Source organism: Bhargavaea ullalensis, from assembly GCF_042432615.1.
GTDB lineage: Bacteria > Bacillota > Bacilli > Bacillales_A > Planococcaceae > Bhargavaea > Bhargavaea ullalensis.
The window spans coordinates 1-50,803 of record NZ_JBHLWY010000041.1; the positions used below are offsets into that span (position 1 = coordinate 1).

At 57.0% G+C, this 50,803-nt stretch carries 50 protein-coding genes, 1 pseudogene and 1 riboswitch; of the genes and pseudogenes, 34 read left to right on the top strand and 17 right to left on the bottom strand.

The window, feature by feature from the left end:
- On the top strand, window positions 1–315 hold a 315-nt coding region (locus ACFFIY_RS09835), incomplete at its 5' end, for a transposase (RefSeq protein WP_376837250.1).
- Window positions 316–659: 344 nt separating this feature from the next.
- Window positions 660–1,526, top strand: coding sequence for a KPN_02809 family neutral zinc metallopeptidase (gene ypfJ / locus ACFFIY_RS09840; protein WP_354198149.1), 867 nt, complete (start codon window positions 660–662; stop codon window positions 1,524–1,526).
- Between the two features lie 51 nt (window positions 1,527–1,577).
- Here the strand turns inward: ypfJ and ACFFIY_RS09845 are convergent, their stop codons facing one another.
- The gene (locus tag ACFFIY_RS09845) at window positions 1,578–3,068 is read right to left on the bottom strand and encodes a peptide MFS transporter (RefSeq protein WP_354198151.1); all 1,491 of its coding nucleotides are present in this window, start codon (window positions 3,066–3,068) and stop codon (window positions 1,578–1,580) included.
- Between the two features lie 445 nt (window positions 3,069–3,513).
- On the opposite strand from ACFFIY_RS09845, the gene ACFFIY_RS09850 reads away from it, so the two are divergent.
- The 8 genes from ACFFIY_RS09850 to ACFFIY_RS09885 all read left to right on the top strand — a co-directional run bounded on the left by ACFFIY_RS09850 (window position 3,514) and on the right by ACFFIY_RS09885 (window position 12,406).
- Window positions 3,514–4,734, top strand: coding sequence for a carboxylate--amine ligase (locus ACFFIY_RS09850; protein WP_354198153.1), 1,221 nt, complete (start codon window positions 3,514–3,516; stop codon window positions 4,732–4,734).
- Between the two features lie 58 nt (window positions 4,735–4,792).
- A complete protein-coding gene (locus ACFFIY_RS09855) occupies window positions 4,793–5,833 on the top strand; it encodes a lipid II:glycine glycyltransferase FemX (RefSeq protein WP_354198155.1) in 1,041 nt (346 codons plus the stop codon).
- A gap of 513 nt (window positions 5,834–6,346) precedes the next feature.
- The gene (cax, locus tag ACFFIY_RS09860; protein ID WP_354198157.1) at window positions 6,347–7,417 is read left to right on the top strand and encodes a calcium/proton exchanger; all 1,071 of its coding nucleotides are present in this window, start codon (window positions 6,347–6,349) and stop codon (window positions 7,415–7,417) included.
- Window positions 7,418–7,535: 118 nt separating this feature from the next.
- Window positions 7,536–7,691, top strand: coding sequence for a Fur-regulated basic protein FbpA (locus tag ACFFIY_RS09865; protein WP_354198159.1), 156 nt, complete (start codon window positions 7,536–7,538; stop codon window positions 7,689–7,691).
- Window positions 7,692–7,773: 82 nt separating this feature from the next.
- The gene (locus ACFFIY_RS09870) at window positions 7,774–9,231 is read left to right on the top strand and encodes an amidase family protein (RefSeq protein ID WP_354198161.1); all 1,458 of its coding nucleotides are present in this window, start codon (window positions 7,774–7,776) and stop codon (window positions 9,229–9,231) included.
- Between the two features lie 65 nt (window positions 9,232–9,296).
- On the top strand, window positions 9,297–10,001 hold the full coding sequence (gene cuyB, locus ACFFIY_RS09875; RefSeq protein ID WP_354198163.1) for a cysteate racemase: 705 nt from the start codon (window positions 9,297–9,299) through the stop codon (window positions 9,999–10,001).
- Between the two features lie 144 nt (window positions 10,002–10,145).
- Window positions 10,146–11,426 carry a DEAD/DEAH box helicase gene (locus ACFFIY_RS09880; protein ID WP_354198165.1) on the top strand — a complete coding sequence of 427 codons (1,281 nt, stop codon included), beginning with the start codon at window positions 10,146–10,148 and terminating at the stop codon, window positions 11,424–11,426.
- Window positions 11,426–12,406, top strand: coding sequence for an SGNH/GDSL hydrolase family protein (locus tag ACFFIY_RS09885; RefSeq protein ID WP_354198167.1), 981 nt, complete (start codon window positions 11,426–11,428; stop codon window positions 12,404–12,406). The genes ACFFIY_RS09880 and ACFFIY_RS09885 overlap by 1 nt, the downstream gene beginning before the upstream one ends.
- Before the next feature lie 28 nt (window positions 12,407–12,434).
- On the opposite strand, the gene thiT is transcribed toward ACFFIY_RS09885, so the two are convergent.
- Window positions 12,435–13,025 carry an energy-coupled thiamine transporter ThiT gene (thiT, locus tag ACFFIY_RS09890; protein WP_354198170.1) on the bottom strand — a complete coding sequence of 197 codons (591 nt, stop codon included), beginning with the start codon at window positions 13,023–13,025 and terminating at the stop codon, window positions 12,435–12,437.
- A gap of 84 nt (window positions 13,026–13,109) precedes the next feature.
- Window positions 13,110–13,216: riboswitch (TPP riboswitch) on the bottom strand.
- A gap of 164 nt (window positions 13,217–13,380) precedes the next feature.
- On the opposite strand from thiT, the gene ACFFIY_RS09895 reads away from it, so the two are divergent.
- Window positions 13,381–13,722, top strand: coding sequence for a magnetosome magnetite crystal formation protein family (locus ACFFIY_RS09895; protein ID WP_354198172.1), 342 nt, complete (start codon window positions 13,381–13,383; stop codon window positions 13,720–13,722).
- Window positions 13,723–13,790: 68 nt separating this feature from the next.
- The gene (gene map, locus ACFFIY_RS09900) at window positions 13,791–14,543 is read left to right on the top strand and encodes a type I methionyl aminopeptidase (protein ID WP_354198174.1); all 753 of its coding nucleotides are present in this window, start codon (window positions 13,791–13,793) and stop codon (window positions 14,541–14,543) included.
- Window positions 14,544–14,611: 68 nt separating this feature from the next.
- On the opposite strand, the gene ACFFIY_RS09905 is transcribed toward map, so the two are convergent.
- Window positions 14,612–15,358: a TspO-related membrane protein gene (locus ACFFIY_RS09905; RefSeq protein WP_354198176.1), complete on the bottom strand. Its 747-nt coding sequence runs from the start codon at window positions 15,356–15,358 to the stop codon at window positions 14,612–14,614.
- 167 nt (window positions 15,359–15,525) lie between these two features.
- Between ACFFIY_RS09905 and ACFFIY_RS09910 the strand changes: the two genes are divergently transcribed.
- Both ACFFIY_RS09910 and ACFFIY_RS09915 read left to right on the top strand, forming a co-directional pair.
- Complete coding sequence (locus tag ACFFIY_RS09910; RefSeq protein WP_354198178.1) at window positions 15,526–17,328, top strand: M3 family oligoendopeptidase; 1,803 nt, start codon at window positions 15,526–15,528, stop codon at window positions 17,326–17,328.
- A gap of 7 nt (window positions 17,329–17,335) precedes the next feature.
- On the top strand, window positions 17,336–17,881 hold the full coding sequence (locus ACFFIY_RS09915) for a GNAT family N-acetyltransferase (protein WP_354198180.1): 546 nt from the start codon (window positions 17,336–17,338) through the stop codon (window positions 17,879–17,881).
- A 556-nt stretch (window positions 17,882–18,437) separates the two neighbouring features.
- Here ACFFIY_RS09915 and mreBH read toward each other — a convergent pair.
- From mreBH to ACFFIY_RS09940, 5 genes are all read right to left on the bottom strand, one after another.
- Window positions 18,438–19,442, bottom strand: a complete 1,005-nt coding sequence (gene mreBH / locus ACFFIY_RS09920; RefSeq protein WP_354198183.1) for a rod-share determining protein MreBH — start codon at window positions 19,440–19,442, stop codon at window positions 18,438–18,440.
- 257 nt (window positions 19,443–19,699) lie between these two features.
- The gene (locus ACFFIY_RS09925) at window positions 19,700–19,852 is read right to left on the bottom strand and encodes a hypothetical protein (protein WP_354198185.1); all 153 of its coding nucleotides are present in this window, start codon (window positions 19,850–19,852) and stop codon (window positions 19,700–19,702) included.
- Window positions 19,853–20,004: 152 nt separating this feature from the next.
- Window positions 20,005–21,237 (bottom strand): aminopeptidase, encoded by a 1,233-nt coding sequence (locus ACFFIY_RS09930; RefSeq protein ID WP_354198187.1) that lies wholly within the window; start codon window positions 21,235–21,237, stop codon window positions 20,005–20,007.
- 159 nt (window positions 21,238–21,396) lie between these two features.
- Window positions 21,397–21,618 carry a DUF1128 domain-containing protein gene (locus tag ACFFIY_RS09935; RefSeq protein ID WP_354198189.1) on the bottom strand — a complete coding sequence of 74 codons (222 nt, stop codon included), beginning with the start codon at window positions 21,616–21,618 and terminating at the stop codon, window positions 21,397–21,399.
- A gap of 76 nt (window positions 21,619–21,694) precedes the next feature.
- Window positions 21,695–23,077: an alanine/glycine:cation symporter family protein gene (locus ACFFIY_RS09940; protein WP_354198191.1), complete on the bottom strand. Its 1,383-nt coding sequence runs from the start codon at window positions 23,075–23,077 to the stop codon at window positions 21,695–21,697.
- Window positions 23,078–23,289: 212 nt separating this feature from the next.
- Here ACFFIY_RS09940 and ACFFIY_RS09945 point away from each other — a divergent pair, with 212 nt between their 5' ends.
- Window positions 23,290–23,739, top strand: a complete 450-nt coding sequence (locus tag ACFFIY_RS09945; protein WP_354198193.1) for a YtxH domain-containing protein — start codon at window positions 23,290–23,292, stop codon at window positions 23,737–23,739.
- A 25-nt stretch (window positions 23,740–23,764) separates the two neighbouring features.
- Entirely contained in the window at window positions 23,765–24,742 is a 978-nt protein-coding gene (locus ACFFIY_RS09950; protein ID WP_354198195.1) for a YihY/virulence factor BrkB family protein, read from the top strand.
- A gap of 23 nt (window positions 24,743–24,765) precedes the next feature.
- On the opposite strand, the gene ACFFIY_RS09955 is transcribed toward ACFFIY_RS09950, so the two are convergent.
- From ACFFIY_RS09955 to ACFFIY_RS09965, 3 genes are all read right to left on the bottom strand, one after another.
- Complete coding sequence (locus tag ACFFIY_RS09955; RefSeq protein ID WP_376837252.1) at window positions 24,766–26,676, bottom strand: heavy metal translocating P-type ATPase; 1,911 nt, start codon at window positions 26,674–26,676, stop codon at window positions 24,766–24,768.
- Window positions 26,677–26,864: 188 nt separating this feature from the next.
- Window positions 26,865–27,044, bottom strand: a complete 180-nt coding sequence (locus ACFFIY_RS09960; RefSeq protein ID WP_354198197.1) for an SE1561 family protein — start codon at window positions 27,042–27,044, stop codon at window positions 26,865–26,867.
- 342 nt (window positions 27,045–27,386) lie between these two features.
- Entirely contained in the window at window positions 27,387–27,770 is a 384-nt protein-coding gene (locus ACFFIY_RS09965) for an OsmC family protein (RefSeq protein ID WP_354198199.1), read from the bottom strand.
- Between the two features lie 75 nt (window positions 27,771–27,845).
- On the opposite strand from ACFFIY_RS09965, the gene ACFFIY_RS09970 reads away from it, so the two are divergent.
- Window positions 27,846–29,030, top strand: coding sequence for an MFS transporter (locus ACFFIY_RS09970; protein ID WP_376837254.1), 1,185 nt, complete (start codon window positions 27,846–27,848; stop codon window positions 29,028–29,030).
- A gap of 46 nt (window positions 29,031–29,076) precedes the next feature.
- Here ACFFIY_RS09970 and ACFFIY_RS09975 read toward each other — a convergent pair whose 3' ends face one another.
- Window positions 29,077–29,874: a polysaccharide deacetylase family protein gene (locus tag ACFFIY_RS09975; protein WP_354198240.1), complete on the bottom strand. Its 798-nt coding sequence runs from the start codon at window positions 29,872–29,874 to the stop codon at window positions 29,077–29,079.
- A gap of 53 nt (window positions 29,875–29,927) precedes the next feature.
- The gene (locus tag ACFFIY_RS09980; protein WP_354198200.1) at window positions 29,928–30,827 is read right to left on the bottom strand and encodes a TIGR01777 family oxidoreductase; all 900 of its coding nucleotides are present in this window, start codon (window positions 30,825–30,827) and stop codon (window positions 29,928–29,930) included.
- Window positions 30,828–30,941: 114 nt separating this feature from the next.
- Between ACFFIY_RS09980 and recX the strand changes: the two genes are divergently transcribed.
- Genes recX through ACFFIY_RS09995 form a run of 3 tightly spaced genes read left to right on the top strand, consistent with a single transcriptional unit; the run spans window position 30,942 to window position 32,354 of the window.
- On the top strand, window positions 30,942–31,754 hold the full coding sequence (recX, locus tag ACFFIY_RS09985; protein ID WP_354198202.1) for a recombination regulator RecX: 813 nt from the start codon (window positions 30,942–30,944) through the stop codon (window positions 31,752–31,754).
- A complete protein-coding gene (locus ACFFIY_RS09990; RefSeq protein WP_354198204.1) occupies window positions 31,751–32,080 on the top strand; it encodes a YfhH family protein in 330 nt (109 codons plus the stop codon). The genes recX and ACFFIY_RS09990 overlap by 4 nt, the downstream gene beginning before the upstream one ends.
- A gap of 4 nt (window positions 32,081–32,084) precedes the next feature.
- Window positions 32,085–32,354 carry a YfhJ family protein gene (locus ACFFIY_RS09995; protein ID WP_354198206.1) on the top strand — a complete coding sequence of 90 codons (270 nt, stop codon included), beginning with the start codon at window positions 32,085–32,087 and terminating at the stop codon, window positions 32,352–32,354.
- A gap of 47 nt (window positions 32,355–32,401) precedes the next feature.
- Here ACFFIY_RS09995 and ACFFIY_RS10000 read toward each other — a convergent pair whose 3' ends face one another.
- The gene (locus tag ACFFIY_RS10000; protein WP_354198208.1) at window positions 32,402–33,388 is read right to left on the bottom strand and encodes a metal-dependent hydrolase; all 987 of its coding nucleotides are present in this window, start codon (window positions 33,386–33,388) and stop codon (window positions 32,402–32,404) included.
- A gap of 103 nt (window positions 33,389–33,491) precedes the next feature.
- Between ACFFIY_RS10000 and mutY the strand changes: the two genes are divergently transcribed.
- The 9 genes and pseudogenes from mutY to ACFFIY_RS10045 all read left to right on the top strand — a co-directional run bounded on the left by mutY (window position 33,492) and on the right by ACFFIY_RS10045 (window position 43,799).
- Entirely contained in the window at window positions 33,492–34,547 is a 1,056-nt protein-coding gene (gene mutY / locus ACFFIY_RS10005; protein ID WP_354198210.1) for an A/G-specific adenine glycosylase, read from the top strand.
- 124 nt (window positions 34,548–34,671) lie between these two features.
- Window positions 34,672–34,926: a gamma-type small acid-soluble spore protein gene (locus ACFFIY_RS10010; RefSeq protein WP_354198212.1), complete on the top strand. Its 255-nt coding sequence runs from the start codon at window positions 34,672–34,674 to the stop codon at window positions 34,924–34,926.
- 135 nt (window positions 34,927–35,061) lie between these two features.
- The gene (ntdP, locus tag ACFFIY_RS10015) at window positions 35,062–35,607 is read left to right on the top strand and encodes a nucleoside tri-diphosphate phosphatase (protein WP_354198214.1); all 546 of its coding nucleotides are present in this window, start codon (window positions 35,062–35,064) and stop codon (window positions 35,605–35,607) included.
- A gap of 63 nt (window positions 35,608–35,670) precedes the next feature.
- Window positions 35,671–37,428, top strand: a complete 1,758-nt coding sequence (locus ACFFIY_RS10020) for an ABC transporter ATP-binding protein (protein ID WP_354198242.1) — start codon at window positions 35,671–35,673, stop codon at window positions 37,426–37,428.
- 751 nt (window positions 37,429–38,179) lie between these two features.
- A complete protein-coding gene (locus ACFFIY_RS10025; protein ID WP_354198216.1) occupies window positions 38,180–39,196 on the top strand; it encodes an ABC transporter ATP-binding protein in 1,017 nt (338 codons plus the stop codon).
- Window positions 39,171–40,190 (top strand): ABC transporter ATP-binding protein, encoded by a 1,020-nt coding sequence (locus tag ACFFIY_RS10030; RefSeq protein ID WP_354198218.1) that lies wholly within the window; start codon window positions 39,171–39,173, stop codon window positions 40,188–40,190. Before ACFFIY_RS10025 ends, ACFFIY_RS10030 begins: the two co-directional genes overlap by 26 nt.
- Window positions 40,187–41,802 (top strand): annotated as a pseudogene (locus tag ACFFIY_RS10035) (ABC transporter substrate-binding protein). Before ACFFIY_RS10030 ends, ACFFIY_RS10035 begins: the two are co-directional and overlap by 4 nt.
- An 85-nt stretch (window positions 41,803–41,887) precedes the next feature.
- Complete coding sequence (locus ACFFIY_RS10040) at window positions 41,888–42,892, top strand: ABC transporter permease (protein ID WP_354198220.1); 1,005 nt, start codon at window positions 41,888–41,890, stop codon at window positions 42,890–42,892.
- A gap of 16 nt (window positions 42,893–42,908) precedes the next feature.
- On the top strand, window positions 42,909–43,799 hold the full coding sequence (locus ACFFIY_RS10045) for an ABC transporter permease (RefSeq protein WP_354198222.1): 891 nt from the start codon (window positions 42,909–42,911) through the stop codon (window positions 43,797–43,799).
- A gap of 79 nt (window positions 43,800–43,878) precedes the next feature.
- Here ACFFIY_RS10045 and ACFFIY_RS10050 read toward each other — a convergent pair whose 3' ends face one another.
- The gene (locus tag ACFFIY_RS10050; RefSeq protein WP_354198224.1) at window positions 43,879–44,964 is read right to left on the bottom strand and encodes an FUSC family protein; all 1,086 of its coding nucleotides are present in this window, start codon (window positions 44,962–44,964) and stop codon (window positions 43,879–43,881) included.
- A 93-nt stretch (window positions 44,965–45,057) separates the two neighbouring features.
- Complete coding sequence (locus ACFFIY_RS10055) at window positions 45,058–46,353, bottom strand: glutamate-1-semialdehyde 2,1-aminomutase (protein ID WP_354198226.1); 1,296 nt, start codon at window positions 46,351–46,353, stop codon at window positions 45,058–45,060.
- Window positions 46,354–46,473: 120 nt separating this feature from the next.
- On the opposite strand from ACFFIY_RS10055, the gene bcp reads away from it, so the two are divergent.
- From bcp to perR, 4 genes are all read left to right on the top strand, one after another.
- Window positions 46,474–46,953, top strand: coding sequence for a thioredoxin-dependent thiol peroxidase (bcp, locus tag ACFFIY_RS10060; protein WP_354198228.1), 480 nt, complete (start codon window positions 46,474–46,476; stop codon window positions 46,951–46,953).
- A 25-nt stretch (window positions 46,954–46,978) separates the two neighbouring features.
- The gene (locus ACFFIY_RS10065) at window positions 46,979–47,929 is read left to right on the top strand and encodes a D-2-hydroxyacid dehydrogenase (protein WP_354198230.1); all 951 of its coding nucleotides are present in this window, start codon (window positions 46,979–46,981) and stop codon (window positions 47,927–47,929) included.
- 2 nt (window positions 47,930–47,931) lie between these two features.
- Entirely contained in the window at window positions 47,932–48,480 is a 549-nt protein-coding gene (locus tag ACFFIY_RS10070) for a cob(I)yrinic acid a,c-diamide adenosyltransferase (protein WP_354198244.1), read from the top strand.
- A gap of 134 nt (window positions 48,481–48,614) precedes the next feature.
- Window positions 48,615–49,064: a peroxide-responsive transcriptional repressor PerR gene (perR, locus tag ACFFIY_RS10075; RefSeq protein WP_354198232.1), complete on the top strand. Its 450-nt coding sequence runs from the start codon at window positions 48,615–48,617 to the stop codon at window positions 49,062–49,064.
- Window positions 49,065–49,123: 59 nt separating this feature from the next.
- On the opposite strand, the gene ACFFIY_RS10080 is transcribed toward perR, so the two are convergent.
- Window positions 49,124–49,486 (bottom strand): YgzB family protein, encoded by a 363-nt coding sequence (locus ACFFIY_RS10080; RefSeq protein WP_354198234.1) that lies wholly within the window; start codon window positions 49,484–49,486, stop codon window positions 49,124–49,126.
- A gap of 155 nt (window positions 49,487–49,641) precedes the next feature.
- On the opposite strand from ACFFIY_RS10080, the gene ACFFIY_RS10085 reads away from it, so the two are divergent.
- Window positions 49,642–50,514 carry a nucleotidyltransferase-like protein gene (locus ACFFIY_RS10085; RefSeq protein WP_354198236.1) on the top strand — a complete coding sequence of 291 codons (873 nt, stop codon included), beginning with the start codon at window positions 49,642–49,644 and terminating at the stop codon, window positions 50,512–50,514.
- The last annotated feature ends 289 nt before the right edge of the window (window positions 50,515–50,803 follow it).

The following is a 50,803-nucleotide window of genomic DNA, read 5'->3' on the forward strand; positions in this document are numbered from 1 at the left end:
AAATGTGCGGGATGCCCTCTGTTAGCCCAGTGTACACAGAGCCGGAATCATGTAAAGGTCATCACCCGACATGTTTGGGAAGATTATCTTGACCAGGCGGAAGCACTGAGACTCACTCCGGAAAACAAGGAAATTTACGCAAGGCGGAAAGAGACCGTGGAACGCGGTTTTGGAGATGCCAAAGAAAAGTGTGGCATGCGATGGACAACCCTGCGCGGGGAAGCAAAAATGTCCATGCAGGCGATGCTTACTTATGCTGCGCTGAATTTAAAAAGATTGGCCTGCTGGACATGGAAAGCACCAAAACCGGCCTGACGGCCGCTCCTCCCTCAGGGGTTTTATGGGCAAGAACATGCGAAATATCCATTAAAATGACAAAACGACCCCAAAAGATTTCTTTTGGGTCCGTTTTGTCTACAGTCTGAACAAAAAAGCCGCCAAGTGCGGCTTTTTTGTTTTGAGCCGATAAAGATGACGCTTCTGCCGATAAAGATAGCGTTTTAACGGATAAAGATAAAGCTCCGCCGGATAAAGATAACGTTCCTTCAGATAAAGATACCGCTCGCCCCGACTGGATTTTTCTGCCGCGTCTTATTCTCCCGGGAATTTGGGTATAGGTAATCAGATGCAAGATCTGAGACGCAGGGAGGAACGCATTCATGAAGACAAGAGGGAGAAGAGGCAGTTCAAATATCGAGGACCGCCGCGGCCAAGGCCCCAGCGTGGGCGGCCCGATTGCGATCGGCGGCGGGGGGCTCGGCATCATCGGGATCATCCTCTTCCTGCTGCTCGGCGGTGATCCCGGCAGCCTTCTCGGCGGAGGGGATACCCCGACTTCCGGAGTTCAGCAGGGGGGTGGCGCAGGGTATGTCGAATCCGAACAGGAAGAAGAGCTGGCAGACTTCGTTTCTGTCGTGCTGGCCGATACGGAAGAAGTCTGGAGCGAGATTTTCCGGCAGGAGGGCATGAACTATGAAGATCCGACGATGGTTCTGTACACGGGAAGCGTTCAGTCCGCCTGCGGGCTCAGCAGTGCAGCCGTCGGTCCGTTTTATTGTCCGGGCGATCACAAACTCTACATCGACCTGAGTTTTTACAATGAATTGCAGACGCAGTTCCAGGCGCCGGGCGATTTTGCGATGGCCTATGTGATCGCCCATGAAGTCGGGCACCATGTCCAGACGCTGCTCGGCATCAGCGACGAGATGGCGAAAGTCCGTCAGCGGGTGAGCAGCGAGGAATACAACAAGTATTCGGTCGCGATGGAATTGCAGGCGGACTATCTCGCCGGCGTCTGGGCAAAACACGACGAGGAAAAAGGCTACCTGGATCCGGGTGACTTCGAGGAGGCGCTCCGGGCCGCGAGTGCGGTCGGCGACGACACAATCCAGCGCAGGGCGCGCGGTTACGCCGTGCCGGAGAGCTTCACGCACGGAACGTCGGAGCAGCGGATGTACTGGTTCAAGCGCGGTTATGAGTACGGTGACCTCGATCACGGCGACACCTTCACGGATCTGGGGCTCTGACAATGAAAAACCCGCGGCCGGCTTGAACCGGCAGCGGGTTTTTGGATGGATTCAGTTGGCGTCCTTCATGAAGCGCACGAGTTTCGGCGCGACGAGGAAGAGCAGGATGCCGAGAACGATCGACAGGCCGCCGATCGTGCCGAAGTACAGGGTTTCCGTATCCGGTGTGTTCAGCTTGACGATCTGTGCGTTGATCGCCTGGGCTGCGGCGTTCGACAGGAACCAGAGGCTCATCGTCTGTGCAGAGAATGCGGCAGGTGCAAGGCGCGTCGTGGCGGCGAGGCCGACCGGCGACAGGCAAAGCTCCCCGACGACGACGAGGAAATAGCTCAGCACGAGCCAGAGCGGATTGACGAGCGCGTCGGCGCCGCCGAGTTGGCCAGGCAGCAGGATGACGAGGAACGACAGACCTGCGAACAGGAGGCCGAACGAGAATTTTCTCGGAATCGACGGCTGGCGGTTGCCGAGTTTTACCCACAGCCATGCAAACACCGGCGCGAGCGTGATGATGAACAGCGGGTTCAGCGACTGGAACCAGGCCGGCGAGATATGGAAGCCGAACGCGTCCAGATCCGTCCGCTTGTCGGCAAACCGGGCGAGGATCGTGGAACCCTGCTCCTGGATCGCCCAGAACATGACTGATGCAATGAACAGCGGAATGTAGGCGAGAAGCCGCGACTGTTCGGCAGAAGTGGTTTTCGGACTGCGGTACATGACGATGAAGTATGCCGTCGGGATGAGGATCCCGAGAACACCGACGAGCGCGACGACGCCGTTGATCGTCACCCAGCCGTTTGGAATCATGATGGCGAGGGCGACCGCGAGGACGACGGCGCCGATGCCCGCATAAAGACCCCATTTTTTCTTCTCGGCAGGAGTGAGCGGGTTTGGAACCTGCGTTCCGGCGAGGCCGAGGTTTTTCTTCTTCGTGATGAGGAAGAGGACGAGCCCGATGAACATCCCGACAGCGGCAACGCCGAAGCCGAGGTGGAAGCTTTTCTTCATCAGTTCGCCGACAATCAGTGGCGAGATGAATGCACCGAGGTTGATCCCCATATAGAAGATGCTGAATCCGGCATCGAGGCGGTTATCGCCTTCCGGATAAATGTCGCCGACAATCGTCGAGACGTTCGGCTTCAGGAGACCGGTACCGATGACGATGAGGACCATTGAGATGAAGAACATCGTGAGCCTGCCCGGCATTGCAAGCGCGATGTGTCCGAGCATGATGAACACTCCGCCGAAGAACACGGCACGCGACGTTCCGAACACCCGGTCGGCAAGCCAGCCGCCGATGACCCCGGACATATATACGAGAGAACCATAGATGGACATGATCGACAGGGCAAGCGGCTCGCTGAGGCCGAGGCCGCCGTTTTTCACTTCGTAGTACATATAGAAGACGAGGATGGCCCTCATCCCGTAGTAAGAAAAGCGCTCCCAAAACTCCGTGAAGAACAGTGTAAACAGGCCCTTCGGATGGCCGAAGAATCCTCTTTGCGGGACACTTGCCGCAATTTCCTGTTTGGTCAGGCGTGACATTCGTGTAACCTCCTTTTAGATTTATTTATGATAACCCTTAACGTTTTCAATTGTCAAAAATAACTTTTACCAATTGATATATTGAGAATTACTCGTAAATTTAAACTTATTTACTATATGCAAATAACTTAAATAATCGGTTATTTAGGTTCGAAAGCCTCCACCCAAACTTGGTTCCAGACATGGAAAAACCCGTCGCGCATGCCGGGTTCCCGACCGTCTGCCGTTCTCGACAATCTTCAATGCCCGTTCGGCCCGTTTTCAAACGCTTCTGCGGTCCGCGAAGAGTGCCTTCAATGAAGGAACGGCACCGATTCCATTGGCACCGGGAATGCTCGGGAGGTGGTGGGCTGCCTTGACTTGACGTGCCCTCTGGGATAGACTGAAGGGTGATTTTGCGCGGCCGGAACAGCCGGCGCGGCGTGACGAGCGAAGGGGTTAAAACATGCCGAAAATGGACTTTTTGCCGGTCATCCTCGGATCGGACGACAATGCATACGGAATGGCGCGCGCCTTCCATGAACAATACGGGATCAAGAGCATCGTGGCGACGAAAGGCCATCTGCTTTCCACGATGCACAGCAAGATCATCGAAAAGCGGATCTTTGAGCGCTTCGACGAGCCTGAAACGTTTGCCGAAAGCCTTCTGACGCTGAAAGACGAACTGCTGGAGAAGGCGGACAAGCTCCTCCTCATCGCCAGCAATGAAAATTATGTGGAGCTGGCAGTCCGTGCACGGTCCGTTCTTGAGCCGCATTACATCCTGCCGTTCGTCTCCGAAGAAATGATGGACGACATCATCTTTAAGGAGAAATTTTATTCGATGTGCGAAGAGTACGGACTGGATTACCCCGGAACGGTCATTTTCAAGAAGGGCATGGATCCTGAAATGGAGCTGCCGTTTGATTTTCCGGCGGTCGTCAAGCCGTCCGACTCGATGCGTTATTTCAACGCCCAGTTCGAAGGAAAGAAAAAGGCTTATATCGTGGACAGCCGCGAGGAATTTGTCGATGCCATCGGCAAAATCTACGGGTCCACATACGACGGAACGCTTATCATCCAAGATTACATACCGGGCGACGACACGACTATGTACGTGCTGAACGCCTACTGCGACCGGAACGGAAAGGTCCGCATGATGTGCCTCGGCCATGTCGTGCTCGAAGACCCGACGCCGATTCTGATCGGCAACTACGTCGGCATCGTCGGCGACTCCAACCAGGAACTGTACGATCAATACAAGCGGTTCCTGGAAGCGATCGGGTTTACGGGCTTTGCGAACATTGACCTGAAATACGACCGCCGCGACGGCAAGTTCAAAATTTTCGAACTCAATATACGTCAGGGCAGAAGCTCGTTCTTCGTGACTGCGAACGGCTACAATATGGCGAAATATCTCGTCGAGGACCGTGTGTACCACCGGGACAACCCGGTCGTCTACGGAGACAATGAAGTTCTCTGGCACGGCATCCCGCTGAAAATCCTCGTGCAGTACACGACCGATCCGAAGCTGAAGTCGCAGGTCCGGCGCCTCATCAAGGAAGGCAAGACCGCCTCGACGCTCTATTACGACAAAGACATGACCCTCATCCGGAGGTTCAAGCTCTATTCCTACTATAAGACCTACCATCAGCGGTTTGCGCAGTACTTCAAACCGGAAGCATGATCCCGCCCTCCCGTGACGGCGGGATCATTTGCCGATGGAAACTGGAGGTATTCAAGCAGTGCCGATTTTAGATAAGACAGACAAGGAAATGACGGACCGTTATGAACGGTTCGTGGCCGCATCCCCGCATCGGGCTCTCACGCAGGATTTGGGGTGGGCGCATGTAAAAGACGACTGGGGCAATGCCCAAGTGTACGTCGAGCGTGACGGCGAGATTGCGGCGGCGATGTCGCTCCTCATCAAGAAAGTGCCGGGCGGATTTTCTCTTCTGTATGCGCCGCGCGGTCCGGTTTGTGATGTGACCGACAAGGCGCTGCTCGCGGAATTGATCGCCGAAGCGGATAAAGTGGCGAAGCAGCACAAGGCGTTCGCATTGAAGTTCGATCCCGAAGTACGGTTTTCGGATGAACTGGAGCAGCAGCTCACCGGCATGGGATTCAAGGTCCGCAACCGGGAAGCGGAGAAAGAAGCGCTCATCCAGCCGCGCTTGAACATGATCCTCTATTTCGATGACTGTGACGAAGAGTCGATCATGATGAAGTTCTCCAAAAAGTGCCGGAACATCATCCGCGGCGCCGTTAAAAAAGGCGTGACGGTAAGTTGGGGAGATGATGACCGCTATCTGGAAGACTTTTACCGGATCTACCGGACGATGGCCGAGCGCAACGAAATCACGACCCGCTCGATCGGCTACTTCAAGAAAATGCGGGAGGCTTTCGGAAAGAATCTGCGGATTTACATTGCCGAACATGAAGGAGACCAGCTTGCCGCCGGCCTCACGATCAACTACGGCGGCAAAATGTATTACTTGTACGCTGGAAGCACGAACGAAAAGCGCAACCTCAATCCGAACCACCTCATGAATTACGAAATGATCAAGTGGGGGATCTCCGAAGGTGCAGAGCAGTACGACTTCGGCGGGGTGTTTGAACTGAGCCCGAAAGACGGCCTGTATCTGTTCAAGAAAAGCTTCTGCGACAAAGACGGCCACACCGAATACATCGGCGAGGCCGACAAAGTGTACAAGCCGTTTCTGTACTCAATGTTCGTCCATGTGGTGCCGAAACTGCAGAAACTGAAGAAAAAGATGAGAAGTTGATAGAGCAAAAACGCCCCGCGGGATTTTCCCGGCCGGGGCGTTTTTTGTGGTTCCGGGAGCAGGGTGCCGGGCGGCTGTGCAGCTCCGGCCTTGGAATTAAATGTGCCATCATGCGTTAAAACAGCCAATCACAGATTCTCCGGTCCTCCGTTTGCCAGATTACACACAGCCGCAAGTGGGTATCTTTTTATAACGGACATTCCGCAAGAATCGCACTTAGCGGGGACGATTCGCACTTACAGGTGGGGATTCGCACTTAGCGCGTGGGAATCGCACTTACAGGTGGAGAATCGCACTTAGCGGGGGCGATTCGCACTTACAGGCGGGGAATCGCACTTAGAGAGGGCGATTCGCACTTACAGGTGAAGAATCGCACTTAGAGAGGGCGATTCGCACTTAGCGGGGGCGATTCGCACTTTCAGGTGGGGATTCGCACTTAGCGGGGGCGATTCGCACTTAGCGCGAGCAATTCGCACCATAAAAGGAAGCAGTTAAGGATTGGAGGGTCGCAGGATGAACAAAGTTTTTACAACCATCGTTTTTATCGGGGTTCCGCTCGTAATAGTAGGGTCCTTCCTTCACTGGTCGAGCCTCATGATGTTCATTCTTTGCTGTGTGAGCATCATCGGGCTGTCGGCGATCATGGGCAGGGCGACTGAATCGCTCGCGATCGTATCGGGGCCGCGGATCGGCGGGCTCCTCAACGCGACATTCGGGAATGCGGTCGAACTCATCATTTCCATCTTTTCATTGAAGGCGGGCCTGATCGGCATTGTGCTGGCATCACTGACAGGTTCGGTCATCGGGAATTTGCTGCTCGTTCTCGGGCTATCATTCTTCCTTGGCGGGCTGAAGCACAAACGCCAGAATTTCAGTCTCGTCGATGCGCGATACAACGCGGGCCTGCTCATCTTCGCCATCGTCGTGGCGTTCGTCATTCCGGAAATTTTCTCACAGGGGATGGGCGACCGGGGAACGATCAAGCTCAGCATCGGGATTGCGGTCATCATGATCGCGCTTTATCTGGCGGGCCTGTTTTTCAAGCTCGTCACGCACCGCGGGTTCTTCGCCGGTTCTGATAAATCGGCAAACGACCGGTCGGCAACGATAGAGGAGGAAGAGCCGGAATGGTCGAAGATGAAGTCGATCATCATCCTGCTCGTTGCCACGCTCGCCGTCGCATTCGTCTCAGAAAACCTCGTCCACACCTTTGAAGACATCGGCGCCCGTTTCGGCTGGTCGGAGCTCTTTATCGGGGTGATCATCGTTGCGGTTGTCGGGAACGCCGCCGAACACGCTTCGGCGCTGATGATGGCATTCAAGAACAAGATGGATGTCTCGGTCGAAATCGCGGTCGGGTCGACGCTCCAGGTGGCCATGTTCGTCGCGCCGGCGCTCGTGCTCGTGTCCCTTCTGATGCCGGAGCAGATGCCGCTCGTGTTCACCGTGCCGGAACTCGTTGCGATGATCACGGCCGCACTGCTCACAATCATGATTTCGATCGACGGCGAATCCAACTGGTTCGAGGGCCTGACGCTGATCGCCGCCTACCTCATCATGGGTATCGGGTTTTATTTCCTTTGACCGCTGACGGGCAAGCGGCGCCGGGGGGGAACTTTCATGGTTTCAATCCGTTCTATAAGGGAATAAATTGAGCGGGAAAGAAACAACGGAAACATGAACAACAAGGAGCAGACACACCATGAGGCAATTGCATGAAAGCCCGATGGACGAGAAAAAACAGGTGATCATCGACCGGCTCGTCGACGAGGGCGTATTCAAAATCGATGGAAAGCAACTTTATGAACTTCCCATTTACGCGTTGATCAAGGAATATACAGAACGCGACACCCATTAAGACCATTGCCGCCTGGCGGGGACCACCCGCCGGCCGGCATTTTTTAGATGATGTTATCTTATGGATGAGGCAGGGATCGGCGATGCACAATACGAAACTGGATCAACTCCGAAAAGAATGGCTCCCGGAAGCGGATATCCGCTCGATGCAGGATAAGATGGACGGGGGGGAATTGACCGCGGAAGAGCTGGTCACGATGTATCTGGCGGAGATTTCCGAGACCGACCGGAACATCAACTCAGTCCTTGAGGTGAATCCGGATGCGATGCAGATCGCACGGATGCTGGATTTTGAACGGAGACTGAACGGACCGCGTTCGGCGCTGCACGGGATTCCGGTTCTGCTGAAGGACAATATGGACACGGGCGACAAAATGCATACGAGTGCCGGATCGCTTGCGCTCAAAGACCATTATGCCGCCGAAGATGCGTTTCTCGTTCAAAAGCTGCGGGAAGCCGGGGCGGTCCTCCTCGGAAAGGCGAACATGACCGAGTGGGCGAACTTCATGTCGGACAAGATGACGAACGGATGGAGCTCGCGCGGAGGGCAGGTGAAAAGTCCTTACGGCCCGATTGACGTCGGCGGATCAAGTTCCGGATCGGCGGCCGCGGTTGCGGCAAACCTGGCAGCGGCATCCGCGGGCACGGAAACGACCGGTTCAATCATCGAGCCGGCTTCGCAGAACAGCCTCGTCGGCATCAAGCCGACCGTCGGCGCCATCAGCCGGACGGGGGTCATTCCGCTGTCGGTCACTCAGGACACGCCGGGCGCGTTCGGCAGGACGGTGGAAGATGCGCTGATTTTATTCCGCGGCATGACGGGCGTTGATCCGGAAGATCCGGTCACCGCACTGGGCGCCGTCTGGGACGGGACCGACTGGGACGCGGTGCTGGACACGAAAGCACTCAGCGGCGCCCGGATCGGAGTCGCCCGAAAGATTTTCGAGCGGGAGGCAGACACCGGGCTGAATGACCGGTTCGACCAGGCGCTTGAGGCGATCCGGGCATGCGGCGCTGAAGTGGTCGACGGCATCGACCTCGGCGTCATGGAGGATGACCTCGGCTACGATGTGCTTCTGCACGAATTCAAGGCTGCCCTGAACGCCTATCTTGGACGGACAGCCCCGGACAACCCGATCCGCACGCTCAAAGACATCATAGAATTCAATAATTGCCATCCGGAAGAAACGCTGAAGTTCGGCCAGAACATGCTGGAGGAGTCGGAGCGGACTTCCGGCACGCTCACCGAACGGAGCTATCTGGAGGCACTCGAGCGGAACCGCCATCTGGCCGCCGAGACGGCGCTTGAGTCCGCTTTCCGGAAGTACGAGATCAACGCGCTCGTATTTCCGAAAGACCACGGCTGCAGCTTCGGCGCGGCTGCCGGATATCCGGGAATCGCCGTGCCGTCGGGCGAGGGGGAAGGCGGCGAGCCGTTCGGCATCACGTTCTACGGCCGGGCGTTCTCAGAACCGCTTTTGATCGGATATGCATTTGCCTACGAGCAGCATGTGCATGGAAGAGTGAAGCCGGAACTCTGATGAACGGCCGGATATGCTATAATGGTCCATTGTAATGAAATCGGTTCACCAAAGGATTGGACAGCATGAATAAAAAGACATTGGGCATTCTCGGCGGCGTCGGCCCGCTCGCGACGATGTACATCGGCGAAATGATCGTCCGCCGCACCGATGCCGCATGTGACCAGGACCATGTCGACATGGTCATCACAAACAATACGAACATTCCCGACCGGACGGCGTACATCCTGGACCGCACGAAGCCGGATCCGGTTCCCGTGATCATCGCGGATACGGAGCGGCTGGCGGAGGCCGGGGCCGGACTCATCGCCATCCCGTGCAATACGGCGCACACGTTTTACGGAGATATCGTGAAAGCCTCCCCGGTGCCGGTGCTCAACATGATCGAGGAAACGGTCGCGCGGGCGGAGCGGGAAGGCGCCCGGATGCTCGGGATCCTCGCGACCGACGGGACCGTCGCCTCCGAAGTGTATCAGGCGGCCTGTCACCGGCGCGGCATCGAGCCCGTTCTTCCGTCGCCTGAGATCCAGCGGGACGTCATGTCGGTCATCTACGACAACATCAAGGCCGGACGCCCCGCGGACCGGGAAACGTGGGGCCGGATCGACCGCCACATGGCCGGCAGGGGTTGTGACCGGGTCATCCTCGGCTGCACCGAGCTGTCGGTCGTGAAACAGGAGCTCCATCTTGACGGCCGATATCTTGACTCGCTCCGCGTGCTCGCAGAAGCGGCGATCGAAGCCTGCGGTCACCGGCTGAAGCCTGAATAAAGACATTGTGCGGCCGGGCAGACCGAATGCCCGGCCGCTTTTTCGGCTTACCGGGAGAGGGATTGGCGGTTCCCGCGGTGAGAACGGCCCGCCCATATGCTAAAATGGACACAATCACAACGCAATCGAAACGGGGTATGACAGATGGGATTTCTGGAACGGCTGGATCCTGAACTAAAAGAGAAATGGACATTTGAGAGTGAGATGCCGATCCAGGCGAGGATGATTCCGGCGATGCTCGATGGCCGGGATGTTGTCGCCGAGTCCCCGACCGGATCGGGCAAGACGCTTGCCTATGTGATTCCGCTGCTGATGCTTGTCGACGGCGGCTCAAACCGGACGGAAGCGCTCATCATGGCGCCGTCCCAGGAACTGTGCATGCAAATCCTGGAAGTGCTGCGCAACTGGACGGAAGGCACGGATGTCACCGTGACCCAGCTCATCGGCGGCGCAAACAAGCAGCGCCAGATCGAGAAGCTCAAGAAAAAGCCGACGATCGTCGTCGGAACGCCGGGCCGGATCCGGGAACTGGCGAACGACCGCAAGCTGAAGATGCACGACATCCGGCATATCGTGCTGGACGAAGGCGATCAGCTGCTCGGCCGCGAAAACCGGTCGGACGTGAGGTCGCTCATCGATGCCGCGTCTCCCGACTGCCGGGTCTCGGTCGTTTCCGCGACGGTGACCGATGAAATCCGGCTCGTGGCGGACCGGTTCATGACGGATCCGCTTCATATCCGGGTGGAGGCAGGCGAAATGCCGGCACAAGGGAAGGTCGTCCATTCGTTCGTAAAAGTCGAAGAACGAGACAAGACCGACCTGATCCGCCGGCTGTCCCACCAGGAAAACGTGCACGCCCTCGCCTTCATCAATAACACCGACCAGCTGCTCATGAAAGAGTCAAAACTGAAATTTGACGACGCGCCGGTCGCCGTCCTTCACTCCGGCATGAACAAAATGGAGCGCAAACGGGCACTCGACGACTTCCGAGACGGAAAGGTCCGCATCCTCATCGCCACGGACGTGGCGGCACGGGGACTCGACATCAGCGGACTGTCTCACGTCATCCATATCGACGTGCCGCGCACCGCGGAGCAATACACCCACCGATCCGGACGCACGGGACGCGCCGGGGCGGACGGCGAAGTCCTCTCGCTCGTCTCTTATCCGGACGAAAAAACGTACCGGAAGCTGACGCGAGAACTGACGGGCAAGCCGCTCCAGAAAGTGTGGCACAAAGGCGCGCTCATCGAAGGGTCATCGAAAACGGCGCCTGCCGGCGGTAAAGCAGGCAAGGCGAAAACAGGCGGCCGGACGAATGCGAAGGCCGGCTCAAAGCCACAGTCGAAAGCGGACGGAAAGCCATCGGCGAAATCCGGCGGGAAGACAAAAGGGAAAACCGGCGGAAAACGGAGCGGGCAGTGATGAAAAAACTCGCGGCCGCACTGATTGCCGTTCTCCTCCTCATCCCGGCCGCCGGTCCGGCAAGCGCCGGCGGACGGGTCGTCTATGTGGCGCTCGGCGACTCGCTCGCCGCCGGCCAGACGCCGTCCCGCTCGATCGACGCCGGCTATTCAGACTTGATCGCGATGAAGCTGCAGCGCTACATCGGGCTCGCCTACTATTCAAAAGACCTGAGTTTCCCGGGCTTCACTACCCGCCAGGTGCTGGACCGCGTCCGTTCCGAAGAAGCGCAGCAACTGCTCGGACAGGCGAATCTGATCACCGTGTCGGCCGGGGCGAACGACCTGCTCGGGCTCATCCGGCATGACCCGGCGAACGGCACGCTTGCATTCGACCGCATCCCCGCCGACTTTGCACTGAACGGTGTGCGAAAAAACATGGGGGAGATCCTCCGTGAACTCGCCGTTCGCGCACCGCGAGCCAAGGTGTATGTCATGGGTTACTATTTCCCGTATCCGCATGTGAAGGAAAAGATGAAGGCGGGAACGCGTGAACAGCTTGACCGGCTCAACCTCATCCTGAAGCAGGAAGCGGAAGCGGCGGGTGCAGTCTTTGTCCCGGTTTCTGACCGGTTCGAAGGAGCGACGGCGGCAGCCTTCATCCCGAATCCGGCGGATGTTCATCCGTCCATCGAGGGCTACCGGCAAATGGCGAACGCCTTCTTCGACGCCTCGCCGTACCGGATGAGCATTTCGCCCTGGGAGCTCCCGCCGCCGAACCCGGTGTCTTTTGAAGACATGCAGAAACGCCTGGACGGGGAAGCCTCCGCATCGGACGGCCGCCGGGCAGCGGCGGAACGCCCGTCCGACGATCCCCGATATGAACACGCAGCCGGCATCCATGCCATCCTGCCCGAAACCTCCGGAAATCCGGGGGTTTTTTTGGTGGAATCCGCCACCAAACAAAAAACCCCGCCGATTGGGGGCGGGGGTCCATTCTGAACAGAGGCGGAAGGTTTAACCGGACCGCTTACCGGACAGACTGCAGCTTAAGCTGCTTGAGTTTGAGCAGGCGCGGTGCCGCCGTGAAGATGAGTGCATTCACGGCCGCCGTGAGGATGATCGACGGGATCATATAGCCGGCGTTGTAGACGATCGAGTACCACCAGACGTTTTCGCCGAGGTCGAGCGCCGTGGCGCCGAAGAACACGACACCCGACAGCACATGGCACACATAACGCAGGATCCCGCCGAGCACCGTGCCGGCGGAAATCGCCCAGATCATGGCCGTCTTGTTTCCCTTTTTCGCCGCAGCGGCGACGAGCGGGGCGAACAGGCCCGCGAACCCGATGACCGTATAGGCGGCCGGATAGTCGAGGAAGCCCTGGACAGGATGAATGATATAGGCGCCGGCGAACATCTGGAGCACCCCGAGGATGAGGCCGGTGAGCAGGCCGCCACCGAGTCCCCAGCGGAACGCCATCAGGATGATCGGCACCATCGTCAGGCTGATGGAACCGCCCTGGAACCAAAGTTTGATTGAAATCTGATCAAGCACGATTCCGATGGCGGAGAAGATCGCCACTTCGATCAGAAATTGGAGTCGGCTTCGCTGCTGCATGAGAAAATCCCCCTAATGTGATAGTCGCAAGATGGGGATGCAATCAAAAAAAGACATCCGGGACAGAACCGGACGCCTTCAGGCATCTTTTTCCATCCACATCCCTGCGCAAGAATGATCTTACAGGTTCGAAGAGTCTGGACCGTTGCCGTCCACTCTCAGCCGCGCCGGCGGCTCCCCTTGTGGTTTCAATATTCAGTATGGACGCCTTCAGTATAGTACATAAGATGGATGACTTCAAGCCCGGACAGGTTCTGCAGGGCCGGCCGGTCACCCTTTCCACTGGATTCCCGTACGCTAATACAGCCTTCCGAACCGGCAGAAAAACAACCGGACGCAAGAAAGGAGCCGCCTTATGGATCAGTCCCGCCTCTTGTCTTCACTCAACTATTTCAGTGTCATCTTCGCCCCGCTTTTGTTTCCGCTTGTCGTGTTCTTCGCATCGGGCGAGCCGTCCGTCCGGCGCCATGCGAAGCGGGCGTGTCTCATCCAGCTCATCCCGGCCGTGCCGTTCGCGGCCCTTCTTGCCATGACGGTTGCGGCGGCGAATGCATTCCGCCGGGCGCCGTTCACGGGAGAGTTGCCGACGGCCGGGCATGCGGGGATGCAGCTCGTGCTGGCGTTCTTGTTCGCGGGGGCGCAGGGGCTCGCTTTTCTTTGGTGTGTGTGGGCGGGAGTGCGGGCGCTGAGGAGCTGAGCGTTTTTTGCGGAGTCCGGTCTGTGGTATAGTGGAAGGTGGAAACCATAGAAGGAAGTGCTGAAAAGATGATCGCAAAAACGACAGAGGATTATGAGTCCCTCCGGAAAGCCGGCCGTGTGATGGCGGAAATCCGCGAGGCGCTGAAGGCGGCGACGAAGCCGGGTGTCACAACGAAGGAACTCGACGAAATTGCCGGCCGCATGTTTGATGAAGCGGGTGCGGTGTCCGGTCCGATGGGCGAGTATGATTTTCCGGGCTATACGTGCATCAGCGTGAATCACGTGGTCGCGCACGGGATTCCGGGGAATCATGCTCTCCAGGAAGGGGACATGATCAATATCGATGTCTCCGGCTCCCTGAACGGATATTTTGCGGATACGGGCATCTCGTTCGTCGTCGGGGCACCGGATGAGCGCAAGCAGAAGCTGTGCGACGTGGCGAAAAGCGCATTTGACCGGGCGATGACGAAAGTGAAGCCGGGCGGGCGCCTCAACGCGATCGGCAAGGCGGTCGAGCGTGAAGCGCGCGACCACGGGCTTCACGTGATCAAAAACCTGACCGGCCACGGTGTCGGACGTTCTCTTCACGAGCCGCCGGAACATGTGCTGAACTATTATGAGCGCTGGGACACGACGCTCCTGAAGGAAGGCATGGTGCTCGCGGTCGAACCGTTCATTTCGGAAAAGGCGGAGCACATCATCGAGGGCGGAGACGGCTGGGCGTTCATCACGCCGGACAAATCGCTCGTCGCCCAGATCGAGCACACGATCATCGTCACGAAGGACGGTCCTGAGCTCATCACGGAACTGGACGATTGATTGGAAATTGAATGAACGGAAAAACGGCCCCGGGAGGAATTCCCGAGGGCCGTTTTGAATGTATGGGTTTATTCGTTTTCGGCTGTTTCCAGTCGCTGGACCGGTTTTCGCATGTCAAGGAACGTCCAGACGACCGCCGTTCCTGCAAGAAACAGCGAGGCCGCCGTGACAAACGGTTCGTCCAGCAGATTGTGGAAGGCGACCATCGCCGCGTTCCAGGCGAAGACGAGTGCAAATGTCCGGTCCCCGTAATGATGGAGAAAGTGGAGTGCCACTGCCGCGGCGAACGTATTCGTAAGGATCGCCCAGAGCGGATCGCTCAGGCCAAAGCCGTTCCAGTCATGGAACTCCAGTGTATAGTGAACGATGGCGAGCAGGCAGAACAGGCTCCATGAAAACAGGGCGGAAACAGGGATCCGGCCGGCCGGCGAGTTGAGGCGGCGCGGATAGCTGAAATACAGGACCGCGAGCAGAAGGACCTGCAGCAGTCCGGCCAGAATGGCGGCGGAAAAGTGACCGTCCTGCCAGGCAACAAGCTTGGCAACCTGCGCCAGGCAAGTGCCGATGAATAATCCGGCCCGCAGATTCAGCAGGCCGGCTTCTTCGCCGCCTTTACGGAAGCGGAGCACCCAGAGGGCGAGAAGCGGATAGACGGCCAGCAGGAGGACCGCCGAGAACCGGGCCGGCATGAAAATGACCGGAAGCCGTCCGGCAATCTCGTCCGCCGGATGGCCGCCGGCCGGCATGAAGTAGCCCGCCGCCTGGAATCCGGCTGCGGCAAGCAGCGCGATTCCCATGAACAGTTGTCGGATCAATCATCTTCACCTCCTACTTAGAATAGTATACATGCGTTCGACGTCCCGTACGCCGGAAAGTGTGACAGCTTATTGCCAGTTGGAACGTTTCGCCAGCCGAAAAAGCGTGTTATAATAGAGAGGATTTCATTTTTGTGAAAATTGGCAAACGGGCAGGGGGAATTTTGATGACAACCAAGACATATCCGGAAACATGGGACCTGGAAACATTCTTCAAGGGCGGCAGCGGATCTTCGGAACTCAGGCAGCATCTCGACGAAGGAGCAGCGCTCGTCCAGTCGTATGCAGACGCAGTCGGCGGTTTTTCGGCGCCGGAAAAAGCTGCGGACGCCGGCCGGGTCGCGGAACTTCTTGAACAGACGAAAGACGTGATGAATCATCTCCGTGAAGCCGGGGCGGTCATCGGGTGCTATGCCGCGCAGGATACGACCGACAAGCAGGCCTTGTTGCTGCAGGGGGAGATGACGTCGCTCGGGGCGAAGTTCCAGACGGCGTTCATGTCTCTCCAGCAGAAGCTGGCCAAGTCGGATCAGGCTGTGTGGGATGAGCTGCTGGAACAGGACGACCTGAAGGCGTTCGCGTTCATCCTCGGGGAATGGCGGAAAAAGTCTGCCGCGCGGCTTCCGGAAGCGGAAGAGGCGCTCATCACGGCGCTTTCCGTGGACGGGTATCACGGATGGGGCGATCTGTACGATCAGCTCGTCGGCGATATCCTGGTGAGTGTGACGGTGGACGGCGAGGAGCGCGAGCTGTCGGTCGGCCAGGCGAATAACCTCAGTTCGAATCCGGACGCCGCCGTGCGCAAGGAGGCGTTTGAGAAGCTGGAGGATGCGTGGGAGGAGAAGGAGGAGTTCTTCGCAAAGACGCTGAACTCGATCGCCGGGTTCCGCCTGGCCGTGTATGAAAAGCGCGGCTGGGAAAATGTGCTCCGCGAGCCGCTTGAATATAACCGCATGAAGGAAGAGACGCTCGATGCGATGTGGGGCGCCATTTCGGCGAACAAGGCGCCGTTCGCCCGTTATCTGGAGCGCAAAGCGCAGCTGCTCGGCAAGGAAAAGCCTGACTGGTACGACATCGATGCCCCGGTGACGGAATCGACGGCGACGATCGGCTACCAGGAAGGCGCCGAGTTCATCCTTGATCATTTCGGCAAATTCGGTCCGGAGCTCCAGTCGTTCGCCCGCACGGCGCTCGAAGACGGCTGGGTGGAGGCGGAAGACCGTCCGAACAAGCGCCCGGGCGGTTTCTGCACCGGCATGCCGCTGTCCGAGGAATCGCGGATCTTCATGACGTACAGCGGTTCAATGTCGAACGTCGCCACGCTTGCCCACGAGCTCGGCCATGCGTTCCACTCATACGCACTGCGTCCGGTCCATTCACTCAACCGCGGCTACGCGATGAACGTCGCCGAGACGGCGTCCACTTTCGCGGAGATGATCGTGGCCGACGCTGCGGTGAAGGAAGCAAAGAGCGAAGAAGAGAAACTCGCCCTCCTGGAAGACAAAATCCAGCGCAGTGTGGCTTTCTTCATGAACATCCATGCACGCTTCCTGTTTGAGACACGCTTCTACGAAGAACGCAAATCAGGCATCGTCTCATCCGAACGGCTGAATGAACTGATGGAAGAAGCGCAGCGTGAGGCCTATGATGGTGCACTCGGCGAAGCCCATCCGCACTTCTGGGCGTCGAAGCTCCACTTCTACATCACGGACGTTCCGTTCTATAACTTCCCGTACACATTCGGCTACCTGTTCTCGCTGAGCATCTACGCAAAGGCGCTGGAAGAAGGCGAGGCGTTCGAAGAGAAGTATATGGCGCTCCTGCGGGACACGGCGGTCATGCCGGTCGAAGAGTTGGCCGAGAAGCACCTCGGCGAAGACATCACAAAGCAGGAATTCTGGGAAAAAGGCGTCCGGCTCTGCATCCGGGACGTCGATGAATTCCTCGAGCTCACTTCACAAGAAGGGTGATCCGGCTGTGATTATGCTGAAAGGCGAGAAGGTCGTGCTTCGCGTCCTGACCGAAGACGACGCCCTCGCCATGACCAACATCGTTTCGCGCAATAAGTCCTATTGGTCGGTCTATGAGCCGCGGCACGACAGCTCTTACTATACGGTGTCCGTCCAGCGCGAAAAGATCCGCGAATCCCTCCAGCAGCTGAGGGAGAAGCGGGAATACAGCTTCGGCATTTTCCGGGCGGACAACAACCGCCTGATCGGCCACATCTCGCTCTACGGCATCAAGCGGCTGCCATTCCTGAGCGGGTTTGTCGGCTACTCGATCGACCAGTCGGAAACCGGCAAAGGCATCGCAACCGAAGCCGTCCGCCTCATCGTCGGTTTCGGCTTCGAACGCGCGGGCCTGCACCGCATCGAGGCCTACGTCTCCCCGAACAACGTCGGCTCCGTCCGGGTGCTGGAAAAAGCCGGCCTCCAGCGTGAAGGCCTGCTTCGGCAACTGCTCTTCATCAACGGCGTGTGGGAGGACCACTACGTGTACGCCATCCTCGAAGACGACCATTGAAAGGGCAAGGCCGCCCTGCGGAGACATCTGTCCAAACTGAGAAACCTGTTCCGGTGACCCGGAACAGGTTTCTTTGGGTGTGCGGGGGATAAGTTGGATCGGGGGGCGGGGAGGGGACGAAAGCGGCGGGTGCTGCATGAGCGGAGCGGAAAGGCCTTGAGCGAGCGCGGAAATCTCGGCCCCGGGGAAGCAGGCGCGAAAAGAGCCAATGCGGGCGCGAAAATCCCCCGAGCGGGCGCGAAAATCTCGGCCCCGGGGAAGCGGGCGCGAAAAGATCCAAAGCGGTCGCGAAAAGCCTCCGGGCGGGCGCGGAAATCTCGGCCCCGGGAAAGCGGGCGCGAAAAGAGTCAAAGCGGCCGCGAAAAGCCTCCGGGCGGGCGCGAAAATCTCGGCCCCCGGAAAGCAGGCGCGAAAAGAGCCAATGCGGCCGCGAAAAGCCTCCGGGCGGTCGCAGAAATCAGCCCCCAGGAAGCACCCGCAACCTCAGCCCTCAGGAAGCACCCCCAAAAAAAAGCCCGCCCCGCCAACAGGCGGAACGGGCTTCCATATCCTTCTCTCACAAGGCCACTTTTCTCAGGGTCATGATGGTGCCCAGGGCTTTGCCGGTGCCGACCGCGACGGCTTCCATCGGTTCGGGTGCGGTGTGGACCGGGACGGAGATGACCTGGGAAAGCCATTCCTGGATTCCGTTCAGGAGGGAGCCGCCGCCGGTGAGGACGATGCCTTGGTCGACGATGTCGCCGGACAGTTCGGCGGGACAGAGTTCCAGCGTGGTCCGGATGGCTTCGAGAATGGTTTCCATGCCTTCTTTCAGGCAGTGCTGGATGTCACGCGAATGGAGTGTGATCGTTTTTGGCAGGCCGGTGACGACGTCTCGGCCGCGGATGTCCATCGTTTTGGCTTCATGGGCGACGGGAGCGTAGCCGATTTCCTTTTTGATGGCTTCGGCGGTTTGTTCGCCGATGAGCACGTTATGGCGTTTGCGGACGTATTGGATGATTTCTTCATCCATTTTGTCGCCGGCGAATTTGACGCTGTTTGAGGAGACCACGCCACCGAAGGAAATGATGGCGACTTCGGTCGTCCCGCCGCCGATGTCGACGATGACGTTGGCGATCGGCTCGCCGACCGGAAGATCCGCGCCGATTGCAGCGGCGACGGGTTCCTCGATAAGGTGAACTTCCTTCGCCCCGTATGATTTGATAGCATCCACGATAGCCCGCTGTTCGACCGATGTGGCGCCGCACGGAACCGCTGCGACGACGCGCGGTTTGCGGACGGATTGACCCATTTTCTTCGTGGCTTTGGCCATGGCCGACTTCAGCAATTCCGCAGTCATGTCGTAATCCGCGATCACTCCGTCGCGCATCGGGCGAATGGCCCGGATTTGGCCGGGCGTCTTGCCGATCATCACTTTGGCTTCGTTCCCGATGGCGATGATGGAGCCGCGCTGATCCACGGCGACCACGGCGGGTTCATTAAACACGATTTCTTTTGAGCTTGTATAAATGAGGAGATTGGCCGTACCCAAATCGATTCCGATATCAGTAGAGTTCCACATGGTGAATTGCCTCCCGGTGACCATACTTTCTGCTGTACATTTTCTAGCTGTACATTAGTATAGAGGAAAGTCCCCCCGCGTCAAAATGGTGAATGTTGGATTGTAACAGGCGACCGCCGGAGAACCGGCTAAATCTTCCTTCAAAAAGGAAAAAAACGGGGTCATAAGCACCTGTTTGTTACACGGCGGTCATCTTTCTGAAATCACTTTGTCAATAAAATAACATGAAAAAAGCTGCCGGAAACCGGCAGCTTTCTTTATAGGTCGAGACTATGGTCTTGCTCCGGTATCGGATCGATCGTCGAGGCATCTTCCGCAACCATTCCTTTTTTCAGGAAGTGCATGATGAAGAGACCGACGAACAGAAGGATGACCATATAGCCGATGACAGTCGTGTACATGAGCCACATGTTGGAACGCTCCTCTCTGAATCAGGTTCTGTGCGATGTCTACGGTCATTATACTACAATTCCCGCACAAATTTAAGAGGGGGTTGCTGGAACCTTTTCAGAACCGTTCTGAATTGTGACAGATTTGTACACCAGCTCCGGTCAGTCCCGGATCAGAAGGCCCATTCGCCGCCGCGGAAGATCGGTTCGCGCGTGCCGTCTTCAAGGATGCCATCGATGTCCATCTTTTCAGAGCCGATCATGAAGTCAACGTGGGTGATGCTTTGGTTGAGTCCGTGTGCTTCGAGTTCTTCACGGTTCATTTCCTTGCCGCCTTCCAGACAGAAGGCATAGGCGCTTCCGATGGCGAGGTGATTGGAGGCGTTCTCGTCAAACAGCGTGTTGAAGAAAAGAATACCGGAAGTCGAGATCGGCGAGGAGTGGGGAACGAGCGCCACTTCGCCGAGCGACTTTGCGCCTTCGTCCGCTTCGATGAGGTGCTTCAGCACTTCTTCGCCCTGTTCGGCCTCGACGTCCGTGATGCGTCCGTCCTTAAAGGTGATTTTGAATTGGTCGATGATGTTGCCGCTGTAGCTGAGCGGCTTCGTGCTGGAGACGAACCCGTCGATCCGGTCTTTGTGCGGAACAGTGAACACTTCTTCCGTCGGCATGTTGGCCATGAATTCCTTGCCCTGTGCGTTCACGCTGCCGGCGCCCGCCCACAGATGGCCTTCCGGAAGGCCGATCGTCAGATCTGTGCCCGGTGCCGTGTAGTGCAGCTTGGCATACTTCCGGTCGTTGAGGTGCTTCACTTTCTCGTGGAGCGTTTCATCGTGATCCTTCCACGCGGCGACCGGGTCCTCGGTGTCCACGCGGACCGCCTTGAAGATGGCATCCCAAAGCGCGGGCACCTGCTCGGCCTCCGGTTTGTCCGGGAATACTTTGGCCGCCCATGCAGCGGAAGGAGCGGCGATGACCGTCCAGCTCACTTTGTCCGACTGAACAGCCTGGCGGTAATTTTCAAGCGCCTGCCCGGCCGCTTTCTGGAAAGAGGCAATCCGGTTCGGGTCCGCATTTTTCAGAAGGTCCGGTCCCTGGGAGACGATGTTCATGAACGCCGCATTTTTATCGACCAGTTCCTGGCGCATGGCCGGGATCCATTTGGGGAATTCGGAGAACGAGTCTTCCGGCGCAAGCTCATAGCGGAGCCGTGTGACTTCATCATCGCCCCAGTCCACCAGCACATGGCTGGATCCCGCTTCGTACGCTTTCTTCACGACAAGCCGGACAAACTCCGCCGAGTCGATCGACGCCCCGATGTACAAAGGCTGGCCGGGCTGGATGTTCACCCCGACTTTCACTGCCAGTTCCGCGTATTTCTCAAGATTTTCTTTAAACGAAGCCATCATTCAAAACCCCTTTCTGTTCTATGAATAGTCTACCAATTCATATTGTCTCCCGGCAACGCAGGGCCGCCCGGCTGCAAGAAGATTTTATTCGGCCGATAAAAAACGGATGCCCGGAAAGCCTGTTGAGGCGATCCGGACATCCATTTCTGTTCGGTATTAATTCCGCATGCTGCCGAGCTCAGCGGCGATGGCCTGCATTTCGTTCGGGCTGAAGCTGTCGCGCTTCATGACCATGTCGTACAGGTCGCGAAGCTCTTCGTAGTCCGATCCGTTGAAATGCTCGGATTTCATCGCGTCCACATTGACCATGCGCAGTTTGTCTTTAATGGCATTGATCATGTATTCCACATTCTCTGAAGAGGGGTTGGAGAGGTCCATAGATTTCAATCCTTTCGTCTGACTCGCCTCATTTTTGCACTAAATCAGAGGGGTGTCAAACTTGTTCCGGGCCGCATCAATCGGCCGGATCGGGAGCGACCAGCCCTTTTTCCGCTGCTTTTTCTTCTTCGATCTTCGCGCGGAAACGTTTCGTCTCCGCCACGATGACTCCCGAAAGTCCGAGAAGTCCGATCAGGTTCGGGATCGCCATGAGTCCGTTCATGACATCCGAGAAGAGCCAGACCACATCGAGCGTCGCCGTTGCGCCGAAATAGATGACGACGACGAAGAACAGGCGATAGTAGATGAGGAGGCGCGGATTTTTAGGGAAGAGGTACTGGAAGCACTTTTCCCCGTAATACGCCCATCCGAAGATCGTCGAAGCCGCGAAGAAGATGATGCCGATGCCGACGATGTACTGGCCGGCACTTCCGAAGAATTCACCGAACGCGGATGCGGTCAGCGTGCCGGCGGAAGCGCCGTCTTCTTTCCAGACGCCGGACATGACGATTGTCACGGCCGTGATCGAGCAGATGATCAGCGTGTCGAACAATACTTGTGTCATCGAAATGAGGGCCTGGCGACCCGGCATGTCTGTACGTGCAGCCGCTGCCGCGATCGGAGCGGAGCCGAGGCCCGCCTCGTTCGAGAAGAGGCCGCGTGCAACGCCGAACCGGATGACCGCGCCGATTGCGCCGCCCGTGACCGACTCGATGCCGAATGCGTGCTTGAAGATGGTTGCGAATGCACCCGGCACGAGGTCAAAGTTGGTGATCATAACGATTGCGCCCGCGATGAAATAGAACAGGGCCATGACCGGGACAAAGAATGCCGTCACTCGGCCGATGGACTTAATGCCGCCGAGGATGACGAGCGCCGCCACGATCATGAGGACGACGCCGGTCACCCAGTACGGCACATTGAACGTCAGATTGACCGCATCGGCAACCGCTTTGGACTGTGTACCGTTGCCGATCCCGAACGCGGCGAACGTGCCGAAGAGGGCGAACAGGACACCGAGCCATCGCGCCTTGAGTCCGTGTTCAAGATAGTACATCGGCCCGCCGGCCATCTGTCCGTTGGCGTCGGTCGTCCGGTACTTGACGGCAAGGATGGCCTCGCCGTACTTTGTCGCCATTCCGAAGAATCCGGCGATCCACATCCAGAACACCGCACCCGGCCCGCCGAGCGTGATGGCGGTTGCGACTCCGACGATGTTCCCGACTCCGACGGTCGCGGCCATCGCAGTCATGAGCGCCTGGAACTGTGAAATGTCCCCTTCCGCGCGTTTGTCGTGTTTCCTGGAGAATACTTGCCGGAGCGAGTAGGGCAGGAGCCGGACCTGAATGAAGGCGAGCCGCAGTGTCAGGAAAATCCCCGTCCCGACGAGCAGGATGAGCAGGGGTGGTCCCCAGATGAATCCGCTGATCTTGTCCAGAATGTTCGACAGAGCGTCCATTTCTTTTCCCCCTTTTTCTGTTGTCCGTTTTTTGGTCAAGAGGCTTCTGTTCTATATCACCTCTCATACTGTTAATATTCCGAAAAGTTAGCCGGTTAGTCAAGACCTAATTTAAATTTGGTTCCCCGGTCCTCTTGTTTGTCACTTACGGAGCGAGGGTATAATGGAATATGCAAACGAAGCAGAAAATAGATCAGACGGAGGGATTCATAATGGCCGGAAGCAAATTTGGAAAAATGGTCGCAATCGGAGCGCTCGCAGGAGCGGTGATCAGCATGTTTGACCGCAATACCCGCAACTCGATGATGAGCTCTGCAAAGAAACTGGGGGCGGATGTCAGGTATTATGCGAAAAACCCCGACATCCTTCAGTGGAAGGTCCGCGACCAGGTGGACAAGTACAAGGCGCTGGCCGATCAGTTCAGCTCGGACAAGCAATACTTGACCGACAAGGCGGCCGAGCTCAAAGAACTGACGCCGACCGTAAAAGGACTTGTCGAGGACACGAAGGAAGCGTTCACAGATTCGAAGGACATGATCATGCAGGCGAAAGACGAATACAAAGACATTGCTTCGAAGCCGCTGGAAGGCACCGACAAGACGTTTGTGCCCGAAAAGGCATACGAAGACGGATCGGTTGACGGAGAAGCCGCAAAAAACTGATCAAACGGAAAGGGGGGAGGCTGCCATGGCGACAGACCGCAAAGCGCGGAAGCATGGCCGGGATGCAAACGACGGGGATGAAGGCCTGAAAGACAAAGTGAAAGGGTTTGTCGACGACGTGAGCGACGGCGACCTGGTGAGGTTCGACGTGACGACGGGACAGGGATTTTTCAAAGAACTCCTGACCCGCATCAAAATGGTCGACGTGACGGGTCTCGGCTCCCAGCTCGCCTACTTCTTCCTGTTGTCTCTGTTCCCGCTCCTCATCTTCCTGCTGACATTGCTCCCTTATCTGAACATCGACCAGTCCGCCGTTTTCGGGGTCCTGAAAGAGTATGCACCGGAAAACGTGTACAGCATCATCGACAACACTGTCGGTGAGATTCTCGACACCAGGCGCGGCGGTCTGCTGTCATTCGGGATCATCGGGACGATCTGGTCCGCTTCAGGCGGCATGAACCGCCTTTCGAAAGCGTTGAACCAGTCCTACTTTACGAAGGAAAAGCGGTCCTATCTTGTCACGAGGGGACTGTCGATTGTCTTCACCCTCGCACTCATCGCAGTCGTTGCGGTGGCACTGGCGTTGCCGGTGTTCGGCCAGCAGATCGGCCAGACGATCTTTTCCTATTTCGGACTCGAAGAAGGGTTTCTCACACTTTGGAACAGCATCCGCTGGGTGATCCCGCCGGTTCTGATCTTCACTGTGTTCACGCTTATTTACTGGCTTGTGCCGGATGCCAAAGTGAAGTTCCGGGATGCCATTCCAGGCGGGATCTTCTCGACGGTCGGATGGATCCTGACCACGCTCGGATTCTCGTTTTACGTCGGGAACTTCGGCAATTACTCGAGCACGTACGGCAGCATCGGGGGCATCATCGTCCTCATGATCTGGATGTACTTGTCAGCAATGATCCTGATCATCGGCGGCCAGATCAACGCCGTCATGCAGGAAAGGCGCGAGGAAAAGAAGGCAAAAGAAAAAAGCGGTGCCGTCGGGGCATGACCCCGGGCACTGCTTTTTTTGGTTCAGTTGGATTTCAGCAGCCTCAGCCCGTTCAGGATGACGAGGATTGTGCTGCCTTCGTGTCCGATTACGCCGAGCGGCAGGCTGATTGCCTGCAGGAAGTTGGACAGGATGAGCAGGGCGATGACCGACACCGAAAAGATGATGTTCTGCCTGACGATCCGGTTCATCCTGCCCGACAGCCGGTATGCGTACGGAATCCGCATCAGGTCATTTTTCATGAGCACGACTTCCGCCGTTTCCAGGGCCACGCCTGTTCCGTCGCCCATTGCAATCCCGGTCGAGGCGGTGGCAAGCGCCGGCGCGTCGTTGATCCCGTCGCCGATCATGCCGGCCGGTCCGAATCGTTCCTGGAGTTCCTTCAGCCGGGCGACTTTCGTTTCCGGGAGGCACTCTGCCGTGTATTCGTCGACGCCGGCTTCACGGGCAATGGTCCGTGCCGTCTGTTCGTTGTCACCCGTCAGCATGACGGTCCGGATGCCGAGGGCCCGGATGCTGCGGACGGCTTCTGCCGCTTCGGGGCGCAGTGTGTCTTTCATCGCGGCAAGCGCAATGATTTCTTGTTCATCCCGGAGGAAGATGACGGTCTTGCCTTCCTCACTGAGCCGATCGAGCGCGTTGTCCGCAAAGGCGGCCGCCTGCTCTTTTCCGACAAAACCCGGCTTGCCGACTTTGAATGTGCGTCCGTGCCAGTCGGCTTCCAGTCCCGAGCCCGGAATGTCGCGGATTTCCACTCCGTCTACCGATCCCGCATTTTGATCGACCGCAAACGACCGGATGGCAAGGGCGAGCGGATGGGCGGACAGCGACTCGATCGAGCCGAGCAGGGCGAGCGTCTCCCGGCGGTCGAGGCCCTCTTTCACGATGAAATCGGTGACAACCGGCTTCCCCGTCGTCAGTGTGCCCGTTTTGTCAAATGCAATCACCTTCATTGAAGACACATTTTCCAGATGGCTGCCTCCCTTGAAAAGAACGCCTTTCTTGGCGCCGTTTGAAATGGCGGACAGCGTGGCGGGCATGATGGACGCGACAAGTGCGCAAGGAGAGGCGACGACGAGCAGCACCATCGCCCGGTAAAGCGTTGTTGTCCAGTCCCAGCCGAACACCCAGTGCGGCAAGAACATCATGACGGCCACGAACGCGAGGACGGCTTTCACATAAGTTCCTTCGAATCGTTCGATGAACTGCTGGGACGGGGATTTCTCGCTCTGGGCCGTTTCCACCAGTTCGATGATTTTCTGGAACAGGGTATCGGTGCTCGGCTTGGAAACCTCGGCGGTGAGGGCTCCGCTCATGTTCACTGTGCCGGCGAACAGTTCGTCACCCGGCGCCTTTTCAAGCGGCAGCGACTCCCCGCTGATGGCGGACTCGTCGACGGAACTCGCGCCTGTCAGGATCTTGCCGTCCACCGGAATCCGCTCGCCCGGCCTGATGAGCACCCGGTCACCGACTTTCAGTTCCCCCACCCCGACTACGATGGTCGTCCCGTCTGCATGGAGCTTGGCGGCCTCTTCGGGCTTCAGGTCCATCAGGGACGAGATTTCCTTCCGGCTCTTCTCCATGGAGTACGATTCCAGCGCTCCGCTCACCGCGAAGATGAAAATGAGGACAGCCCCCTCCGTCCAGTAACCGATGGAAGCTGAACCGACTGCAGCCAGAATCATCAGGATTTCCACATTCAGCTGCCGGTCTTCGATCGTCTCGGTGATCCCTTCCTTGGCCTTCGCAAACCCGCCGATCAAAAATGCGAGAATGTACAGCACCGCCGATCCGGCGGGCAGACCGTATTTCCCGAGTCCCCAGGCGATGATGATGAACACGCCGGACAACAGGGCAGCGATCATTTCTCCGTTGAGCCAAGCCGGACGGGAGTGTCCGCCGGGCGCAGCCGGCTTCTCTTGTATGGTGGCCATTTTGCTTCCTCCTTTTCCATTGTGAGAATGAAAACCGCTATCAATCACCCGAAATAAGCACAAAAGCCGGCTTCCCCCGTGGGGAAACCAGCTTTCGTTCAACGGATGCAGTCCGTGTACCGCAATCATTTGCATAGTTCTATTATAGCATTCTGAAATTTATTGGGCACGGCTTCTGCCCGGGCATCTCAACCTTCCGTGCGGTTGATGCGGGTAACCTTTTCGTCGATTTCATCGATCATCCGGATCAGGCGGTCGATCTCATCAAGATCGGCGGTTTCCGGTTCAAGATGTTCTAGCGTCTCCAAAAAGTCGCTCAGCCGCTCCTTCAATTGTTCCACCTGCTGGTTGCGGTCTTGCTGTTCCATGCGCACACCTCAATTCTAGATGGTTTGATTGTAAAGAAAACAGCCGGAGATTTCAAACTGAATGGGACTAAAGGATTATTTTAAATAAAAACACCATTGTGAATATTTACAATCATCTATTTACGTGATAAGATAAAGTCAGTTCAAAAAGAGAGGGGAGGCCGTAGTGAAAGAGTCGGAATGGGCATCCTGAACGAAAAGCGAAGGAGGGGATTCGGACTTTCACAGGCAGACTGGCCGCGAAATACGAGATGATGAAAAACTTAACATGGTGTGACTCAAAGTAGAAGGCTCAGCCGCCGGGAACCCGATGACTGAGCCTTTTGTGTGCCTTTTTTGCGTTCAATGAATGATTTCGTACGTCTCTTTCACTTCAATGGATCCTTCTACAGACCTTACCATGGAACAGTTCTTCCGGGTCAGTTCCATCACTCGCGGCATTTTCGCTTCGTTGATGTCGCCTTTGATGAGGAAATGCAGTTCGATCCTCTCAATGCGGCTGGCTTCGTCGGGGTTGCGGTAAACGTCCTTCACTTCAACCGTGATGTCTTCGGCAGGCATGCGCATCTTGTCCAGCACCTTGCGCAGCACGCCGCCGCTGCAGACGGCGACCGATGAGACCATCAGCTGGTACGGGCGGAAGCCATATTCGTCATTTGCCGAAATATCCAGCGAGCCGAATTGCGTTTCTGTTTGAAAACCGTTTTCCGTCATGGAAAATTTCATGTCCATCCCTCCCTGTATGTTAGAATTGTACAGGATTTAAAGGCCGGAATCGACGAATGGATACCGGCGGGGAGGATTGGGGTTTTGGCAAAGATTGAATCGGGCCGCAAGAGGTACTGGGTTCTGGTCCTCATTGTGGCCATTTCGGGTTTTTCTCAGGGGATGCTGCTGCCGCTCATCTCCGTCATCTTCGAGCAGGACGGCGTCTCTTCCACGCTCAACGGCTTCAATGCGACCGGACTTTACATCGGCACGCTTCTCATTTCGCCATTCATGGAGGTGCCGCTCCGGCGGTTCGGATACAAGCCGGTCATCGTGGCGGGCGGCCTGGCGGTGTTCCTGTCGCTGTTTTTGTTTCCGCTCTGGAAGAGCATCCTGTTCTGGTTTGTGCTGCGCCTGATCATCGGGATGGGGGACAATGCCCTGCACTTCGCGACGCAAACATGGATCACGACGACCACTCCGCAGGCGAAGCTCGGTCGCAACATCGCGGTATACGGTCTTATGTTCAGCGCCGGGTTCGCCGCCGGGCCGCTGTTCGTCCCGCTTATCCATCTGTTCGAAGGGTTGCCGTTCATCGTTTCCGGGCTGCTTTGCATGAGTGCCTGGTCTCTCGTCTTTCTGCTGAAAAATGACTTCCCGGATGTCATTCAGGGGAACGAGGCGTCGATGTCATTCGCGAGACGTTTCAAAGAAACGATGAAATTGTCGTGGGTCGCCTTCATCCCGCCGTTCACATACGGTTTTCTCGAGTCGTCGCTCAACGCCATTTATCCGGTCTACGCACTTCGGGAAAGCATCGATGTCTCTTACATATCCTTCATTCTTGCCGCGTTCTCCGTCGGCGCCATCACTTCCCAGATTCCGCTCGGCATGCTGAGCGACCGGATCGGGCGCCGGGCAGTTCTTTCCATCGCGCTCGGAGGCGGCGCGGCAGCTTTCTTCGGGGCGGGGCTTGCCGGATCCGAGGCGATGAACATCCTCATCGCCGTGTTCATCGCGGGCATTTTCGTCGGTTCGACATTCACGCTCGGCATTGCCTACATGACCGACCTCACGCCGAAGACATTCCTGCCGACGGGCAATCTGCTGTGCGGAATTTTCTTCAGCGTCGGCAGCCTTGCCGGCCCGATTCTCGGCGGGTATGTTGTCGGACACGGGGAAGGCCCCGGCTTTCTGACGTTCATTTCGATGTTCATCGCCGGGCTGTTCATCCTGTTCATCGCCGGGCGGCCGAAAAAACAGCTCAAAATCGCATGAAAACAGCCGCTGCACTTATTGGAGTGCGGCGGCTGCTTTTCGTCCGTCAATGGTCTTCGGGAAAGAAGGCCTCTTCCACCAGTTCGTCGAGCGTGCCGAATGAATAGCCCTGTTTGCGGGCATCTCGGATAAAGTCCGGGAGTCCGTCCGAGTTGTCGGGAGAGACGGTGTGCATGAGGATGACCGCACCCGGGTGGAGCTGCTTCATGAGTTCATTGTAGGCGTACTGACCGCCCTTTTTCTGATCGCGGTGCCAGTCGATGAAGGCGACCGACCAGAAGATGTGCCGGTAGCCGAGGCGGTTTCCGGTTTCAAGAACATTTGCGTTGAAGATCCCTTCGGGCGGGCGAGCGTAATGCGTCCGCTTGACGCCTGCCACTTCACGGAGCCGGTCGTCGAATTTTTTCCACTCCGCTTCAAGCTGCGCGGCAGACATTTTGGCCATGTTCGGGTGGCCGTATGAGTGGTTGCCGATTGTGTGGCCGTCGTTGACCATCCGCCTGACGAGATCGCCGGCACTTTCTAGATAATGGCCGGTGAGGAAGAACGTCGCCGAAATGTCTTCTTTCTTCAGCGTGTTGAGGATTGATTCGGTGTAGCCGGCTTCGTATCCATTGTCGAATGTGAGGTAAACAATCTTCTTGTCGGGGGACCCTTTATAGAGGGCGCCGTGCTGTTCGAGCATCCCGTTCAGCTCCGTGCCCGCATCCGGCGGCACACCGTCCGTCGCTTTTTTGAATCCCCAGTGGAGTTCTCCCGCCTCCGCACGGAATGGGCTGAACAAAAGGCCCGCCGCAAGAATGGCGGCAGCAATCACGAATCCGGTTACGTGAGTTTTGGCCATCATAAAAAACGCAACCTTTCCTTTTTTGGTTAGGTTGCGCGCAACTTGAATTTTTATGCCTGATAGATTTCCTCAAGCGCAGAACGGGCGTCCGGAAACTTGAAGCGGAATCCGGCTTGCTCGAGCCTTTTTGGCACCACATGCTGGCCTTTGAGCACAATTTCGCTTTTTTCGCCGAGCGCGGCCTTCAGTGCGAATGCCGGTGCAGGCATCCAGTGCGGCCGTCCGAGCGCTCTGCCGACTTCCTTGCCAAAGTCCTTCATCCGCAGTGCGCCCGGGGCGACCGTGTTCACCGGCCCGGAAATCGAATCACTTTCCAAGGCGAATAAAATCGCGCGTGCCGCGTCCTCCACGTGGATCCAGCTCACCCACTGCCGGCCGCTGCCGACCGTGCCGCCGGCAAACAGCCGGTAGGGAAGCGAAATGAGCGGCAGGGCGCCGCCGCCCCGGCCAAGCAGGATGCCGAACCGCATGAACGCGGTCCTGACGCCGACGTCTTCCGCAGCCTGTGCTTTCCACTCCCACTCCCTTACGACGCCGGGGAGAAACCCGTCTCCCTGAGGGCTGTCTTCTGTGAAGACAGCTTTTTCAGAATAAGGGTAAACACCGACCGCACTGGCATTGACGAGCACTTTCGGTTTTTCCGGGAGCGCCCGGATGATGCGCAATACTTCAGAAGTCGTGCGGATCCGGCTTTCCAGAATGGCGGCTTTGCGTTCCTCCGTCCAGCGGCCGTCGTTGATCGATGTTCCGGCCAGGTTGACGATTGCATCCACGGTCCCAAGTTCCGATTCAGGCCGGCTGTCCCTGTGCAGGTAGCCGACCTGTTGAACATCCCGATTGCTATTTTCCGGATTCCGGGTCAAAATGACCGGTTCATGGCCGGTTTCCTGAAGAAGCCGGACGAGCGTCCGTCCGAGAAAACCCGTGCCGCCGGTGATGGCGATTTTCATGCGCATCCCTCCATTTTCTATGAGTATACCCGTTCCAGCGTCACCGGGCTCGCCTGGCGTGTAGGAGCCGCTCGGAACAGGTATAATGGTAGAACAGGACGGGAGGTGGAAGGCTTGCCCGAAATTACGAAAATCGCCCTGCAGAAGAACAATGACGAACGATATAATATCTTCTTGGACGGCAAGTATGCATTCAGCGCGGACGAGCAGATTCTGATCCGGTTCGGCCTCATGAAGGGGAAAGTGCTCGACGACTGGGAAATTGATGAAATCATCTACGGAGATGAAGTGAGGAAAGCCTACAATAAAGCGATCCACTTTCTCGGTTTCCGGATGCGGAGCGAACACGAAGTGAAAGAGAAGCTGCTTTCGTCCGGCTACGGAGAAGCGGTGGCGCTTGAAGCGATCGTCAAGCTGCGCGAACAGGGGTTTCTTGATGATGAATCGTTTTCCAGGGCATTGCTTGAAACACGCAAGCGCACTGCGAAAAAAGGCCCCGCAGCCATCCGCCAGGAACTTCAAAGGAAAGGGATTTCCCGAGAGCTCCAGGAAGAGGCGATGGCTTCATTCTCCGAGGAAGAACAATTGCGGCTCGCAGAAGAACTGGCAGAGAAAATGGCCGTCAGAAGCGGCGGCCGGACGCCTCAGCAACTGAAGCAGAAAATCCAGGAGTCCCTCATGAGAAAAGGCTATGGCCGCGACGTCATCAACACGGTCATCGGCCGGATTGAAGAAAGCCTTGAGCCCGGGGAAGATGAATGGGATGCCCTCACCGAAAAGTGGGGCGAAAAGGCCTGGCGGACATACAGCGGAAAACATACCGGAGCGGAACGCCGCCGCCGGGTCAAGCAGGCGATGTACCAGAGAGGGATTCCGGCTGAACGGATCAACCGGTTCATCGAAGAAAGAGAGGCAGAAGAGCAATGAATGAAAAAAGCTACAGCGAAATGACCGAGCATGAACTCAAAACGGAGATCGCCCGGCTCAAGGAAAAGGCGAGAAAAGCCGAACAGCTTGGCATCGTCAATGAATTCGCCGTCTATGAGCGAAAAGCCGTCATGGCGATGGCCTACCTGATCGATCCGTCCACGATCGAGCCCGGGGAAGTGTACCGGATTCTCGGAGACGAAGGGAACTTCTTCAAAGTCGACTATCTGAAAGGCCGGTTCGCCTGGGGCTACCGGCTCGGAGGCGAAGCGGAACTTGAGGCGCTGCCGATTTCCATGCTCGAAAATCTGAAGAAGGGGAAGTGAAGTCATGAGTCCTGACCTGATGGAATCACTGGCCGTCCGGCTGATGGAGGAAAACGGGAGCCTTGCGGCAGGCCGTGCCAGAACCTGGATCGAACTGCTTGTGTCGGACATCGAGTCTTCCTACGCCCGGGCCGGATACGGGATGATCGAAGACGAGCAGACGGCGGCCATGGTCAATCGGTGGATCGATGCGTACGGCAGCCGGCTCGACGAGTTCAAGGCGACCAACCCGAAGATTGCCGCCCTTTTGGATGAGGAAGGGCCGCTCAGCTGAGCGCGCAAAGAACCGCCGGGCCATGTCGGTCCGGCGGTTCTCGTTGGTCAACCTTCTTCGTGTGCAAAATGAAGCTTTTTCCTCAGCTTGTCTTCGCTGAAGATCCATCCGGTGTAGGAATTGCGGATGCGCATGCGGTCATCGATGTGCGCGACCGCCACGAACGGATAGTATTCCTTGCTGCGGTAGCGCAGATCGATCAGGCGCACTTCGCAGACGGAACCGAGATCCGTGATTTCCCACCTGTAGATCGGCGAGAAGCTCAGGAACGCCCGCATGTTCTGATCCTTGAAGGCGGTGCGGACAAGTTCGTTGTCCGGGATTTCCCGGCGGCGGAACTTATCATAGATCGTAACGGACCGGCCATACGCACGCCCGACGTAATGATGGGTGCCCGAACAGGCGGCGATCCGCCACTGGAAGAACCTCATCGTCGGCGCGATGATGATCTCCTCGGAGTCGGGGATCGTGCGCTTCACCGCACTGCGGACCGCCGACTGGACGGCAAACCGGACCACATAATAAACGAAAAGGATTGCGTACAAGATGAGCATCGTTTTAACCGGCTCGGCACCGAGAAGCCAGGCCAGCAGCGCCAAGACATGCGCCCCGAAAATGTACGGGTCGAATGTATTGATGACGCCGAGCGCCACCCAGCGGTCTGAAAACGGGCGCAATGCCTGCGTCCCGTATGAATTGAAAATATCGACGAACACATGCAGGAAAACCGCCAGCTGCGTCCACAGCCAGAGATGGAGAAAATCTGACTCCGGTACGATGAGCGCGAGCGGGACGGAAATGATGAGCGGCCAGGCGAGCATCATCGGTATGGAATGGGTGAATCCCCGGTGATTGCGGATGTAGACCGCATTGTTCCGGAGTTTCAGGACCGTGTCGACGTCCGGCGCCTGGGAACCGAGCATGAGTCCGGCATAGATGACCGACGCGGAAGCCGTATGCTCCGCCACGAGCGGATCTGCATGGGCCAGCCCGCAAAGCGCGAGCCCCATGACGATATGGGTGCCGGTATCCATGGCGTTTCACCCCTCTCAAATGGCCCTTCGCGGATGCAGGGCCGGTACACAATTATATACCCCAAGAAGCTTTGCCTAATCGTAACACAACAGGAGGAAAACAGTGCGTTCAAACGATTGGAAAATTCAATTTTGCGATGCGCTGACGAACTGGTACCGGCGGGAGTGCCGGGACCTGCCGTGGCGCCGCACAAGCAACCCATACTGGATCTGGATTTCTGAAGTGATGCTCCAGCAGACGCGTGTGGATACGGTCATTCCGTATTATCTGCGGTTCACGGAGCGTTATCCGAAAATGGAAGACCTCGCCTACGCGCCGGAAGAGGAGTTAATGAAGAACTGGGAAGGGCTCGGATATTACTCGCGCGTCCGCAACCTCCAGTCTGGCGTCCGCGAGGCGTTCGAAACTTACGGCGAAGTTCCGGCGGACCCCGTTAGATTCATGAAATTAAAAGGTGTCGGACCGTATACGGCCGGTGCCGTCATGAGCATCGCCTACGGCATCCCCGCGCCGGCGGTGGACGGCAACGTTATGCGCGTTCTGTCGAGGGTGCTGCTCATTGAAGACGACATCGTCAAACCGAAAACAAGGAAAATATTCGAAGAAGCGGTCATGGACCTGATCGACCGGGAAGATCCTTCTTCGTTCAACCAGGGGTTGATGGAGCTCGGCGCAACCGTCTGCACGCCGACCCGGCCGAAATGCCTGCTCTGCCCCGTCCGGGACTGGTGTGCCGCCTACCATGAAGGGCGTGAAGAGGAGCTTCCCGTGAAGTCGAAAAAGAAAAAGCAGGAAACCGTGCCGAGGACGGTCATCGCGGTGAAAAACCGATCCGGACGCTGGCTGCTCGAACGACGTCCGGATGAGGGATTGCTCGCGGGCATGTGGGAATTCCCTGCTGCGGAAACCGCAGATCCCGATGAAGCGGCCCGGGAGATTGCCGGCCGTCACGGCCTCGAGCTGGGTCCATTGCAAGAAACCGTCCGGTTCAAGCATGTGTTCACGCACCGGATCTGGGAAGTTGCGGCCTTTGCAGCCGCAGCCGATGATGACGGAACACCTGCCGCGCGGAGCGGCTGGTTCCTTCCGGAGGAAATCGGCTCGCTGACCCTGCCGAACCCGACGAAAAAAGTGCGGGATGCAGTGATTGGGGAGTGAAGATGGGGCGAATGTTAAGAAAGGCCGTCAGAAAGCCGAAATGGGTCATATTTTGATCAAATTTTTCCAAGTGAATAAAAAAACGCGCCGTGCACACCATAATGAGCACGGAGGTGAGAAATCCATGACGAAGAACAACGACCAGCAGCGCAACCGCAACGAGCGGAACAATCGTAACGAGCGGAACAACAACCGCAACAACGATCAGCTGCAACGCGAGGAGTTTGGAACTGAGACGGACATTCAGCAAGTCCGAAAGCAGATTCGAGGCGAGGAATACGGATCTGAAACGGACGTGCAGCAAGTCCGCCGCCAGAACCAGCAGGCTGAGCAAAACAAGCAGCAGGCATCCTTCCGCGGGAACCGGAACAACAAATAACGGAATGGATTTTAACCACCAGCCGGAGGGGCTCTTGCCCCTCCGGTCTTTTTGATTTCTCTTTGCGCGGTTCATTGATATAATGACAAGATAACAAATAATCCGAACCGCCGTCTTGCAAGGGGGGTTGATATGATGGCAATCCCGAAAGAAGGAGAAAAAGTCCAGATCCACAGCTACAAGCACGATGGAAAGATCCACCGGGTGTGGCAGGAAACGACGGTGCTGAAAGGGACGAAAAACATCATCATCGGTGCAAATGAACGGACGCTCGTCATCGAGTCGGACGGGCGAACGTGGCTCACGCGCGAACCGTCGATCGTTTATTTCCACGCGGAGCACTGGTTCAACATCATCTGCATGCTGAGGGACGACGGAGTGTATTACTACTGCAACATGAGCTCCCCGTTCGTCTACGACAACAAGATGGTGAAGTACATCGACTATGACCTGGATGTGAAAGTCTTCCCCGACATGTCCTATAATCTCCTCGATGAGGACGAATATGAGGAACACAAGGAGCTGATGAAGTATCCGGACGTCATTGACAAGATCCTGAAACGAAACGTCGACAAGCTGATCGGCTGGATCAAGCAGCGCCGGGGACCGTTCGCGCCCGACTTCATCGATGTATGGACGTCCCGCTATGAATTCCACAAGCAGTTCCAGACCCGGAATTGACAGCCTGCCCCCCCACGGGCGGGCTGTTCCATTGTTTGATTGTTTACGAAAGGATGATGCACACTGGGCAGCATGAGACGCTATATGCAATTTGTCCGCCCGTACGGCTGGATGATTGCCCTCACTTTGATCATCGGAATCGTGAAGTTCGCCATTCCACTGTTCATTCCTTATTTGATCAAGATTGTCATCGATGACATCATCGGATCCGATATCTTGAGTGCAGCCGAGAAAAAACAGCAGCTCGTCTGGTGGCTCGGCGGCACGACGCTCTTGTTTTTCCTGCTGCGCCCGCCGGTCGAGTACTTCCGGCAGTACTACGCACAGTACACGTCAAATAAAATCCTATTCGACATCCGCAGCCAGATCTACGACCATCTCCAAAAACTCAGCCTCAAATACTATTCCAATACACGCGCCGGGGAAGTCATCTCCCGGGTGATCAATGACGTCGAGCAGACGAAGAACTTCGTCATGATCGGGCTCATGAATGTCTGGCTTGATCTTGCGACAATTTTGATTGCGGTCGGCATCATGCTGACGATGGACGTGAAGCTGACGATCGTCACGCTGCTTGCCTTCCCGTTTTACGCCTGGAGCGTGAAGCATTTCTTCGGCAGGCTGCGAGAACTGACCCGGACCCGATCGCAGAAGCTGGCGAACGTGCAGAGCTATCTGCATGAACGGGTGTCCGGCATGAGCGTCATTAAAAGTTTTGCCCTTGAAAAGCGGGAGAAGGCACTGTTCGATGAGACGAACGGCGAGTTCCTGGATGCGGCGATCGCGCATACAAAGTGGAACGCCAAGGCATTCGCCGTCGTGAATACGATCACCGACGTTGCCCCGCTTCTCGTCATCGGCTACGCCGGCTGGCATGTGATCGGAGGAAGCCTGTCCGTCGGGACGATGGTGGCTTTCGTCGCCTACATCGACCGGCTGTACAATCCGCTCCGCCGGCTTGTGAATTCTTCGACAACGCTCACCCAGGCGGTGGCCTCGATGGACCGGGTATACGAACTCATGGACGCTCCTTACGACATCACCGACAAACCGGGTGCCATCGAGATGCCCGAGGCGGCCGGAAAGCTGGAATTCCGCAATGTGAGTTTCAGCTACGAACCGGAAGAATCACCGGTCCTCGACGACATGAGCTTCACGGTCAACCCCGGGGAAACAGTCGCGTTCGTCGGCATGAGCGGCGGCGGGAAATCCACGATCATCAGCCTGATCCCGCGTTTTTATGACGTGACCGGCGGCGCAGTCCTGATCGACGACCTGGACGTGCGAGACGTGAATATCGAATCACTGCGGCGCAACATCGGGATCGTTCTGCAAGACAACCTGCTGTTCAGCTCCAGCGTGCGGTCGAACATCCTGATGGGCAAGCCGGACGCGACAGACGAAGAAGTCATCGCGGCGGCAAAGGCGGCAAATGCCCACGACTTCATCATGAGCCTGCCGTACGGCTACGACACCGAAGTCGGCGAGCGCGGCGTCAAACTATCGGGCGGCCAAAAGCAGCGGATCGCGATTGCCCGGGTGTTCCTGAAAAACCCGCCGATCCTCATCCTGGACGAAGCGACATCGGCACTCGACCTCGAGAGCGAAGCCCTCATCCAGGAATCGCTCGACCGCCTGGCACACGACCGGACCACCATCGTCGTCGCCCACCGGCTGTCGACGATCACCCACGCCGACAACATCTTCGTCATCGACCACGGCGAACTGAAAGAAAACGGAACCCACACCGAACTGCTTGAATCCGGCGGCATTTACCACGACCTGTTCCTCGTCCAGGAACTCGACGTGCCGGAAGTGTAAAACGGAAAAAGAATCAATGAAAGCCATGCGAAGGCCGGAATCCGGCTGCCGCATGGCTTTTTTAATTGAAGGGAGGGAAGTGAGGGGAGAAAAGCCCCTATGATCCCACTCGCACAATCAACGCGCTCACTCACGGCCTCTACGATTCCACTCGGGCAATGAACGCGCTCACTCACTGCCCTTATGATTCCACTCACCTTCCCCGGGCTGTGCGCTGCAAATCTTTCGACTCTTTCCCGCTGATTTCTTCTCATTTCGAGAAAAATATCACAGACCGTTCACCGTCAAGCGGAGCGAAGTCCTTACTCTGGAAAGCGAACGTGCCATACTCCGAAAATACGCGCCATGCTCCGATATTCAGTTCCATACTCCGAAAACACTCGCCATACTCCGATATTCAGTCCCATACTCCGAAAGCACTCGCCATACTCCGATATCCAGTTCCATACTCCGAAAACACGCGCCATACTCCGATATTCAGTCCCATACTCCGAAAGCACACGCCATACTCCGATATCCAGTCCCATACTCCGAAAGCACGCGCCATACTCCGATATTCAGTCCCATACTCCGAGAGCACACGCCATGCTCCGAAATCCAACCCCATCCACCCTAAACCCTGCTCCCCGCGAGCCCCCCACTTGTAAGAGGTATGACCTTCCTGAATGCGCTTGCATATCTGTATATCATTTGTATAATAAGAGAACGCATAATAGTCAGAATAGTGAAGATAGAGAGAAGGGGGAACGGCATGGGCGGCAAACGGAAAGTGCTCAGCGTCAATGAACTCCGGACGTCCTTTTTCACGGACGGGGGCGTCGTTCCGGCAGTGGATGGCATCAGTTTTGATTTGCATGAGGGAGAGGTCCTCGGCATTGTCGGGGAGTCGGGCTGCGGAAAAAGTGTCACGTCCCTTTCCATCATGGGACTGGTGCCGAGCCCGCCCGGCAAGATCACCGGCGGGGAAATCCTGTACGGGGACCGCGATCTGACGAAGCTGAAAGAAAGCCAGATGCGGAAAGTCCGCGGGAACGACATTGCGATGATTTTCCAGGAGCCGATGACCTCGCTCAATCCGCTGTTTACAATCGGCAACCAGATGACCGAGGCGCTGCTCATCCATACGAAACTCGGGAAGCGGAAGGCCCGGGAGCGGGCGGAGGAAATGCTCAGGCTCGTCGGCCTGCCCCGTGTAACGGAAATCATGGATGAGTACCCTCACCAGCTTTCGGGCGGAATGCGGCAGCGGGTGATGATTGCGATGGCGCTCGTCTGTGAGCCGAATGTCTTGATCGCGGATGAGCCGACGACGGCGCTTGACGTGACGATCCAGGCGCAGATCCTGAAATTGATGAAGGAACTGAACGAGCGCCTGAACACAGCCGTCCTGCTCATTACGCATGACCTCGGCGTCGTCGCGGAAACGTGCGAGCGGGTCATTGTCATGTATGCCGGCCAAGTTGTGGAAGAGGGACCGGTCGAACAGATCTTCGGCCATCCGCAGCATCCGTACACGGAAGGGCTGCTGAAATCGGTTCCGGACATGCGGTTCAAGCAGGAGCGGCTCGAGCCGATCCCGGGAAACGTCCCGCGCCCCGGCTCGATCCGACACGGCTGCCGGTTTGCCGCTCGCTGTCCGTACCGGTTCGACCGGTGCACGTCGGAGGACCCGGCACTGTACGTCACGCAGCCGGACCATTTTGCACGCTGCTTTCTGCGTGACGGAAAGGAGGCGGCCGCACATGACGGGGCCCTTGTTGAAGGTTGAAGGACTCAAAAAATACTTCCCGGTGAAAAAAGGGGCGCTCGGACGGGTGAAGGGCCACATCAAAGCGGTCGACGGGGTTAGCTTCGAGGTGCATCCGGGGGAAACGCTCGGCATCGTCGGCGAATCGGGCTGCGGCAAGTCCACGACCGGCCGGATGCTCATGCGGCTGCTGGAGCCGACGGAGGGCAAAATCGAATTTGACGGCAAGGAACTGACAGGACTCCCGCCGGAAGAGATGAGGAAAACCCGGCGGGACATCCAGATGGTGTTCCAGGATCCGTTCGCATCGCTCAATCCGCGCCATACCGTCGGCAAGATCCTCGAGGAGCCGCTCATCGTCCACGGCGTGAAAAGTGCCGCCGAGCGCAAAAAGAAGGTCCGGGAGTTCCTGGAAATCGTCGGTTTGAGCGGCTATCATGCCTCACGCTATCCGCACCAGTTCAGCGGGGGACAGCGCCAGCGGATCGGCATCGCCCGCGCGCTCATGACGAATCCGAAGCTCATCATCGCGGATGAACCGGTGTCGGCGCTCGACGTATCGATCCAGTCCCAGGTGCTGAACCTGATGCAGGACCTCCAGCGGGAATTCGGCCTGACCTACATTTTCATTGCCCATGACCTCGGCGTCGTCCGCCACATCAGCGACCGCGTCGGCGTCATGTACCTTGGCCGGCTTGTGGAAATAGCGGACAGCGAGGCGCTCTACGACAAGCCGCTCCATCCCTACACGCAGGCCCTGCTTTCGGCTGTTCCGATTCCCGATCCGGGGTTCGAGCGCGAACAGATCGTGCTTGAAGGAGACATCCCGAGTCCGGCAAATCCGCCGTCCGGCTGTCCGTTCCATACGCGCTGCCCGTTCCGCATGGAGATCTGCACGGAAAAGGTGCCCGTACTGCAACAAACAGATACCGGTCATTCTGTCGCCTGCCACCTCTACACGGAGGAAACAGCCGGCAATGATGATAAAAAACTTGTGACGGAGGGGTCAATTTGAAAAAGGGGAAATTATGGTCGCTCATCGTCCTGCTCACCGTTTCCATGATGCTCGCCGCCTGCTCATCGGGCGACAGCGGCAGCGGCGACGGAGGAAGCAGCGGTGACGGCGGCTCAAGCGGGGGAAATAAAACACTCGTCTTCGGGCGAGGCGGTGATTCCGTATCTCTGGACCCGTCAGCCGTGACGGACGGCGAATCCATGAAAGTGGCTGCCAACATCTTTGAAACGCTCCTGAATTTCGGAGAACAGGACACGACGATCAATCCGGGTCTTGCAAAGGAATGGGAAGCGTCCGAAGACGGGCTCACTTACACATTCCAGCTTGAGGAAGGGATCAAGTTCCACGACGGGACCGACTTCAACGCAGAGGCTGTCGTGAAGAACTTCGAGCGCTGGGCAAACGGAGACGCGGACACATTCCCTTACTACCAGTCGATGTTCGGCGGTTTCAAGGGAGACGAAGGCCATGTGATCGAATCGGTGACCGCGGACGGTGACAGCACGGTCGTCTTCAAGCTGAAGCGCCCGCAGGCACCGTTCCTGAAAAATATCGCGATGACGATGTTCGGGATCGCAAGCCCGACCGCTTTTGAAAAAGACGGCGACAAGTTCGGAGACAACCCGGTCGGCACGGGACCGTTCAAGTTCGTCGAGTGGAAGCGCAACGATTCCATCACGATCGAGAAGAACGAAGACTACTGGAAAGACGGCCTGCCGAAGCTGGACCGCGTCATCTTCCGTTCGATTCCTGACAACGCGGCCCGCCTGAACGCACTCATCAAAGGGGACATCGATCTTGCCGACGGCATAAATCCGTCCGACTCGGACACGATCGAAAACGATGACAAGCTGCAGCTGTTCGAGCGTCCGTCGATGAACATCGGCTACCTCGGCATGACGGTCACGCGCGAGCCGTTCGGCGACGAGAAAGTCCGCCAGGCGTTCAACCATGCGATCGACAAGCAGGCGATCATCGATGCATTCTTCGAAGGTGCCGCAGAAATGGCGAAGAACCCGATCCCGCCATCGGTCTCCGGCTACAACGATGCCATCGAAGGCTATGACTTTGATCCTGAAAAAGCGAAGGAACTTCTTGCCGAGGCTGGATACCCGGACGGCTTCGAAATGGATCTGTGGGCGATGCCGGTTCCGCGCCCGTATATGCCGGACGGCCAGAAAGTCGCAGAAGTCATCCAGAAGAACCTGGCAGACATCGGCGTGACGGCGAACATCGTCACGTATGAGTGGGCCACTTACCTGGAAAAGGCGAGCAAGGGCGAAGCCGATGCCTTCTACTCGGATGGACGGGAGACAACGGGGATGCGGACAACTTCATCTACGCGCTCCTTGACGGCGACAACATCGGCAGCAACAACTACACCTATTACGACAATGCCGAACTCCATGACATCCTGATCGAAGCACAGACGGAAGTGGACGAAGACAAGCGGAACGAACTGTATGCCAAGGCGCAGGAAATCATCCACGAGGACGCCCCTTGGGTCCCGCTTGCCCACTCGATCCCGCTTCTCGGCGGAGCGGCCGACATCACCGGCTTCAAGGCACATCCGACCGGTTCTGACATTCTGTCCAACGTGGACTTCAAGTGATGGAGGAGGGGAGGCGGCACGGCCGTCCTCCCCTTTTCAATTTCGAAATAAAGAAACGGCAAACTGAACTCGGGGAGTGGTTCAAATGCTCCAATACATCGGAAAACGGCTGCTGCAGCTCATCCCGGTCCTGCTCGGCATGACGTTCATCGTCTTCATGATCATCCGGGCCATCCCGGGAAATCCCGCACAGGTCATCCTCGGCCAGCAGGCGTCCAAGGAGGCGGTTGCCGCACTGGAAGCCAAGCTCGGCCTGGATCAGCCGTGGTACACACAGTACTTTGAGTTTCTCATGAACATCTTCCGGGGGGACCTCGGCGAATCGCTGCGCACCCGCTCGCCGGTCGCGGACGAACTGTGGCCGTATCTGGCGGCGACGGCCGAGCTGGCGATCTTCGCGATGATCATCGCGATCGTCATCGGCGTGAATGCGGGCATCATCTCCGCCTGGTTCCAGAATTCCTGGTTCGACTACACGGCGATGATCCTGGCACTCGTCGGGGTGTCCGTGCCGATATTCTGGCTCGGACTGATGGAACAGTGGGCGTTCGGCATCGAGCTGGATCTCCTGCCGACGACCGGACGTGAGGACGTGAGGAATCCGGTCCATGCGATCACCGGACTGTACGTGATCGATACGCTCATCCAGGGCAGGTTCGACCAGCTCGGCCAGGTTCTCCGGCACCTGATCCTGCCGGGCATCGCGCTTGCGACGATCCCGATGGCGATCATCGCCCGGATGACCCGCTCCAGCATGCTTGAAGTGATGCGTTCTGATTTCGTGAGAACGGCCCGGTCGAAAGGGCAGAAAATGTCGATTGTCGTGTACAAGCATGCGCTGAAGAACGCAATCATCCCGGTTTTGACGGTCATCGGACTTCAGATGGGCATGCTGCTCGGCGGCGCGATCCTGACCGAGACGATCTTCGGCTGGCCGGGCATCGGACGCTATATCTATGACGCCATCGGATTCCGCGATTATCCCGTCGTCCAGTCCGGCATTCTCGTCGTCGCATTCATTTTCGTCATGATCAATCTGCTTGTCGATGTGCTCTACAGCGTCGTCGACCCGCGCATCAAATACGACTGAAGGAGGGACAACGGCCATGACCCAACTCACGACCAACCAGACCCCGGACATTCCGGAAGAAAAGGCGGCCGGCCCGTGGCGCGAAGCCTGGACGGGCTTCAAGAAAAGCAAGGCGGCGCTCGCGGGCGCCTTCATCGTTCTCTTCTTCGTCGCGCTGGCGATTGTCGGACCGCTGATTGCACCTGAAGGGATCAATGACCAGGATGTGACCGAGCGGCTGATGGCGCCGTCATCCGCCCACTGGTTCGGCACTGATGACTTCGGCCGGGACATCCTTTCCCGGGTCATCCACGGTGCCCGGATCTCGCTCACGGTCGGATTTTTCTCGGTTATCGGATCGGTCGTCGTCGGCAGCGCGCTCGGCATCATTGCGGGCTACTACGGCCGCTGGGTCGATACGATCATCTCCCGGCTGTTCGACATCATGCTCGCCTTCCCGTCGATTCTGCTCGCCATCGCCATCGTCTCGGTGCTCGGACCGTCCCTGCGCAACGCGCTGATCGCCATCGCGGTCATCAATGTACCGAACTTTGGCCGGCTCATCCGCTCCAAGGTGCTCAGCATCAAGCAGGATGAGTACATTATGGCTGCGAAGGGGATCGGGATGAAAGACGCCCGGATCTTGTTCTCCCACATCCTGCCAAACTCGATGGCACCGGTCATCGTTCAGGGGACGCTCGCCGTTGCGACCGCCATCCTTGAAGCGGCGGCGCTCGGTTTCCTCGGCTTGGGTGCTCAGGCGCCGGCGCCTGAGTGGGGCAAAATGCTCGCCGACGCCCGCAATTACCTTCGCGATGCCCCGTGGACGATGATTTTCCCGGGACTGGCGATCATGCTGACGGTGCTCGGCTTCAACCTGATGGGCGACGGGCTCCGCGACGCCCTCGACCCGAGAATGAAAAACTAAGAAACGAAAAAACGCGGAACGGGCGATCAAACCCGTTCCGCGTTTTCCATTGTGCAGCAAGTGAAGCCGGCACGCTCATTCAATACGCATCTTCCCGCAGCCGCTCATCCATTTCCGCCCCGTGCCGTTTCACGTACCCGACAATCAGCCGGTCGAGCTGCTCCAGTTGCTCCTCGTACCGGAGGATCGAGCTCAATAGATGAAGCAGGTGGTAAGCGGAAAATTCCTCTTCCTCTTTTGTGACGGCAACTTCCTTCACAAAGATGTCCATCACGTCCTGCCGGCTGAGCGAGGAGTCCATGCCGGAGCGGGACATCCGTTCATCCTTCAGCTTCCCTGCGAACTTGAGCAGGATCTGTTCGTGATAGGTGAGCAGCTCGTCAAGACGCTCCTGGATCATCATCCGGAAGTGCGGCGGCAGGGTGATCAGTTCATTTTCGTACTGATGCAGCCGCTTGAGCACATCATAGCCGCTTTTGGACGTCTGGATCATCTGGCGGTAGATGACGAGCTTTCGGGCTTTCTGATGAATGAAGCGCTTTGTATAACCGCGTTCTTCCTTGAACAGCGAATACAGCAGGTCGATGTTTTTATAATGGCCGTCAATCTTCTTCAGCGCCTTCTGGGTGGCCGAATGTTCGGATGCCTGCCGGCCGGCAAGGCGGGTCCACCGGATGATCTCATCTTCCGTGGACTGGATGGCCTGGAACAGCTTCGTTTCGTACTTCGGCGGCAGGAACAGCATATTCACCAGAAAGGCGGCGAGGATCCCGGTCAGCATCGTGAAGAAGCGAAGGCCGGCATACATATAAAAGTCCTGGTTTCCCGGGAGTTCCATAATCCCGATCATCATGACTAGTGCGAGCGTGATGGCATTCTCCAGCTTGAACTTCAGCATGATCGCGATGATCACGACAGCTGCAAAGCCGACACCGACCAGATGATCGCCGAAAATCAGGGCGAACACGAAGGCGACGACCGCCCCGATGACGTTGCCCTGCACTTGCTGCACGATGGTCCGGTATGACCGGTAGATCGACGGCTGAATGGCGAAGATCGCCGCAATCCCCGCGAAAAGCGGGGTCGGCAGATGGAGGGTCTGGGCGAGAAACAGTGCCAGGACGATGGCGACACCCGTTTTCAAAATTCGTGCGCCAAGTTTCATGCATCCATTTTCCTTTCCGTGCGAAATGCTTGTTTTCCATACTTTACCCGAACAGCGGCACTCAAATCAATACGCCGGACCGCGCGCCCTGAATCAGCCGCGCTTCATTTCCGCAAACGAATCGTCCGCTGCTTCAAGCGTCCGGCGGATATCGTCTTCGGTATGGGCCGTCGTCAGGAACCAGGCTTCATATTTTGAAGGAGCCAGGTTGATGCCGCGTTCGAGCATGAGCCGGAAGAACCGGGCAAACTGTTCGCCGTCGCTGTTTTCGGCCTGTTTGTAGTTTTCCACTTTCTCCTTCGTGAAGAAGACGGTGAGCGCACCCTTCAGGCGGTTGATCGTTATGTCGATGCCGTGCTTTTCCGCCGAGGAAAGCAGGCCGTCTTCTAGGATTGCGCCGAGCCGGTCCAGCTCTTCATAGACGCCCGGCTCTTGAAGCACCTCGAGGCAGGCGATCCCGGACTGCATCGAAGCCGGGTTTCCGGCCATCGTCCCGGCCTGGTAGGCGGGGCCGAGCGGGGCGACTTCGTCCATGATTTCCTTGCGTCCGCCGTAAGCGCCGATCGGCAGGCCGCCGCCGATGATCTTGCCGAGCGCAGTCAGATCCGGCGTAAGTCCGAGAAGATCCTGGGCGCCGCCGTAATGGAAGCGGAACGCCGTGATGACTTCGTCGTAGATGATCAGGGCACCGTGTTCCTTCGCCAGATCATGGACGATCGGCAGGAACCCTTCATTCGGTTCGACGATCCCGAAGTTGCCGACGATCGGCTCGACGAGAACGGCCGCCAGCTCATCGCCCCAGCGGTCCATCGCCGAACGGTATGCCTCGACATCATTGAACGGGATGGTGATCACTTCCTGCGCGATCGACTTCGGTACGCCGGCAGAATCCGGCGTGCCGAGTGTTGCCGGCCCCGATCCTGCCGCAACGAGCACGAGATCCGAATGGCCGTGGTAGCACCCGGCGAATTTCAGCACTTTCGTCCGCCCGGTATAAGCGCGGGCAACCCGGATCGTCGACATGACCGATTCAGTTCCCGAGTTCGTGAAGCGGACTTTGTCGAGCGAGTGGATCGCTTCCTTCAGCATCTCGGCAAACGTCACTTCGTGTCGGGTCGGCGTGCCGTAAAGGACGCCGGTTTCGGCTGCATGCCGGATCGCTTTTGTAATATGCGGGTGCGCATGGCCGGTGATGATCGGGCCGTACGCGGCGAGATAGTCGATGTATTTGTTGCCGTCCACATCCCAGAAGTATGCGCCTTCCGCGCGTTCCATGACCGTCGGGGCTCCGCCGCCGACCGCCTTGTAGGCCCGCGAAGGACTGTTGACGCCACCGACAATATGCTCAAGCGCTTCGCTGTAGATTTCTTCTGATCTTGTTCTCTCCAAGAGAATCCCTCCGTTCATGATGTCCATCCTCCATTGTAGTCAATGAAAGCCCGGAACACCAAAAGAATTGTCACGCCGGGACTGCTCCGGTACGATGAAGAAAACAGGAGGGGATCAGTGGTGGAGAAAACGCTTGAAGGGCTCAGCGCCCCCGGGTTCGCACTGAAGGACAAAGACGGAAGCACGGTTTCGCTCGAAGACTTTAAAGGGAAAAGCTATGTTGTGCTTTATTTCTATCCGAAAGACCAGACGCCGGGCTGTACGACGCAGGCATGCGATTTCCGTGACAGAAACGAAGAGTTCGAGAAGCTGAACGCCGTCATCCTCGGCGTCAGCCCGGACAGTGCGGCATCGCACGAAAAGTTCATCGACAAGCACGGACTGCCGTTCCGCCTGCTTGTGGATGAAGATCACGAAGCCGCGGAAGCATACGGTGTCTGGAAGCTGAAAAAGAATTTCGGCCGCGAGTACATGGGGATCGAGCGGTCGACATTCCTGATTGATCCGACGGGCACGGTTGTGAAGGAATGGCGGAAAGTGAGTGTCAAGGGCCATGTGGAAGAGGCGCTGGAAGAACTGAAAGAACTGACTGAGAACTGACACACTGTTGAAGGGGGAAAACGACATGGACGTACTATTTCTATTTCCGGTAAAGGAACATCATGAACAGCGGTTGAAGGAGGAATTCCCGGATGTGAATTTCCTGTTCGACCGAAAGCCCGATGACGCGGCGGCGCTTGAGACGAGCGAAGTGATCGTCACGTACGGGGCCGACCTGGACGAAGCGCACATCGAAAAAGCGAAAGGGCTCAAGTGGCTCATGGTGGCATCGGCAGGACTGGAGCAACTTCCACAGGATGCGATTGCCAGGCGGGATCTGACGGTGACGAACGTGAGGGGGATCCACAAGACGCCGATGGCCGAGTCGATCCTCGCACATATCCTTTCTTATAAGCGGGGCCTGAAAAAGATTTATGAACAGCAGGCGCGGGCGGAATGGAACAAGAAAATCGGCGGAAAGGAAGTCCGCGGATCCAATGCGCTTATTCTTGGACCGGGGGCCATCGGCGGGGAAGCCGGCCGCCTGCTTCAGGCATTCGGCGTGAAGACATATGGGTGCAACCGCTCGGGACGGAAAGCCGATTATATGGATGAGATGCTTTCATTCGACGGCCTGCTGGAAGCACTTCCCGGAATGGACTTTGTCGTTTCGGTTCTTCCGAGCACGCCGGAGACCCGCGGGCTCCTGAAAAAAGAACACTTCGGTGCGATGAAAGACACCGCCGTATTTCTGAACTTCGGCCGCGGCGATTTGTATGAGGAACAGGATCTCATCAATGCACTTAATGAAGGCAGGCCGGCCGCAGCGGTCCTCGATGTGTTTGACATCGAACCGCTGCCGGAAGACCATCCGTTCTGGGGGATGGATAACGTGACGGTCTCGCCGCACGCTTCCTCGCTTTCCGGGAAGTACGTGGACCGGTCACTGGATATTTTTATTCCGAATATGAAACTTTGGCTCGCGGGTAAGCCGGAAGAAATGGAGAATCTCATCAACACCGAAAGGGGATACTGATGATGAAGATCTATACGAGAACGGGGGATAAAGGGACGACTTCGCTCATCTACGGGAAAAGGGTGCAGAAAACGGATCCGCTTGTGGAGGCGTACGGCACATGCGACGAGGCGAACAGCGCCATCGGCATCGGTGTTTCCCACCTGCACGGAGAGCATTTTGAGGAGAAGGACGAGCTGCTCAAGATCTTCCGGCAAATCCAGACCATCCTGTTCCATGTCGGCGCCGAACTGGCCACGCCGCAGGGAAAAGAAGTGAAGTGGACACTGGAACCGAAGGAGATCCGTCAACTAGAGGAGTGGATCGACAAGTATGACGCCCGGCTGCCCGAGCTGCATAATTTCATCCTGCCCGGAGGCCATCCGTCCGCTGCGGGCCTTCATTTCTCCCGGACCGTCGTCAGGAGGGCGGAGCGGGCGGCGATCGCACTGGGCAACCACGTGAACCCGGACGTCATCGCGTACCTGAACCGTTTGTCCGACTTTCTGTTTGTGGCGGCACGCTTTGTGAACATGAAACTCGGCGGCAAAGAAGACATCCTGCACTCTTGAGACCGCTGAAGAAGCGGAAAAAACAGGCAGCCAATCGTGCGGCGCGGCTTCGTTGACAAACATGCCCGGATTCCGATAAACTGATTGTAACGATTATTATTAAGGAATCTTTATGAAAAGAGGTGGGCATGTCCATGTCTGAAACTGTGCTTCAGGAAGCGCTGGATACGTTGAAGACGACGGGTGTCAGAATCACTCCCCAACGGCATGCAATTCTTGAATTTCTCGTTGAATCAATGTCCCATCCGACCGCTGACGAGATTTACCGCGCACTCGAGGACAAGTTCCCGAATATGAGTGTGGCCACTGTATACAATAACCTTCGTGTTTTCCGCGAAGCCGGGCTGGTGAAGGAGCTGCCTTACGGCGATTCATCGAGCCGCTTTGACTTTGTAACGAATGACCACTACCATATCATCTGCAATGACTGCGGAAAGATTGTCGATTTCCATTATCCCGGCCTCGATGAAGTGGAGCATCTTGCTGCACACGTCACCGGGTTCAAAGTGGATACGCACCGCATGGAAGTGTACGGCACTTGTCCGGAATGCACTGCGAAAAAGACGGAAGTTCCGGTTCAGTGACGCCGGCATGAAAAAACTCACGGGCTCCCGATCGGGAACCCGTGAGTTTTTGTTTATGGTCACTTGCCTTCGCGTGCCGGCCGGTTTTTGTTGTAGGATTCATCGAATTCTTTGCCTTCAAGATTCGGGTCAAGCGTGAGGGGCTCGCGGCAGTGCATGCACATGTCCACGCGGCCGAGCACTTTCGTCGGCTTGCCGCAGTTCGGGCAGACGACCTGAACCGCTTTTGTCGACAGCATGCCGATCCAGAAATAGACGACCGTGCTGGCAACGATGCTCAGGAGACCGAGAAGCATGAAGATCACCATGACAATCGGATGTTTCTTAAAGAAGATACCGAAGTACATGATGACAAATCCGATGAAGATCAGGGCAAGAGCGAAGGAACGGATCCGGTTGATTTTGTTTTTATATGGCTTCATTCCGAATATCCTCCCTTTGTCGGGAACCTGGCAGAACAAGTCTGCGTCCCCGTATACTATAGCACATTTGGGCAATACAGTCGTTTTTCAAAGAGGAAAGAAGGAATCGGGGCAGGCGTGTCGAATTTGCTCATGTGAAAAGGAGGAATTATCCCATGGAGCATCTGCTGCGGCCGATCTATCAGGAACGGGCGGGGGATCCGGATACACTGGCAGTTCTTCTGATAGAAAAAAGAGAAAAGCTGGACCCGGTGACCGATACATTCGATGCCATCCTGCTCATTATTGCAAGAGATGCCGAGCGGCCCGTCTATACAAAGCATTACACCGACGGAGCCGAGAAGGCAGCCATGCATGTCGTTTCGGAGAAACAGCTGAAAAAGTGGCTGTTGCTCGGAACAAACCGGAAAATCGTCGACTGGCTCCTATTCGGACGGATCCTGTTCGACCGCAATGAATATATAGAAACAATCAAGCGGGAGATGAAGGAGTTCCCGTTTTACGGACGGCAGATTAAGATGGGGCTGGAGTTCGCGCGGCTGATCCGTCATTACATGGAAGGACGGATGTTCTTTGAACAGGAGAACTATCTGGACGCCTACAATGATGTCGTCCGCTCGCTGCACGGACTGGCCCGCCTCTCGGTCATCGAAAGCGGACTGTTCCCGGAAGTGACGGTCTGGTCGCAGGTCAGAAAGATCGAGCCGGCGATCTATAAGCTGTACGAAGAGCTTGTGCTGAGCGACGAACCGATAGAGAAGCGGCTTGAACTGCTTTTCCTGGCCGGCGAATTCTTCATACATTCCCGGACGGAAGACGGCGCGCGGCATATTGTCTCCGTGATGTCCGAACGGCCGGTGTGGACAATTCAAGAGCTGCATGAGCAAGAGGAACTGCGGAACTACTCGGCCGATCTTGAAGTGTTTATCGAATACTTGATAGAGAAAGGCTATATAGATGCGGTCCAGGAACCGGCCAAGGACGGACGGATCGACCATCGTTATTACCGGGCGGCAGGCAGGGAATAACCCTGTCCGCCGCATGCATGACACTCCCCGTTTCAAACACGGGGAAGTTTTTTTGAATAAGGTGTTGACGCCGGTAAATAAATCGCTTATGATAGTAAACGTCGCTTAGGGCGGCACGGCAAATGCCTCCGACAAACTGATTTAAACCCTTGAAAATTAGGGGTTGACTCACCGGAAAGGCGCCGCTATAATAGAGAAGTCGCTTTCAGAGCGGCGAAAGATGAACCTTGAAAACTGAACAGCAAAACGCTGATAAAATTGTTTTCGGATCCCGACCCCGTCGGGTGAA

Bases quoted from the DNA above. Each gene is read 5' to 3' on its own strand.
- ypfJ (WP_354198149.1), top strand. From the start codon at position 660: ATGAAGACAAGAGGGAGAAGAGGCAGTTCAAATATCGAGGACCGCCGC.
- ACFFIY_RS09845 (WP_354198151.1), bottom strand. From the start codon at position 3,068: ATGTCACGCCTGACCAAACAGGAAATTGCGGCAAGTGTCCCGCAAAGA.
- ACFFIY_RS09850 (WP_354198153.1), top strand. From the start codon at position 3,514: ATGCCGAAAATGGACTTTTTGCCGGTCATCCTCGGATCGGACGACAAT.
- cax (WP_354198157.1), top strand. From the start codon at position 6,347: ATGAACAAAGTTTTTACAACCATCGTTTTTATCGGGGTTCCGCTCGTA.
- ACFFIY_RS09865 (WP_354198159.1), top strand. From the start codon at position 7,536: ATGAGGCAATTGCATGAAAGCCCGATGGACGAGAAAAAACAGGTGATC.
- ACFFIY_RS09870 (WP_354198161.1), top strand. From the start codon at position 7,774: ATGCACAATACGAAACTGGATCAACTCCGAAAAGAATGGCTCCCGGAA.
- cuyB (WP_354198163.1), top strand. From the start codon at position 9,297: ATGAATAAAAAGACATTGGGCATTCTCGGCGGCGTCGGCCCGCTCGCG.
- ACFFIY_RS09880 (WP_354198165.1), top strand. From the start codon at position 10,146: ATGGGATTTCTGGAACGGCTGGATCCTGAACTAAAAGAGAAATGGACA.
- ACFFIY_RS09885 (WP_354198167.1), top strand. From the start codon at position 11,426: ATGAAAAAACTCGCGGCCGCACTGATTGCCGTTCTCCTCCTCATCCCG.
- thiT (WP_354198170.1), bottom strand. From the start codon at position 13,025: ATGCAGCAGCGAAGCCGACTCCAATTTCTGATCGAAGTGGCGATCTTC.
- ACFFIY_RS09895 (WP_354198172.1), top strand. From the start codon at position 13,381: ATGGATCAGTCCCGCCTCTTGTCTTCACTCAACTATTTCAGTGTCATC.
- map (WP_354198174.1), top strand. From the start codon at position 13,791: ATGATCGCAAAAACGACAGAGGATTATGAGTCCCTCCGGAAAGCCGGC.
- ACFFIY_RS09910 (WP_354198178.1), top strand. From the start codon at position 15,526: ATGACAACCAAGACATATCCGGAAACATGGGACCTGGAAACATTCTTC.
- mreBH (WP_354198183.1), bottom strand. From the start codon at position 19,442: ATGTGGAACTCTACTGATATCGGAATCGATTTGGGTACGGCCAATCTC.
- ACFFIY_RS09925 (WP_354198185.1), bottom strand. From the start codon at position 19,852: ATGTGGCTCATGTACACGACTGTCATCGGCTATATGGTCATCCTTCTG.
- ACFFIY_RS09930 (WP_354198187.1), bottom strand. From the start codon at position 21,237: ATGGCTTCGTTTAAAGAAAATCTTGAGAAATACGCGGAACTGGCAGTG.
- ACFFIY_RS09935 (WP_354198189.1), bottom strand. From the start codon at position 21,618: ATGGACCTCTCCAACCCCTCTTCAGAGAATGTGGAATACATGATCAAT.
- ACFFIY_RS09940 (WP_354198191.1), bottom strand. From the start codon at position 23,077: ATGGACGCTCTGTCGAACATTCTGGACAAGATCAGCGGATTCATCTGG.
- ACFFIY_RS09945 (WP_354198193.1), top strand. From the start codon at position 23,290: ATGGCCGGAAGCAAATTTGGAAAAATGGTCGCAATCGGAGCGCTCGCA.
- ACFFIY_RS09950 (WP_354198195.1), top strand. From the start codon at position 23,765: ATGGCGACAGACCGCAAAGCGCGGAAGCATGGCCGGGATGCAAACGAC.
- ACFFIY_RS09955 (WP_376837252.1), bottom strand. From the start codon at position 26,676: ATGGCCACCATACAAGAGAAGCCGGCTGCGCCCGGCGGACACTCCCGT.
- ACFFIY_RS09960 (WP_354198197.1), bottom strand. From the start codon at position 27,044: ATGGAACAGCAAGACCGCAACCAGCAGGTGGAACAATTGAAGGAGCGG.
- ACFFIY_RS09965 (WP_354198199.1), bottom strand. From the start codon at position 27,770: ATGAAATTTTCCATGACGGAAAACGGTTTTCAAACAGAAACGCAATTC.
- ACFFIY_RS09975 (WP_354198240.1), bottom strand. From the start codon at position 29,874: ATGGCCAAAACTCACGTAACCGGATTCGTGATTGCTGCCGCCATTCTT.
- ACFFIY_RS09980 (WP_354198200.1), bottom strand. From the start codon at position 30,827: ATGAAAATCGCCATCACCGGCGGCACGGGTTTTCTCGGACGGACGCTC.
- ACFFIY_RS09990 (WP_354198204.1), top strand. From the start codon at position 31,751: ATGAATGAAAAAAGCTACAGCGAAATGACCGAGCATGAACTCAAAACG.
- ACFFIY_RS09995 (WP_354198206.1), top strand. From the start codon at position 32,085: ATGAGTCCTGACCTGATGGAATCACTGGCCGTCCGGCTGATGGAGGAA.
- ACFFIY_RS10000 (WP_354198208.1), bottom strand. From the start codon at position 33,388: ATGGATACCGGCACCCATATCGTCATGGGGCTCGCGCTTTGCGGGCTG.
- ACFFIY_RS10010 (WP_354198212.1), top strand. From the start codon at position 34,672: ATGACGAAGAACAACGACCAGCAGCGCAACCGCAACGAGCGGAACAAT.
- ntdP (WP_354198214.1), top strand. From the start codon at position 35,062: ATGGCAATCCCGAAAGAAGGAGAAAAAGTCCAGATCCACAGCTACAAG.
- ACFFIY_RS10025 (WP_354198216.1), top strand. From the start codon at position 38,180: ATGGGCGGCAAACGGAAAGTGCTCAGCGTCAATGAACTCCGGACGTCC.
- ACFFIY_RS10030 (WP_354198218.1), top strand. From the start codon at position 39,171: ATGACGGGGCCCTTGTTGAAGGTTGAAGGACTCAAAAAATACTTCCCG.
- ACFFIY_RS10040 (WP_354198220.1), top strand. From the start codon at position 41,888: ATGCTCCAATACATCGGAAAACGGCTGCTGCAGCTCATCCCGGTCCTG.
- ACFFIY_RS10045 (WP_354198222.1), top strand. From the start codon at position 42,909: ATGACCCAACTCACGACCAACCAGACCCCGGACATTCCGGAAGAAAAG.
- ACFFIY_RS10050 (WP_354198224.1), bottom strand. From the start codon at position 44,964: ATGAAACTTGGCGCACGAATTTTGAAAACGGGTGTCGCCATCGTCCTG.
- ACFFIY_RS10065 (WP_354198230.1), top strand. From the start codon at position 46,979: ATGGACGTACTATTTCTATTTCCGGTAAAGGAACATCATGAACAGCGG.
- ACFFIY_RS10070 (WP_354198244.1), top strand. From the start codon at position 47,932: ATGAAGATCTATACGAGAACGGGGGATAAAGGGACGACTTCGCTCATC.
- perR (WP_354198232.1), top strand. From the start codon at position 48,615: ATGTCTGAAACTGTGCTTCAGGAAGCGCTGGATACGTTGAAGACGACG.
- ACFFIY_RS10080 (WP_354198234.1), bottom strand. From the start codon at position 49,486: ATGAAGCCATATAAAAACAAAATCAACCGGATCCGTTCCTTCGCTCTT.
- ACFFIY_RS10085 (WP_354198236.1), top strand. From the start codon at position 49,642: ATGGAGCATCTGCTGCGGCCGATCTATCAGGAACGGGCGGGGGATCCG.